We start from the raw sequence: 54,936 nt of genomic DNA on the forward strand, positions 1-54,936 counted from the left end.
CAGGCTGTACTGGGGCAGTGACAGCAATGTAAGCAAATGTTCTATCCAAGTTGGCATGAAAGGAGTGTAGGACGTCGGCAGCCGCGCAGCGCTTGTTTGTCCAACCCGGCACCGAATGTGTGCGCTGGAAACATTTACACCTGAATTTCAATTGCTGAAATTTTGAGCAGCTAGAATGGCGTCCGGCCCGCAACCTGGTTGCCTCGGCCACACCCCAAACTCCAGAAAACACCTCACATGCACATCGGCCAATTCGCTCTGGCGAATCCCCTGTTTGTTGCACCCATGGCGGGTGTGACGGACCGGCCGTTCCGCCAGTTGTGCAAGCGCCTGGGTGCGGGTTATGCGGTCAGTGAGATGGTCACGTCGCGCCGCGATTTGTGGGACACACTCAAGACCTCGCGCCGCGCCAACCATGCAGGTGAGCCCGGTCCCATCGCGGTGCAGATCGCCGGCACCGAGGCGCAGATGATGGCCGATGCCGCCGTCTACAACATCGAACGTGGCGCACAAATCATCGACATCAACATGGGCTGTCCGGCCAAGAAGGTCTGCAACAAGTGGGCCGGCTCGGCGCTGATGCAGGACGAGCCACTGGCCCTGTCCATTGTTGAGGCCGTGGTCGCCGCCTGTGCCCCCCACCAGGTGCCGGTCACACTGAAGATGCGTACCGGCTGGTGCCAGACCCACAAAAATGCCGTTGTGCTGGCCCGCACCTTTGAGAATGCCGGCGTGCAGATGCTGGCTGTGCATGGCCGCACACGTGAGCAGGGTTACAAGGGTGATGCCGAATACGACACGGTGGCCGCAGTCAAGGCCGCCGTCAAGATTCCGGTCGTGGCCAATGGCGACATCACCACGCCCGAAAAGGCCCAAGCGGTTCTCAAGGCCACCGGCGCCGACGCCATCATGATCGGCCGTGCGGCCCAGGGCCGACCCTGGATCTTCCGCGAGATCAACCATTTTTTGACGACCGGCACACACCTTGCGCCACCCCTGGTCAGCGAAGTCAAGCGCCTGCTGGTCGAGCATCTGCACGACCACTACAGTCTGTACGGCGAGTTCATCGGTGTGCGCTCGGCGCGCAAACACATTGGCTGGTATGTGCGCGAGTTGCCCGGTGGCGAGGCCTTTCGCGCGCAAATGAACACCTTGGACACCAGCGGCGCACAAGTGACCGCTGTGGAAGATTTTTTGGACGATTTAAACGACCACACGGACCGCATCCCTGCCCCAGGGTGGACGGCCGGAATCAGAGGAAGAGACAACACCATGGAAACTGCAACACCATGAGCAAGAAGCTCATCGAAGACTGCGTGCGCACCAGCCTGGAAGGCTACTTCAAAGACCTGCGCGGCACCGAACCCGGCGGCATGCACGACATGCTGGTGCGGGCGGTGGAAAAACCCCTGCTTGAAGTGGTCATGGCCCAGGCCGACCACAACCAGTCCAAGGCCGCCCAATGGCTGGGCCTGAACCGCAACACCCTGCGCAAAAAGCTGCTGGAACACCGGCTGATCGACTGACACATTCCCTTGCCTTGGTGCGGCAAGTTGCTGCCAGGCCTTCCCCCGATTTTTAACTCTGGCACGCTTCCCACACCATGCACAACGCACCCCAAACCGCGCTGATCTCCGTCTCCGACAAAACCGGCATCGTCGAACTGGCCCAGGCGTTACACGCGCAGGGCATCAAGCTCTTGTCCACCGGCGGCACTGCCAAACTGCTGGCCGACAAAGGCCTGCCGGTGACCGAAGTGGCCGAGATGACAGGCTTCCCCGAGATGCTGGACGGCCGCGTCAAGACCCTGCACCCCCGCGTGCATGGTGGCCTGCTGGCCCGCCGCGATGTGCCCGCGCACATGGCCGCGCTGGCCGAGCACCAGATCAACACCATCGACGTGTTGGTCGTCAACCTGTACCCGTTTGAGGCCACGGTGGCCAATGCCGGCTGCACCCTGGAAGACGCCATCGAGAACATCGACATCGGCGGCCCCGCCATGGTGCGCAGTGCCGCCAAGAACTGGAAAGACGTGGCCGTGTTGACCGATGCATCGCAATACGCCACGGTGATTGCCGAGCTGACGGCCCATGGCAAGGTGAGCGACAAGACCAAGCTGGGCCTGTCGATTGCCGCCTTCAACCGCATCAGCCAGTACGACGGTGCCATCAGCGACTACCTGTCGGCCATCCAGATTGGTGAGACGGTGCCCGCAGGCGATGCCTCCCCCAAGCTGGACCTGTTTGCCGGCCAGTCCAATGGCCGCTTCATCAAGGTGCAGGATTTGCGCTACGGCGAAAACAGCCACCAGCAGGCCGCGCTGTACCGTGACCTGCACCCTGCGCCAGGCTCGCTGGTCACCGCCAAGCAGCTGCAGGGCAAGGAACTGAGCTACAACAATATTGCCGACGCTGACGCGGCCTGGGAATGTGTGAAGAGCTTCATAGGCACGCCGGCCTGCGTCATCGTCAAACACGCCAACCCCTGCGGCGTGGCTGTAGGCGCCAATGCGCTGGAGTCCTATAACAAGGCCTTCCAGACCGACCCCACCTCCGCCTTCGGCGGCATCATCGCGCTGAACTGCGTGCTGGACGAAGCCGCAGCCCAGCAGATCGCCAAACAGTTTGTCGAAGTGCTGATGGCCCCCAGCTTCACGCCCGCGGCCTTGGAAGTCTTCAAGACCAAGGTCAATGTGCGTATCCTGCAAATCGACTTGCCCAAGGGTGGTGCCGCTGATTGGGACAACGGCCGCAACGCCATCGACATGAAGCGCATAGGCTCCGGCATCCTGCTGCAAACGGCGGACAACCACGAGCTGGCCCTGAGTGACCTGAAGGTCGTCACCACCAAACAACCCACGGCCGAAGAGCTGAACGACCTGCTGTTCGCGTGGAAGGTGGCCAAATACGTCAAGTCCAACGCCATCGTTTTCTGCAAGGGCGGCATGACCATGGGTGTGGGCGCCGGCCAGATGAGCCGCCTGGACTCGGCCCGTATTGCCTCCATCAAAGCCGGTCACGCCAATCTGTCCTTGGCCGGCACGGTCGTCGCCAGCGACGCCTTCTTCCCGTTCCGCGATGGCTTGGACGTAGTGGTGGACCACGGCGCCACCTGCATCATCCAGCCCGGAGGCTCCATGCGTGACCAGGAAGTGATTGACGCCGCCAACGAGCGTGGTGTGTCCATGGTGTTCAGCGGCGTGCGCCACTTCCGGCACTGAGATAGTGCGGCCTGGCTCCGCCTTGCGGTGAACAGGCCCTGTGGCCGGTCCAAGCTAGGGGTGTATGCACAAATAGTGTGCTAGCCCCCGTGTACCATGCCTGGGTAGCTATACCTTTTGTAGCGAATTCTTTGACGGAACGTTGGCTGGTTTTGTTCTATCGCCATTTCAAGGTGGTAGCATGGCCCATTCCAACCCGCTTTCCATCAACAGAGAGGTGTAAACATGGCTGCTCCCGACATCGGTACGTGCGTTTCTGCTGGCATCAACGGTCTGAAGAAGGACCCGCTCACCCACATCGTGACCTCGCTGTTGATCGGTATCGTGGGCGGTGCAACGGCCGGTCTGCTGACCGGCCCGATGATGGTGGGTTATATGCGCATGATCAAACGCGAAGACGAGGGCCACAAGGCCGAGATCGCGGATGTGTTCAAGGGTTTTGACGACTTTGTGCCAGGACTCTTGGCGGTGCTGTTGTCCAGCATCATTGTGGGCATCGGTTTCATGTTGTGTTTTATTCCTGGCCTGCTGATCATGGCCCTGGTGCCGGTCGCAACCTATCTGGTGGCTGTGGGCGAGAAGGACGGCATCAAGGCCATCTCGCGTGCCTGGGACGCGGTCAAGGCCAACCTGCTGAGCGCGTTTTTCTGCGGCCTGATTCTGGCCATCGTCGGTTCCCTGGGCGCCCTGCTGTGCGGTATCGGCATCATCCTCACGCTGCCCATCGCTTTCATCGGCAGCTACCACATGGCCAAACAAATGACCGACGGCGGCGACCCGCCTGTCGCCATTACCCTTGCCTGATCCTGCCAACACCAGTCCTGATCTGCTCAGCCCGCCGGAGCGCCAATGGCGTTCCGCGCTGACACTGGGCTGGCCGCTGGCCCTGCTGGGTGCACCCCTGGTGCTGTCGCTGGGTGATGTGCCCCTGTGCGGTTTTCAGCATGTCACCGGCTTGCCCTGTCCGCTGTGCGGTGGGACACGGGCTTGTGCCGCCTTGGCGGATGGCAATTTCATCGTGGCCTGGCAGCTCAACCCTGGGCTGATGGTGCTGCTGGCGCTGGCGGCGGCGCATTCGCTGCAACTGGGTGTTGAAGCCTGGACCGGGCGGCGCGTACAGCGTTGGCGGATTGGGGTTGGTGCCTGGCGGGCTGGAATTGTTTTGCTGCTGGTTGGTTGGGCGTTGCGCCTGTTGGGATGGCTCTAAGTTCGATCCATCTTTAGCACTTTGGCGACGTCTGTGGTTGCAGAGTTCGGGCTAATGGCCCCTGCCTCATGGTGTCAAACGCCCACAAATCGGCAGGGGCCATTAGCCCAAACTCTGCGGGTGACCGTGTGGGGCCGGGTGAGGTTTGGATCCGGTATCGCCGCCCGCCGTGCACGATACGCCCCGCAAACAGGGCTACTCCAGCAAAGCCTCTAAGCGGAAAGTGCCGATAGCCACCGAAGAATGGACTTGAGTAGCTAGAAAAGTTATAGCAACTTAAAGACCACTTCGGCCATCTCAATGGTCTCCGCCAGATCCGCATCCGTGTGCGCCGCGCTGACAAAACCCGCTTCGTACAAGGCCGGTGCAAAGTACACACCGCGCTCCAGCATGCCGTGGAACAGCGTGTTGAACCGCTTGTTGTCCGTGGTCATCACCTTGGCATAGTTCTGCGGCAGCGTGTCGAACAAGAAGAAACCAAACATGCCACCCTCGCTGTCCACGCTGAACGGCACACCCGCCTTGTCGGCCGCGCCCTTCAGTCCGGTCATCAGCTTCTGCGTCTTGGCGCCCAACGCCTCGTAGAAACCGGGCTTGCGGATCTCGCGCAGCGTGACCAAGCCGCAGGCGGTGGCTACTGGGTTGCCGGACAGGGTGCCGGCCTGGTAGACCGGGCCCAGCGGCGCCAGCATTTCCATGACGGCGCGTTTGCCACCAAAGGCCGCTAGCGGCATCCCGCCGCCAATGACCTTGCCCAGCACCGTGATGTCTGGCGCAAAGCCGGGAATGGACTTGGCATAAACGCCTTGCGCGCTGCCCAGTCCCACGCGGAATCCGGTCATCACCTCGTCGAACACAAACAGCGCGCCGTGCTGCGTGCACAGCTCGCGGCAGCGCTGCATGAAAGGCACTGAGGCGCGCACAAAATTCATGTTGCCGGCAATCGGCTCGATCATCAGGCAGGCCAACTCCGGCCCGTGCAGTGCAAAGGCTTCTTCCAGTTGCGGGATGTTGTTGTACTCCAGCACCAGCGTGTGCTGCACCACCTCGGCCGGCACGCCGGCGCTGGTGGGGTTGCCAAAGGTGGCCAGGCCCGAGCCGGCCTTGACCAAGAGTGCGTCGGCGTGGCCGTGGTAGCAACCTTCAAACTTCAAAATCTTGCTGCGACCGGTGGCGCCGCGGGCCAGGCGGATGGCGCTCATGCCGGCTTCGGTGCCGCTGCTGACCAGGCGCACCATGTCCATGCTGGGCACCAGGCCCAGGATTTCTTCGGCCAGTTCTACCTCGCGCTCGGTTGGGGCGCCAAACGAAAAACCGTCCAGCGCCGCCTTTTGCACGGCTTCGACCACGGCGGGGTGGCCGTGACCCAAAATCATCGGTCCCCAGGAACCTATGTAATCTATATAGCGCTGGCCATTGGCGTCCCAGAAGTGGGCACCCTGGGCGCGGGACACAAAACGGGGTGTACCACCCACGGCCTTGAAGGCGCGCACCGGGGAGTTGACGCCGCCGGGGATGACTTTTTGGGCGCGTTGGAAGAGTTGCAGGTTGCGGTCAGTGTCGGGTGTCATTGGGCGAGATTTCAAAAGAGGATTCTTCGGGCTCCAGATCGTCGGTTTCCGGGTGGGCCCAGAACAGGCGGTCGGGCAACACATTGCCCATGCCGGGCCTAAAACCGCTTTCCAGGCAACGGTCCAGGTAACTCAGGGCTTCGGTGGCCGCCTCGGTCAGTTCGGTTTCGCTGGCAATCAGGGCCGCCAGCGCGGCCGACAAAGTGTCACCCGCACCGGCAAATACGGCTTCGAAACGTTCAAACTTGTTGCTGCACAACACGGCGGTGGGGCTGCTCAGCACGTTGTCAATGAACTGGTCGGGCAACGGAATGCCGGTCACCAGGGTGTAGGGCACACCAAAGGCGTCGGCGGCGCGTGCGATGTCGCGGGCGGTTGGGCTTCGCTCGGAACTCCAGTCCGGCAGCAGCCATCGGCACAGGGTGCTGTGGTTTCCAACCAACACGGTAGTCAGTGGCAAAAGCAGCTCGTTGAAGGCGTCCTGGTACAGGTCGATCTGGTCTTCCTGCCACCAGGACAGGTCGGGCATATAGGCCACCAGAGGGATGTCGGAGTAGTCGGACGCTAGCTCGGCAATGGCGCTCAGGTTCTCGGGCGAGCCGACAAATCCGACCTTGATGACCTGCACCGGCACGTCTTCGAGGATGGCGCGGGCCTGTTCGGTAACGGCCTCGTCGTCCATGCAAAAGTGGTCGTATACCTCTGCCGTATCCCGGGCATAGGCGCCCGTGATGACGGGCAGGGCGTGGGCGCCGACCGAGGCAATGGCTGTGATGTCGGCGGTGATGCCTCCAGCGCCACTGGGGTCGTTGGCATTAAAAACCATGACACAGGCGCCCGGTCCGTCGTCTTCGGTTTCGATCTCTGGGCTATGGTCTGGGAGTGCCGTCATGTGGTGTCCTGTCTTAGGGTTTGTCAGCAGACAGAATGGCGGGGTTTGGGCGGGCGGCAGGCGTTTTGCCAATGCTGCTTCTATACAATCCTTGCATTCTATTCCAAGGCCCTTTAAGCTGTGAGCGATACTAAAACGTGGATGTGCCTGATATGCGGCTGGATTTATGACGAGGCGGCTGGCGCCCCCGATCATGGACTCGCTCCCGGTACCCATTGGGCCGATGTGCCCATGAACTGGACCTGTCCGGAGTGTGGTGCGCGCAAGGAAGATTTTGAAATGGTTCAGATTTGAGATTGTTCAACGCGAGAACGAACGTACCATGTCTCTGAACATCCACACATAAAACATAACCAGGAGCAACGCCTTTTGAGTAACGCAGCATCCACTGTCAGAGTTCTGGTTATTGATGACAGCAACACCATTCGCCGCAGTGCGGAAATTTTCCTCAAGCAGGGCGGTCACGATGTGATGCTGGCGGAGGACGGGTTCGACGCGCTGGCCAAGGTGAATGACTACCAGCCGCAACTCATTTTTTGCGACATTCTGATGCCCCGCCTGGATGGTTACCAGACCTGCGCCATCATCAAGCGCAACCAGAAGTACTCGGGTGTTCCGGTGGTGATGTTATCGTCCAAGGACGGAGTTTTTGACAAGGCCCGGGGGCGCATGGTTGGAGCGCAGGATTATTTAACCAAACCTTTTACTAAAGATCAGTTGTTGCAGGCGGTGCGGCAATTTGGGACCGTTATGCAAGGAGCAAATTGATGGCAATACATAAAGTACTAATCGTTGACGATTCAAAAACCGAGATCATGTTTCTGACGGATCTGCTGCAAAAAAACGGCTACACCGTTCGCTCGGCAGAAAACGCGGATGAGGCGTTCAAGCGCCTGACCGAAGAGAAGCCCGACCTGATCCTGATGGATGTGGTGATGCCTGGCCAGAATGGTTTCCAGCTGACACGGGCCATCAACCGTACGCCCGAGTACACCGACATCCCGATTTTTATCTGCACCAGCAAAAATTTGGAGACCGACCGGGTATGGGGCATGCGCCAGGGCGCGCGTGACTACATCACCAAGCCGGTGGATGCCGCCGAGTTGTTCGCCAAGATCAAAGCACTGGGTTGATTTCGCTGTCCCATGGCAAATCGCGAAGCACTTAGAGAACTCCAGTCACGGCTTGCCAGCCGTTTGCAGGCAGCGCGCACCGAAGGTATGTCGGTGGCTTGGCTTGCCCTGCGGGTGGGTGGTAAGAACCTCTTGTTCCCCCTGGGTCAGTCGGGCGAAATATTCCCGCTGGCCAATTTGCAGCCGGTGCCCTATGCCCGCGACTGGTTTCGCGGCGTGATCAATATCCGCGGCGGCTTGTACGGCGTGGTGGATCTGGCGGCCTTCATCGCAAGCGACACGGGGACTGTTCGCGCCGAACCTCCTTCGCAGGACTTGAGCGTGGTGACCCTGAATCTCGCACTTGAGGTTAATTGTGCTTTGCAGGTCGACGGGCTCCTGGGTCTTCGGGGGGGCGATGCCTTTGCCTCGTCGTCACCGGCAGACCCCGGTGCGCCGGCCTACTATGGAAACCAATTCATTGACTCCGCTGGCGAGCAATGGCAAGAAATCGATCTGCGTATCTTGTCCCAAACCCCTCAATTTTTGAGTATCAGCGCTTAGACCCCTCCGTAAGGCTTCACCATGTCCGTCGTCGATAAATTAAAAAACATTTTCACCAAAAAACCATCGGAGTCCGAGTTGGATTCACGCCTGAGTCTTGCCATGCCGGAAGACCTGGTGTCGAGCGCGGCGGGCGGTGAAACGGTGCAGGAAGACGAGGCTCCTATGGGGCTCAGGCTGGGTGCGGCGCCCATGAAAGAGGCGGTCGAAGAGGTTGCTGCGCCAAAGGCGGATGCAGGGGATCTGGTGTCTATCCCCGGACTCGGTAGCCGAACGGTTGTCCAGCAGCAGCGGACCCTCTTCACCATGTTGGGTGTTGCCCTGTTGGTCTTGGGTGGTGTGACCTTTTATGCGCTGAACCAGTCGGACAAGGTTGCCAAGCAGTTGGGTGCGACCGGTCAGGCGCTGATGCAGTCGCAGCGGCTCGCCAAGTCGGTGTCGCAGGCGGTGGTGGGTAGTGCCCAGGCCTTCCCTGACGTGTCTGACAGCGCAGGTGTTCTGTCCAAGACCACACGGGGTTTGCAAGACGGCGACGCTGAGTTGCAGTTGAAGCCTTTGGGTGACGCCTACGCGCGTGATCTGGAAAAGATCATGCCCTTGGTGGACCGCGCCGAGAAGAGTGCCAAGGCGGTTATGGGGCAGCAAAAAATCCTGACCCAGATTGGTTCTGCGCTGCGCCTGATTAACCGCCAGTCTTCCGATTTGCTGGAAATTGCCGAAGCCATCCTGGCGATGAAGCTGCAACAAAATGCGTCATCGGTTGAGATCTCCGCCGTTGGTCAGATGGTGATGTTGACCCAGCGGATTGGTAAGTCTTCCAATGAGTTCTTGACCGCAGAAGGCGTGAGCCCGGAAGCCGTTTTCTTGCTGGGTAAAGATTTGAACACGTTCAAGGAAATTTCCCAGGGCCTGTTGTCCGGCAGCCAGGAGTTGCGCCTGGTCGCATCCAAGGACGCCAACACTCGTGAGCAGCTTGAGCTTCTGATCAAGACGTACGAAGAGACGCGGGTTCAGGCCAGCGCGATTCTGGGTAACTTGCAGGGTCTGGTATCAGCCCGTGAAGCGCAAGACGCCATTATTGCGGACAGTGAACCGTTGCGCCGCAACCTGGAAGAGGTGCAGGCCACGCTGTCGACCCAGACGGGTATTGGCGGAGTCGCTCTGGCGGTGTTAATCTTGGCAGCTGTTTTTGCCTTGGTGTGTGCGGGTGGTTTGTCCTATGTGCAGTTGCAAGACAGCCGCCGCCGCCAGGTGGTCGCGGAAGACCAGCGTCTGGAAGCCGAGCGCCAGGAGCACGAAGCCAAACGCGTCAATGACGCCAACCAGGCCGCCATTTTGCGTTTGATGAACGAATTGCAGACAGTGGCGGAGGGCGACTTGACCCAGGAAGCCACGGTGACCGAAGACATTACCGGCGCGATTGCCGACTCGGTGAACTACACGGTGGAAGAGTTGCGTTCCCTGGTGTCTAACGTGCAGAACACGGCGGCACGGGTTGCACAAACCACCTCAGACGTGGACGCCACGTCCACCGAACTGCTGGCGGCCTCCAACGAACAGCTGCACGAAATTCGTGAAACGGGTCGTTCTGTTGTGGATATGGCGGGTCGTATTAACGAGGTGTCTACCCAAGCGCAAGAATCGGCAACTGTCGCGCGCCAATCGCTGTTGGCTGCAGAGTCGGGCCTCAAGGCCGTGCAGGATGCGATCGGCGGTATGAACTCTATCCGTGACCAGATCCAGGAAACCTCCAAGCGCATCAAGCGCCTCGGCGAATCGTCGCAGGAGATTGGTGAAATCACCGAGCTGATCTCGGACATTACCGAACAGACCAACGTTTTGGCGTTGAACGCTGCTATTCAAGCAGCGTCCGCTGGTGAAGCCGGTCGCGGCTTCTCGGTGGTTGCGGAAGAAGTGCAGCGACTGGCGGAACGTTCCGCCGATGCGACGCGCCAGATTTCTGCACTGGTGAAAGCGATTCAGACCGATACACAGGATGCCATCGGCGCTATGGAACGCTCCACGCAGGGTGTGGTGGAAGGGGCCAAACTGTCCGATAACGCGGGTACCGCGCTGACCGAGATTGACCGTGTGTCACGCCAGGTGGCGGATCTGATTGAGCAGATTTCGAACTCTGCGTCCCGCGAAGCCGGCCTGGCCAACGTCGTGGCTGAAAACATCCAGCACATTTTTGCGGTGACCGAACAAACGGGTGAAGGTACCCGCGTGACAGCCACCCAGGTGCGTGAACTCTCCCGCATGGCGGAAGAACTGCGCCAGTCGGTGTCACGATTCAAGATCAGCTGATAACCACTCCCGCGCCGCGCCAATAGATTAGAGATCCCAGGAGAGCCCGAACCCATGTCATCGAATTCTGCCGCTCCCGGCGACAATGAACTGGCAGTCAGTGACTTGGGCCCTTTGGCCTGGGTGCTGGACGAGCTCCGCAAGTCCCTGGACGGTGCGACCAAGGCGCTGCGGCGTTTTGTTCGCGATGCAGAATTGGCCAGAGGGTCCAATCTTTCCGAACTTGACGCTAGCCACCTGCGCATTGCGCGCCAGCAACTGCACCAGGCTGTAGGTGCCTTGGAGATGGTGGGCTTGAGTGCGCCCGCCAAGATGCTGCGCGCCATGGAGGGCCTGGCCCAGAAATTTGTGCAGCGCCCTGAGTTGTGCAGTGAAGACGCTGCCAACCGGGTAGAGCGGGCCAGTTTTGCGCTGACCGAGTACCTGGAAGGTGTGCTCAAGGGCAAGACCGCGTCGTCCGTTGCACTGTTTCCCCAATACCGGGCCGTCTTGGAGCTGGCGGGTGGCGAAAGCGGACATCCTGCCGATCTGTGGCCCATTGAATGGCGCTGGTTGAATGTTCCGCTGCAGCCGGGCATTGAGGCGCAGTCGTTCACGACCAGTTTGCGCGGACAGATGGACCAGGCTGTGTTGCGCGTGATGCGCACCGGTGACCGCAAGGCTGCGCGCCGCATGGGTGATCTGTGTGCCGGTTTGGCGGTGGGACAGGCACAGATTGAGCCCCGTACGTTTTGGGCCATTTGTGCTGCGTTTTTTGAAGGCGTGGCCTTGGGGCTTTGCCCTGACGACGTGTACACCAAACGTGCCGCTTCGCGCGTGTTGCGCCAGTACACCTCGCTGGCCAAGGGAGATATGGCGATCTCGGATCGTCTGGCCCATGACCTGGTGTTTTTCTGTTCTTTGTCGGTGCCGGGCGCGGACCAAAGTGCCCCGGCACTGAAGGCGGTGCGTGCGGCTTATGGTCTGGAGCGTAGCAAACCGGTCCAGTACGAAACCGAGCAGTTTGGGCGTTTTGACCCGGCGCTGATGGTTCTGGCGCGTAAGCGTATTGCGGCTGCCGCAGAGACATGGTCTGCACTGGCCGGTGGTGACACCAATCGTTTGAAAGTGGTCACTGAGCAGTTTGGCGCGGTATCTGAATCGGTTATCAAGCTGCATCCCGAGAGTGGTGAATTAGGCCGTGCACTGACCCGCGCGATTGACAGTACGGTCCGCTCCGGTGCGGCGCCTGTTGCGCCCGTTGCGATGGAGGTTGCAACCGCCATCTTGTACCTTGAGGCTGCCTACGACGATCTGGACCCGACAGAAGCTAATATGGCGGAGCGCAGCGCCCGCTTGGCCGTTCGCTTGGAGCACGTCAGCACAGGCGGACAACCCGAGCCGCTGGAATCGTGGATGGAAGAGCTGTACCGCCGGGTTAGCGATCGCCAAACCATGGGTAGTGTGGTGGATGAGCTGCGCACCACCTTGGCCGAAGTCGAAAAATCGCTGGACCAGTTTTTCCGTAACCCGCAAGACAAGGCACCGCTGCGCGAGGTTCCCAGCCAGCTGGCGCAAATGCGCGGTGTGTTCTCGGTACTGGGTCTGGATCAGCCGTCCTTGGCGGCGTTGCGCATGCGCGCCAGCGTTGAGCAGTTCCTGGTCGATGACATCGACGAAGCAACCGCACGGCGTGGCATTTTCGAGAAGTTGGGGAATAGCCTGGGGGCCATGGGCTTCCTGATTGACATGCTGAGCTACCAGCGTGCGCTGGCCAAGAAGCTGTTTGTCTACGACGAAGACTTGGGTGAATTTAAACCTTTGATGGGCCGTGAGCGTGCGCCAGACGAGGCCGTGGCCGAGCCGGAAGTCGTTCAGGCGCCCGAGGCAGCTCCTGTACAAGCTGCAGTTGAACCCGCATTCGACACCACGCAGGCTTTGTCTGCCCCGGTTGCTCCCGTCGTGCCCGCTGCTGCGGCACCGGTCGCGCCAGTGGTTGAGGAGTTGTCGGAAGACGAAGCTGAGTTGATCGATATCTTCCTGGAAGAGGCGCGCGAAGTGGTGCAGAACGGCTTGGCGGCCGTCAGTGCGCTGGTCGAAGATCCTTCCAATCTGGCCGACCAGACTACGCTGCGCCGTGCGTTCCACACACTCAAGGGAAGCTCCCGCATGGTGGGGCTCAATGAGTTTGGCGAAGCTGCATGGTCTTTTGAGCAGTTGTTCAACAACTGGTTGGCCGAACAACGTCCCGCCAGCGAGGATCTGATTACCGCGGCCAGCACAGCCATGCAGGCCTTTGGCCGGTGGGTTGACGATATTGCCAACCACACCGCTGGGCAGTGGAACGCGCAGGACTTCCGCAAGTCCTCTGACTCGTTGCGTTTGAATGGCATCTGGATTCCGCTGGTAACACCCGCAGCGGCAGCGCCGCAGCCCGTGGTGTCTGTGCCCGAAGTATTAGAAGCGGCAGAATTGGTAGAGACTTCAGAAGCGCCCGCGGTCGATGTGGCGCTCGCGCAGTCAGAACCCGAAGTTACACCTGCCGAAGAAGAAGCCCGTCCCGATTTCGCTTCGACCCAAACGTTTGGTTTTGAAAACACGCAGGCCTTCCCGCATGACAGCAAGCCTGGAGTCCGAGAAGGCATTCAGGGCGCAACCGAGGTCACCGAGGTCGACTTCGGTGATTTCGACTTCGGAGATCTCTCCGGAGCGGCCAAACCCGAACCTGTGCGCGAAGAGCCTGCCTTGCCCGCTGCGGTGGAAGAACCCGTTGTCGCCGCGTTTGAGCCGGCTACCGAGGAAGTCACTGCAGCAGAGGCCAGTGCACCCCAGGATGGTTATGCACTGCTGGATGCAGAGCTGGTAGAGCCGGAAGCGCTTGCAGAGCCACAACCAGAGCCTCTGCCAGAATTGCTGGAAGACCTGGCAGTGGTTGAACCTCTGCTTGTTGAGCCCGAACCTGAACCTGTCGTTGAACCGGAACCCACAGCACCCGTGCTGGAAGCGCCTGTTGACGAGTTGGAACTTGCCGTGCCGGAAGTTTTACTGGTACCCGAAGCCCCTGTGGTGGTCGAAGAAATCGACGAACAGGTCAAGGTCATTGGCCATCTGCGGCTGAGCATTCCGCTGTACAACGTCTACCTGAACGAAGCAGACGAATGGTCGCGGCGCTTGCAGGTCGAGCTCAGCGAATGGGCTATGGAGCTGCAGAAACCCTTGCCGGACTCGCTGGTTTCGCTGGCCCATTCATTGTTGGGCAGTTCGGCTACGGTCGGGTTTACCGCTTTGTCGGACATGGCTCGTGCGTTGGAGCAAGCGTTGCAACACGTGCAACTGCACCGCCAGGGTACGGCCGAGCAGGCAGAAGTCTTCTCCAATGCGGCCGAAGACATTCGGCGCTTGCTGCACCAGTTCGCCGCCGGATTCCTCAAGGAATCGGATGCGGATGTGTTGGCCGCACTGCAAACCATTATCGAGACAGAGTTTCCTGCCGCAACCATCGATTCCGTCGCGGATGCTTTGGATGACGAGTTGGCTCTCCCCGAGGTCGAAGAGCAAGAGTTGCACGCGGTGGTGGATACCCCTGCCGCAGAAGCCGTTGTGCCAGCACCTGCCGTGTTTGAGCCCACCAACGTGCCTGCACCTGCGCCCTTGTCGGTTGTTGCTGCGCCGCTCAATATTGCGCAGGCCGAAGACGACGATGACATCGATGCGCGTGACAGCCTGGACGATGACCTGTTCCCGATCTTCGAGGAGGAGGCTATTGAGCTGATGCCGCAATTGGGAACGGCGTTACGGGCATGGGTGGGCTCGCCAGACAATCTGAAGGCCCGCAACGAGGTGTTGCGTGTGTTGCACACGCTCAAAGGCAGTGCCCGCTTGGCTGGCGCTATGCGTTTGGGCGAAATGTCGCACCGCATGGAATCGAGCATCGAACAAATCGGTACCGAGCAGATTCAGCAGGTTCAGCTTGAACCGCTGTTAACGCGCTTTGACGGTTTGCAGGCGACGTTTAATGCCTTGGGTGGAGCGCCTGTCGCGGTAGAGGTAGCCCCGGTAGAAGTATTGCCCGCGGCAACGACAGCCACAGCCGGTGTAACTCCCGCCGTGACAGCCGCACCCGTGCGTGTTGCGCCACGCGGGCTGGCCGCTGTAACACCCGTACGGCAAACTGCCCACCATTCGGTGCGCGTGCGTTCACAACTGCTGGACCGTTTGGTCAACCAGGCAGGCGAGGTGATGATTTCCCGCGCCCGTATGGAGGCGCGGCTGACCCAGCTGCGCGCATCTCTGACCGACTTGACAGGCAATCTGGAGCGTTTGCGCAGCCAGTTGCGCGACGTGGAGCTGCAATCCGAATCCCAGATGCAGTCGCGTTTGGCGCAAACCAAGGATTCTGCGCAGGCCTTCGATCCGCTGGAGTTCGACCGATTTACCCGCGTGCAGGAACTGACCCGCATGATGGCAGAGTCCGTGCACGACGTGGCCACGGTGCAGCGCAATTTGCAGCGCTCCATTGAAGGTGCTGAAGACGATTTGATCGCCCAGGGCCGCCAAGCCCGAGAGTTGCAACGGGATCTGCTGCGCACACGCATGGTCGAGTTCGAAAGCATTTCGGACCGCCTATATGGTGTGGTTCGCCAGGCCGCCAAGGATTCTGGCAAACAGGTCAAGCTGGACATTACCGGCGGCTCCATTGAAATGGACCGTGGTGTGTTGGACCGCATGGGCCCCGCGTTTGAACACATGTTGCGCAATTCGGTGGCGCACGGTGTCGAAAGCGCGGCAGACCGGGTGGCGGCAGGCAAGGCCCCTGTAGGCACCATCACCATTCACGTCAACCAGGAAAGTAACGACGTGTCGGTGTCTTTCAGTGACGATGGTGGCGGTTTGCACCTGGACAAAATCCGCGCCAAAGCCATTGCCAACGGTGTGTTGTCTGCAGATGAGACATTGAGCGATAGCGACGCTGCCAATCTGATTTTTACACCCGGATTCTCTACCGCTGACCAGGTCACCGAGTTGTCAGGCCGCGGTATTGGCATGGACGTGGTGCGCTCTGAGGTGAACGCCTTGGGTGGCCGCATCGAAACCGCCACCGAATACGGTCGCGGAACCACCTTCAAGGTCATTCTGCCGTTGACCACGGCGGTGACCCAGGTTGTGATGTTGCGCGTGGGTGAGTTCACGATTGGTGTTCCGTCTGGCCTGGTTGAAACCGTGTTGCGCACGCCGGCTGCCGTACTGGAGCAGGCCTACCAGCGTGACGGTTTCGATATGGCGGGCCAGATGCTGCCCTTCTTCTGGGCGGGCGCCTTGTTGCAGGTGTCTGCGCAGAGTACCGAGCCACAGACCAAGACACGTTCTGTTGCCGTCTTCCGCAGCGCGGGTCAACGCCTGGCCCTGCACGTGGATGAAATCTTGGGCAACCGAGAGGTTGTGGTCAAGAACTTGGGCCCGCAGCTGGCGCAATTGCCCGGTTTGGCGGGCGTGTCGGTGCTGGCATCGGGTGCCGTGGCGCTGATCTACAACCCTGTTGCTTTGGCAGCGGTGTATGGTGACCAAGCCCGTGCATTGCACAAGTCGGCGGAGGTGGCACAAGCGGCTGCGGACAGCGGTAGCCAGGTTGCCGCACCCACACAGACACTGGTGGGCGCTGTCAACCAGGTGCCGCTGATCCTGGTGGTCGACGATTCCATCACCGTGCGCCGTGTGACCCAGCGCCTGCTCAAGCGCGAAGGTTACCGTGTCGCGCTGGCTTCCGATGGTTTGGACGCTCTGGAAAAACTCCAGGAAGAAAAACCAACGGTGGTGTTGTCCGACATTGAAATGCCGCGTATGGATGGCTTCGATTTGGCCCGCAATATCCGCGGTGATGCCAAGCTGCGTGATCTGCCCATCATCATGATCACGTCCCGTATCGCTGGCAAACACCGTGAACATGCCAAAGAACTGGGTGTGGACCACTACCTGGGCAAGCCCTATTCGGAAGACGAGTTGCTTGGTTTGGTGCGCAGCTACTGCGCAACCGCTGTAGTTGCTTAAAACGGCTGGCCCCAAAGCCGCCCCGGTGAGCCGCGGCGGCTATTTAGTTATTTTTTGACGACCGCGTAGCGTTGCAGTGTTAACGCGCGCGCTTCGGCATGGTCCACAACCGGTTGTGGGTAGTTCTTGCCCAGCTCGACACCCGCTGCTGCCAGTTCCAGGGCCCCTAGCTTCCAGGGTGCGTGGATCTGCTTGGCGTTCAAATTGGCGAGTTGCGGTACATACCGTTTGACGAACTTGCCCAGCGTGTCAAACTTCTCGCTCTGGTTGATGGGGTTGAAGATGCGGAAGTAAGGCTGGGCATCGCAGCCGCTGGAGCTGACCCATTGCCAGCCGCCGTTGTTGGCAGACAGGTCGAAGTCGTTCAGTTTTTCCGCAAAGTAGCGTTCACCCCAGCGCCAGTCCAGCCCCAGATGTTTGACCAAAAAACTGCCCGTCACCATGCGCAGGCGGTTGTGCATATACCCCGTCTGGTTCAGTTGGGCCATCGCCGCGTCCACCAAGGGGTAACCGGTAGCACCCTCGCACCAGGCTCTGTACAAGGCCTGGGCGTGCGCGCCCTGCTCCCATTGGATGGCGTCGTATTCGGGCTTGAAGGCGTTGTGGACCACATGCGGAAAATTGGCCAACACCTGGAAATAAAAGTCCCTCCAGATCAGTTCCCCCAGCCACACCGCAGCGCCTGCGCTGCCGTCCAGTTGGCGCTGCAGGGCCAGCCCCACCAGCTGGCGGACCGACACAGTGCCAAAACGCAGGTGCACGCTCAGGTAACTTGGCCCTTTGACCGCAGGGAAATCGCGTGTTTCACCGTAACGGTCCATGCGATCCCAAAAGTCCTCCACCAGTTTGCCCGCAGCCTGTTCACCCGGTTTTATACCCAGCGCCTTGAGGTTGGTTGTCTCAAAGCCCAGGCTCTCCAGGCTGGGCACTTCGTGCCGATAGGCAGCAGGACGTTCAGCCAAAGCCTGCGCAAAAGGCTGGCAGTCATGCTGTACGGGGGGGACATCACCCAGGCGTGCCAGCCAGGCCCGTTTGTAAGGGGTGAACACACCATAGGGGTTGCCGGTTTGTGTCAGCACCTCGCGGCGTTCAAAAATGACATGGTCCTTCACCGTCATCCACGCAATGCCTTGAGCGCGCAGGGCAGTTTCCACCACGTGGTCACGCGTTATGGCCTGTGGTTCGTAGTCGTGCGCCGCAAAAACCGCATTTGCGCCCAGGCCTGCAGCCATTGCAGGTATGGCTTCACTGGCCACTGCGTGCAAAACAATCAAGCCGGCCTGGGGCTTGCCAGCCAGGGTGCGCAGGCTGGCATCCAGTTCCACCAGCGTCTCGCGAATAAACTCCACCCGCCGGTCGGCGCGCGGTAAGCCATCCAGAATGCTGCGGTCCAGCACAAAAATGCAATGCACCTGCTTGCAGTGTTGCAGTGCGTCGCAGAGGGCTGCATTGTCTTGCACACGCAAGTCGCGGCGAAACCAAACCAAACCGGTGTCAAATTCTTTGTGCATGGGAGCCGCTAAAATCAATTCATGTCCGGCGATTCTGCACCCATCAACCTCACCAATCACTTTCTGATCGCAATGCCCGGACTGGAGGATGCGATATTTTCCAAGAGCGTGGTCTATGTGTGTGAGCACACCCCACGGGGTGCTCTCGGGCTGGTTATCAACAAGCCGGCCGAGCTGAAGATGGAAGCCTTGTTTGGCAAGATCGATTTGCCGCTCAAGCGCCTGGACCTGACCGATGCACCCGTCTTGCAGGGCGGCCCGGTGCAGACGGAGCGCGGCTTTGTGCTGCACGAACCCATATTCTCGGAAAGTGAAAAGCCCGAGCAGTCTTTGTATGCGTCCACCATGAGCATTCCCGGTGGGCTGGAGATGACAACCTCCAAAGACGTGCTCGAAGCCATCTCCAGTGGTTCAGGGCCACGCAGGGTGTTGGTCTCACTGGGTTATTCGGCCTGGGGCGAAGGCCAGCTGGAAAGCGAGCTGGGTGAGAACAGCTGGTTGACGGTGGACGCCGACCAATCCGTGATTTTTGACACGCCGGTTGAGCAGCGTTACGACAAGGCCCTGTCTTTGCTGGGCCTGCAGGCCTGGATGATTTCCTCGCAGGTGGGCCACGCATGAGCGGCGCACCGGCTGCCCCCGCGGTTGTGGCGCCGAATCTGAACAGCTTTTTAGCCATCGACTTTGGTATGAAGCGCACCGGCGTCGCCGTCGGCAACCGCATGATGCGCACCGCCACGTCGGTCGGCACTGTCAAGGCCGAAGGTGATGCACGTTTTGCGCTGATTGAAAAACACGTGAAGGAATGGCAGCCCGATGCGCTGGTGATTGGTGTGCCCTACCACCCCGATGGGGCGGCCCATGAGAACACCGCGCGGGCACAAAAATTTGGCCGCCAGTTGCATGGCCGCTTCAAGTTGCCGGTGTTTGAGGTGGACGAACGTTACAGCACAACCGAGGCGATCAGCTCAGGCGCAAAAGACGCCGATGCCGCGTCGGCCTGCATTATTTTGGAACAGTTTTTGAGGAGTTTGCCGTGAGTATTTTGGCATTGGATGCGGAGGCGTTGTACAAGGAATTGCTGCGCGGCGTGCAGTTGATTTCTGGCGTGAATACGCGCCTTGTGGGTATCACTTCTGGTGGCGCCTGGCTGGCCGAACGCTTGCAGCAAGACATGAAACTGCCAGGCGACGCGGGCAAGATTTCATCCGCCATGCACCGCGATGATTTTGCACAACGCGGCCTCTCCAGCGGCGGCCAGACGGTGCTGCCGTTTGACGTGAACGGCGCCGACATACTGATCCTGGACGACGTGTTGTACACCGGCCGCACGATACGCGCCGTCATCAACGAGCTGTTCGACTACGGTCGCCCGGCGAGTGTCAAGCTGGCGGTGCTGGTGGACCGGGGAGGGCGCGAACTGCCGGTGCAGGCTGACTTTGCCGCAGCCCGCGTAACGCTAGCCGCCGATCAATCCTTGGCATTGGCAAGAAGTGAAGCCGGCGTGTTTAGCTTCGATGTAAAGGCACGATGACCATGCTCTACAAACGCAACCCCCAACTCAACAAACACGGCGAACTCGTCCACCTGCTGTCGGTGGAGGGTCTGCCCAAGGCCACGCTGACCCATATCCTGGACACCGCAGCCAACTTCGTTTCGGTCAACGACCGCGAGGTGAAAAAGGTCCCGTTGTTGCGCGGCAAGAGCGTGTTCAACCTGTTCTTCGAAAACAGCACGCGCACCCGCACCACGTTCGAGATCGCCGCCAAGCGTTTGTCGGCGGACGTCATCAATCTCGACATCGCACGCTCATCCGCCTCCAAGGGTGAATCGCTGCTGGACACCATCGCCAACCTCAGCGCCATGGCCGCCGACATGTTTGTCGTGCGCCACAGCGAATCCGGCGCGCCCTACCTGATCGCCCAACACGTGGCGCCCCATGTGCACGTCATCAACGCCGGTGACGGCCGCCATGCCCACCCCACACAGGGCCTGCTGGACATGTTCACGATCCGGCACTTCAAGAAAGACTTCTCCAACCTCACCGTGGCTATCGTGGGTGACGTGCTGCACTCGCGCGTGGCCCGCTCCGACATCCACGCGCTGACCACGCTCGGCTGCGCCGAGGTGCGTGTCGTCGGCCCCAAGACGCTGATCCCGTCCGACCTGTCGTATATGGGCGTGCGCGTCTGCCACACGCTGGAAGAGGGCATCAAGGACTGCGACGTCATCATCATGCTGCGCCTGCAAAACGAACGCATGAGCGGCGCGCTGTTGCCCTCCATGCACGAATTCTTCAAGAGTTTTGGCCTCACGCCCGAGAAGCTGCAACTGGCCAAGCCGGATGCCATCGTTATGCACCCCGGCCCCATCAACCGCGGGGTGGAGATTGACTCCGCCGTGGTGGATGGCAAGCAAAGCGTGATCCTGCCGCAGGTGACCTTCGGCATCGCAGTGCGCATGGCGGTGATGAGCATCGTAGCAGGCAACGAAGCCGATTCGCGGGGCGCAAAATGAGCATGAAAAAAACACTGATCCAAGGTGGCCTGGTCGTCGATCCAGCCAGTGGCCTTAAGCAAAATGCCGATGTAGCCCTCGTCGGTACTGATATTGTTGCTATTAATAACGTAGCAAGCGATTTCACACCTGATACTACCATCGACGCTGCCGGCTGCATCGTCATGCCCGGCCTGGTCGATCTGGCCGTGCGCCTGCGCGAGCCGGGGCAGGAACATGCGGGCATGCTGGCGTCAGAGATGGGCGCCGCGGTCGCCGGCGGTGTGACCAGCGTGGTCTGCCCACCCGACACCGAGCCGGTGCTGGACGAAGCGGGGCTGGTGGAGATGTTGCGCCACCGCGCCGAGCTGCTGAAGCAGGCCCGCCTGTTCCCGCTGGGCGCGCTGACCCGCAACTTGGAAGGCGAAGTGCTGACCGAGATGCTGCACCTCACACAAGCTGGTTGTATTGGCTTCAGCCAGGCCGAAGTGCCGTTGGCGAATACCCAGGCCGTGCTGCGTGCGCTGCAATACGCCAGCACCTTTGGCTACACCGTGTGGCTGCGCCCGCAAGAGCTGTACCTGGGCAAGGGCGTGGCGGCCAGCGGACCCTTGGCCACCCGCATGGGTCTGTCGGGAGTGCCGGTGGCGGCGGAGACCATTGCATTGCACACCATTTTTGAACTGGTGCGCTCCACCCAGGCACGTGTTCATTTGTGCCGCATCAGCAGCGCGGCTGGCGTCGCCCTGGTGCGCCAGGCCAAGGCCGAGGGCCTTCCCATCACCTGCGATGTCAGCATCAACTCGCTGCACCTGACCGATATGGACATGGGCTACTTCGACAGCCGCATGCGCCTGAACCCACCACTGCGCCAGCAGCGCGACCGCGATGCGCTGCGCGCCGGTCTGGCCGACGGCACGATAGACGCGCTGGTGTCCGACCACACACCGGTGGACGAGGACGCCAAGGCGCTGCCCTTTGCCGAAGCCGAACCCGGCGCCACCGGCCTGGAGCTGCTGCTGAGCCTGACGCTGAAATGGGCGCAAGACAGCGGCATTGCACTGGAACAGGCGTTAGGTGTGGTCACCAGTCGCCCGGCCAGTGTGGTGGGCTCGGCCTTTGGCGCATTCGCTTCCAGTGCGGGCCGTCTGGTGGTCGGTGGCGCGGCCGACATCTGTGTGTTTGATCCCAAAGCCGCGTGGACGGTGGAAGGCTCCGCATTGCGCAGCCAGGGCCAGCACACGCCGTTTGGCGGTTACGAACTGCCTGGCCGTGTGCGCGCCACCTTTGTTGGCGGCCACCTGGCGTACCAAGCGACTTAAATGAACCGTTTACGCGCCGCGTGGCGCCTGCTGCGGGTGGTGTTACACATCCTGGGCGGTGTGTGGACCATCTACACGGTCTTGCCCCGCATGACGGTGCTGCAGAAGCATGCGCGGGTTCAGGTCTGGGCCCTCGCCATGCTGGAGTGTTTAGCTATCAAATTGGTAGTAAAGGGCAGCCCGCCGGTGCATGGCCCCGTGTTGCTGGTTGCCAACCATATCTCCTGGGTCGACATCGTGGTCATGCACGCCACGCGCCACTGCCGTTTTGTGTCCAAGGACGAAATCGCACGCTGGCCCATCGTCTCTACATTGGCCGGTGCGGCTGACACGCTGTACATCACCCGCGAATCGCGCCGCGACGCCATGCGCGTGGTGCACCAGATGGCCCAGTGCCTGCGCGATGGTGATGTGTTGGCCATCTTCCCCGAGGGCACGACGGGTGATGGCTCCACACTGCTGCCCTTCCACGCCAACCTGTTGCAGGCCGCCATCTCGGCCGATGCACCGGTGCAGCCCGTGGCACTGCAGTTTGCCAATGCGGCCACCGGGCAGATCAGTTTCGCGCCCTGTTATGTGGGGGATGACACCTTGTGGCAATCGTTGTGGCGCACCTTGCGGGCTGACAACGTGCAGGCGGTGGTGCAATTTGGCACACCAGAGCGGGCACAAGGCCGTGACCGCCGGGCCTGGGCCGCAGACCTGCGCGAGACCATTGCGGGGCTGCGCGCGTAGGCCGTTAACGCGCCGACTACTGCGGTGCCTTCACCGCGAGGATAGGGCAGGGAATGGACAGCAGCAGCTCTTGCGCCACACTGCCCATGATGAGTTTGCCAATCGGTGAGCGGTGGCGCAGGCCGATCACCAACAAGGAAACCGGCAAGGTTGCCACCAGGTTTTCAATTTCTTCCACGGCACTTTTGCCACGTCCAAACTGTTTGAACTCGGCGGTCAGGCCCGGTTCGGCCAGCAGACGCTCGATCCGTTCGACATCCTCAACACTGGCCATGGCGGCATCGTCGCCGCTGCCCGGTGTGGCATTCACCACAAGCAGGTGTTCATTGCGGCGCTTGGCGATCTCTATTCCTTTGTCCAGTGCGGCTTGGCCTTCGGGGCGGGGTGCGTAGGCGACGATGATGGTCATGCGTTTCTCCTGGTTTGCGCGTATTGGGCGCCATGGGGACATGCGATGCTTCTATTATGTCGATCTAGTCACTACATCCAACACTGCCATGTCCAAACTGCGACTCATCCTTTGGCTTTTGATCGCCTGGCCGCTACCGGCACTGCTGGCCGGTGCCATGGGCTGGAGTGGTGTGTGGGGCAGCGGCAGTGCCCTGGTCGATTACCTCATTCCCTTACCGGTGGCAGGCGGTGTATTACACGTTCCGTCCTTCATCGTGTGCGGTTGGATTGCTTGGCAACTACCTTCGGCAAGTGCCAGCAGCCTGAGCAAGTGGCGTGCCTTGTTGCTGGGCGCCGCGTTGGCGGGTGTGCTGCTGCTGTTGCGGCTGGACGAACTGCTACTGGCCGTGCAAACACAATCCAGCCGCGTGGGTAGTTTGTGGCAAGAAAATCCCGTGGGCCTGTTTGTGTTGTGCGATGCATTGGTAGCTTTGCTTCTCACCGCCGCGGCTTCTCAGGGGCCCTGGCTGCGTCTGGAGTTGAGTACCCTGTTGCTCCTGCTGGTTCCTGCGGCAGTGCCTTTGGGCTTGGCTCTGAAATATTCCAAGGCTGGTGAAGACTTCCGGTATGTCGCTGCACGACCTGGCCCCACCCGCAGTGACGAGATCACCATGGTGTTCACCCGGCTGAACGTACAAGCAGCCGATTTTCAGGCCCGGGCAGAGGCTTGGGCTGCGCCTCGGCACCCACGCCTCACGGTCGACAGCGACGATGCGGCTATTTTGTTCACCACGAATCTGGATGCAGCCCGCAACTTCGACACCCGTCAAGTGGCCGCCACACTGTGCCTGTATGACGATGGCACGCCATCCAAGTGGGTGCAGGGTGCTGGCCTACAAGACTGCTTCGATGGGCACGTGAGTTTCACCGAGCGGTTTTCCCAGGCCCACGCTGCGCGCCCCAGCACAGAGCCGCCAGACGTTCAACACTATATGGCCCGCATCAGTGTGTGTGACAGTGTCAAGCCGATTGCTCCAGGTAATGACGCTACTGCTGTTCAAACTGCCAGCCTGCGCATCTGCAGCGGACTCACCGAGGCCCGTGAAGCGCTGGTACGCAAGCACCCGGAGTGGGCTAGCGTTCCAGTTGCTCCGCGCTAAGCCTCGCGCTTAAACGTCACCACGTGGTCCACCTGGGTGCGGATGCCAATCCATTCACCCAGGCGGTGGTCGTGGTGGCTGGGCACATGGGCCTGCACGGTCTGGCCACTGGCCAGGCGCAGCGTGTATAAAAATTCGGAGCCGCGAAACGCCTTGCGCACGATCTCGGCCTTAACCGGCGCATCGTCGTCGTGCACGATGTCATCGGCGCGCAGCAGCACATCACATTCGCCCTGCGGGTAGGCGGATGGCAGGGGGCATTCGGCCACATCGGTCAGATCGCCCAGTGCGGTCTGCACGGCCACCTCGCCATCCACATCCACCAGTTTGGCGGGCGCAAACACACCATGGCCAATAAACTCCGCCACAAAACGGGTGGCTGGGCGGTGGTACAGCGAATAGGCGTCTTCCCACTGGTGCAGCGCGCCCTCGTGCATCACACCAATCATGTCGCCAATGGCAAAGGCCTCCAGCTGGTCGTGGGTGACAAACAGGGCCGTGGCACCGGCGGCCTTCAGGATGCCGCGTACTTCGTGGGCCAGGCGTTCGCGCAGGTCCACATCCAGGTTGGAAAAAGGTTCGTCCAGCAACAGCAGTTGCGGCCGCGGCGCCAGTGCGCGGGCCAGGGCTACGCGCTGTTGCTGGCCACCGGAGAGTTCATGTGGATAGCGCTTGTGGGCATCACTCAGGCCCACCCATTCCAGCACCTCGGCCACGCGGGCCTTGCGTTCGGCTGCGGGCCAGTCGTGGATGCCAAAGGCCACGTTGCGGTCTACGTCCAGGTGGGGGAACAGCGCGTAGTCCTGGAACACCATGCCGATGCGGCGTTTTTCTGCTGGCACATGGGTCTGTGGGCTGCTGACCGTGTGGCCGGCCAGCTGGATCTCGCCCCCGCTAACCGCCTCCAGCCCCGCCACGGCGCGCAGCAGCGTGGTCTTGCCACAGCCCGAGGGGCCTATCAGCACACCAATGTCGCCGGCACGCAGGCCCAGCGACACATCCTGCACGGCGGCACGGCTTCTGCCGGGGTATTGGACTTGCAGGTGGGTGAGGTTCAGAAACATGTGGTCGATTTTAGATGATTACAATTCTCATTTAGCTTTGACCTCCTTGGTCCTTAGGCCCCACCCCTTGTTGTCCTCCCTGTCCTCTCCACCCCTGTCCCGCTGGACGCTGTTGCTGCTGGTATCGACACTGATGCTGCCTGTGCTGGCGGTGCTGGGCGCCTGGCTGCCGGTGGGCGCGGCCTCGGGCCAGGCAACCGCCATCCTGCGCGAGATGGCAGCCACCGTGCTGCCCGACTATTTGTGGACCACCGTGCAGCTGTGCCTGATGGTGACGGTGGGTGTGGCCGTGGTCGGTCTGTCCACCGCGGCGGCGGTGACGCTGTTTGAATTTCCGGGGCGGCGCGTGTTTGAATGGGCGCTGCTGCTACCCCTGGCTATGCCCGCCTATGTGGTGGCCTATGCCTATACCGACTTTTTGCAGTTCAGCGGCCCGCTGCAAAACGCCCTGCGTGCCGCACTGGGGGCTGAGGGTCGTATGTTCCCCGAGGTGCGCAATGTAGGCGGCGCGGCCTGGGTCTTCACCTTTGCGCTGTATCCGTATGTCTACCTGCTGGCGCGCACTGCACTGGGCGAACGCACCGTGCACCTGATGGAAGCCGCCCGCCTGATGGGCGCACCCCTGCGCCGGCGCCTGCGCGAGGTGGCCTTGCCGCTGGCCCGCCCCGCGGTGGCCGCCGGTATTGCGCTGGCACTGATGGAGACGCTGGCCGATTTTGGCGTGGTCAGCTACTTTGGCATCCAGACCTTTACCGCTGGCATCTACAAGGCCTGGTTGTCCATGGACAACCGCATCGCCGCGGCCCAACTGGCCACCATGCTGCTGGTGTTTGTGGCCCTGCTGCTGGGCCTAGAACACCGCGCCCAGCACCGCATGCGTTTTGCGGTGACCAAGGGCGCGCGCGCAGGCTCGGCTGATGCGCACGCCGTGCCCCTGCTGGGCCACCGCCGCGTATGGGCCTGGCTGCTGTGTGCCACGCCTATCCTGATGGGTTTTGTGCTGCCAGTGTTGTTCATGCTGCGCCCGCTGCTGGCCGACTGGGCGGGCCTGCCCTGGGCGCGTTTTGGCGAATGGGCATTCAACAGCGTGCGCCTGGCCAGCATCACCGCCGTGTTGGCGGTGGGGGTGGCGCTGGCGCTGGCCTTCCAGGTAAGGCGCAGCGGCCACTGGGCGGTGCGCGGTGCGGCCCAGGTGGCGGGCATGGGTTACGCCATACCCGGTGCCGTGGTCGTGGTGGGCCTGCTGCTGCCGGTGGGCTGGCTGCAGGCTTGGGCGCCGGACTGGCAGGTGGGCTACTGGGTCACCGCCACGGCGGTGGGCATTGTGTGGGCCTACCTGGTGCGCTTTTGTGCGGTGGCCCTGCAGTCGGTGCAAAGCGGTTATGCGCGCCTGCCCACCAGCCTGGACGACTCCGCCCGCATGCTGGGCGCATCTGGCATACAAACGCTGACACGTGTGCACTGGCCGCTGCTGCGCCGTTCGGTGGCGGCCGCGGCGTTGCTGGTGTTTGTGGACGTGATGAAAGAGCTGCCCGCCACGCTGGTGCTGCGCCCCTTCAACAGCGACACGCTGGCCGTGGTGGCCTATCAGTTGGCACGCGACGAACGCCTGGGCGAGGCCGCCTTGCCCTGCCTGGCGCTGGTGTTGGTGGGCTTGATTCCCGTGATTTTGCTCAGCCGCACCTTGCGCAGCAGCCCGACGCGCAAAGACTGATCTACGCCTTTTGGGGCTGTAGCCCCCGTGAAATGGTTATCTATTGCTATAAAACATGTAGCAAATATTGAGTCTGTCAGCTTGGGGGAAATACCTCTTTCCAACTGAACCCGGTTCACCTATTATCTGACCGCCAGTCACCTAATAGCCTTTCCCAGGAGAACCCATGGAACTCAACATCAACGGCAAACCCGTCCAGGTGGATGCCGACCCCGCGATGCCCTTGCTGTGGGTGTTGCGTGACACCCTCAACATGACCGGTACCAAGTTTGGTTGCGGCATTGCTGCCTGTGGCGCCTGCACGGTGCACATTGGCGGCGAGGCGGTGCGTTCTTGCGTGTTCCCGGTGTCCGCGGTGGCGGGCAAACCCATTCGCACCATTGAATCCTTGGGCACGGCCGACAAGCCCCATGCGCTGCAAGCCGCGTGGATTGCCGAACAGGTGCCCCAGTGTGGCTACTGCCAAAGCGGCATGCTGATGGCCGCCGCCGCGCTGCTGGAGAGCAAACCCAAACCGACGGATGCCGATATTGACGCGGCCATGAGCAACATCTGCCGCTGCGGCACCTACCAGCGTGTGCGCGCCGCCATCCACCGCGCGGCGGGTACGACCAGCACAACAACAACTACCGGAGCCACAGCATGAAGCGCCGCACCTGGATACTGAGCGCCCTGGGCGCTACCGGCGCATTGGTGGTCGGCTGGGGCGTGCTGCCCGCCCGTTCCCGCCTGGGCACACCCGACATGTTGCTGCCCACGCAGGGCGATGTGGCACTGAATGGCTGGATCAAGATCGCGGCCGATGGCAGCGTGGTGATGGCCATGCCGCGTGCCGAAATGGGGCAGGGCGTCTACACCGCATTGGCCATGTTGGTGGCCGAAGAGCTGGATGTGCCCCTGGCCCGCGTGCGCCTGGAGCAGGCAGGGCCCCACTCCGTATACGGCAATGTCGCCATGTTTGTCAGCAGCCTGCCGTTCCACCCGCTGGACAGCGAAGAGGGCCACAAGACCACCACGGTCAAGGTTGGTCAATGGCTGGTGGGCAAGGTGGCGCGTGAGCTGGGTATCAGCGTCACGGGTGGATCGTCCACCATGGCCGACGCCTGGGACCCCCTGCGCATGGCCGCGGCCACTGCCCGCGCCAGTCTGCTGGGCGCCGCCGCCGCACAGTGGAAGCTGCCCGTGGGTGAGCTGCGGGTGAAAGATGGTGTAGTGTCCCACGCCTCTGGCCAAAGCGCGCACTACGGCACATTTGCCCAAGCCGCGGCCGGCACCACGCCTGGCAATGTGGCGTTCAAGGACCGTAAGGACTGGACGCTGATCGGCAAACCCGCGCCCCGCAGCGATATACCGGCCAAGACCAATGGCACAGCGCAGTTTGGGCTGGACGTGCGCCTGCCCGGCATGTTGTACGCGCAGGCCCGCATGGCGCCCATGTTGGGCGGCACCGTGGGCAGTCTGGATACCAAGGCCGCGTTGGCGGTGTCCGGTGTGGAGCTTGTGCTGCCGCTGGAGTCCTTCGCCGGATCGACAGCTGGTTTTGCCGTCGTGGGCAAGACCACCTGGCATGCGCGCCAAGGTGCGGATGCGGTGGTTGCCACCTGGCAGCAGCGTACCGCCGGTGCGCTGGACACCCAGGCCATTGAAGCCAAACTGCTGGAAGCCCTTAAGGCCGAGGATGGCTTTACGTTTTACGAGAAAGGCTCCGCCAGCAAGGCCGAGTCTGGCGCTGCCAAAGTGGTGGAGGCCATTTACCGCGCCCCCTACCTGGCCCACGCCACGATGGAGCCGATGAACTGCACGGCCCAGGTGAAAGACGGCAAGGTCGAGGTCTGGGCACCCACGCAAGTGCCCGACATGGCCCGCGCCATCGCCGCCAAAGTGGCGGGTGTGTCAGAAGAAAAGGTCACGCTGCACACCACACTCTTGGGCGGAGGTTTTGGCCGGCGGTTGGAAGTGGACCACGTGGGCCAGGCCGTGCGCGTGGCCATGGCCTGCGGCGGCAAACCCGTGCAACTGGGTTGGTCGCGCGAGCAGGACACCACGCACGATTTCTACCGCCCCATGCACGTGGCCAGCCTGCACGCCGCAGTGGATGCGCAGGGCGCCATCACCAGCCTGCGTATCAAGTCGGCGGGTGATGCCATCACCCCGCGCTGGATCGCCCGTGGCCTGCCAGCACTGGCAGGCCCCATCGATACGCCCGACAAGACCACGGCCGAGGGCCTGTTTGACCTGCCCTACGGTTTTGCCAACCAGCACATGTCGCATGTGGCCACCCGCATGGATGTGCCGGTGGGCTTTTGGCGTTCGGTCGGGCATTCACACAATGCCTTTTTCTCCGAAGGTTTTATGGATGAGCTGGCGGCCGAGGCCAAACAAGACCCGCTCGCTTTCCGCCGTGCCTTGCTGAAAGACGCACCGCGTTACCTGGCCGTTCTGAACCTGGCTGCGGAGAAAGCCAAGTGGGGCAGCCCGCTGCCCGCAGGCCGTGCGCGCGGCATTGCGCTGCACGAATCCTTTGGCTCCATCGTGGCCGAGGTGGCCGAGGTGTCTTTGCAAGACGGCAAGCCCCGTGTGCACCGCGTGGTCTGTGCCGTGGACTGCGGCACGGTTATCAACCCCAACACCGTGGCGCAACAGATGGAAAGTGCCGTCATCTTTGCGCTGACGGCCGCGCTGTATGGCCGCATCGACATCAAGGACGGTGCCGTGCAGCAAAGCAATTTTGGCGACTACCCCATGGTGCAACTGCCCCAGGCCCCGGTGGTGGAAAACTGGATCGTGCCCAGTACACGCGCACCGGCTGGCGTGGGCGAGCCCGGTGTGCCACCGCTGGCGCCGGCTGTGGCCAATGCACTGTTCGCACTGACGGGCAAGCGCCAGCGTGCGCTGCCATTCGCCGTCTGACACTTTCGCCCCGCATGCCTAGCGCCGCCAAAAAGACCATCAGCCAGCAACGCGCACGCAGCGCCGAAGACAAAGACCTGCGGCGCGCGCATCTGATCGAGGCCGCGACGCGCTTGTTTGCCGATGCGGACTTCGACGCCGTCACCATCGCCCGCGTGGCCGAGGCGGCGGGCGTGGCCAAGGGCACGGCCTACATCTACTTCGCCACCAAAGAGGCGCTGTTTCTGGAGCTGGTACGGGCGGAGCTGTTGCTGTGGCAGCAAGACCTGGTCGCGGCACTCAAGCGCTTGCGCGCGCGCCAGCCGCTGGATGCCGTTCCTGCCGCGATTGCGCGCAGCGTGGCCCAGCGCCCCACGTTGCAGCGGCTGCTGGTACTGCTGCACACGGTCATAGAGCCCAAGATAGACGAGGTGTCCGCGCGCGACTTCAAACTATTTTTGCGCGACCTGCTGGCGCAGGCCTGCGAGCCGCTGTGCAGCAAGCTGCCCGGACTGACTGCAGAGCAGGCCACCACGCTGATGCTGCAATTGCATGCGCTGGTCATCAGCTTGGCGCAGTTGTCCAACCCGCCGCAGGTGATGGTGCGGGTCTTGGCGGACAACCCGGAGCTGCAGTTCTTCAAGATTGATTTCGAGCCCTTCCTGCGCGATACATTGGCCACGCTGGTGCGGGGGACGGTGACTCCGCCATCGCAGTAAGCGCGTTGCCTGGGCGGCAGAGCGTTTTGCTCCGTGTCCCCCGCCCGCTGCGCGGGCTCCTCCTTTACCTGCGCAAAACGCTCTGCCACCCAGGCAACTAGCCTCAGCGCTCCACCGCTGCGGGGGGCCTACTTTTTCCCGCTGTGCAGGGTGCCAAAGATCCAGTCCATCAGCGGGTAGCTGATGTTGAAGTTGTGGTGGGCCATCAGCGCCTGGTCGTGGTGCGTGGTGTGTAGGCGGCGCAGCACCCGCATACCGGGCAGGCGTGCGACAACATGGTGGGGCGGCAGGTGGTAGGCAAAGTGCAGCAGCTCGTAGTTCAAGAAATAGGCGGTTGCCATCAGCGCAAACAGGTAGCCAACATTGGGCGTTGTCAGCCAGGCCAGTACGAGCGCCACCGGTGTACCAAACACCAGCAGGAAATAGGTCACCAGCACGGGCGGGAACAACACCACCTTGAAATCGCGCGAACTTTCAAACGCCATCTCGCGCTCAGTAAAGAAGCGGTGGTGTTGTTTGGAATGCCGCTCGTACACCATGCGCAGCCCGGGGCGCAGGTGGTGCATGGGGCCGCGGTGGCCAAAGTATTCCGACAGGTTGCAGTACAGAAAGGTGAGCGGCAGCGCCAGCCATTCCCAGCGCGTCACCGCGTTGAGCTGCAGCGCACAAAAGGCAATGATGCTGCTGGCCATGCAGACAGTGAACGCAAAATGCAGCCAGCCCTGGTAGCCAGGCTTGATGAACTGCTGGCGGTACTCCGCGCGGTAGGCGGCCAGAGGCGGTGACAGTAGAGGAGGCATCTTGCTCATACGGCCGCCTCTTCCAGCTTGCGCTTCAGGTTTTGCAGCGCCTGCGCCGACTGCGCCCGCATGCGGGGCACCACCACGCTGCGGCCCATAAAACGCATCCAGTTTTTCACCGTGAAGTGGAAGGTGCGCCTAAAGCGGGTGCCTTGGGCCGCGTCCATCTGGTAGCGCACCTTGACGTCGATGGTGGGCGAGGTGCCATGCACTTCCCACACTAGCGGCGATTCGGTGTGGATAACCGTCCAGCGCAGATGGCTGCGCTTGCGCCAAGGCAGCCAGGCAATGGGCCGCATGCTGACATCTTCTTCAAAATGGTCGCCGGCCATCAGCGTGTGGGCGCTGGGCGTGGCGGATTCCGACGCCGGGTGCCACTCATGCCAGCGCCAGGGCTGGGTCACGTAGCTATACACCGCCACGGGTGGGCGGCGGATGAAGATTTCGTTTTCTAGTTTGTGTTCCTGCATGCGGTCTCCAGCGTGTGTTTTTGTTGGTCATTCGCATTGTTCTGAAACCGCCGGGTTTTGGCATTGACGGGCGTGGCCATTGCATTGACATTTCGCGCCAACCTGCATAAGGTCAATCCCCATGCTCGACCCCCGCACCGTCTCCTCCGCCTATGTCCGCACCCTGCTCGCCACGGTAGAGGCGCAGGGTGTGAGCGCCGATGCCGTGCTGCAGGGCCTGCCGGTGGATGCCACCGAGATGGCGCAAGCCAACGGCCGTATCGGCGTTGGCATCTCGCGTCTGGTGTGGGACCGTGCGCTGGCCCTGACCGGGGATCCGTTGTTGGGCCTGCAGGTGGGCGAGGCGATGAAGCCCAACACCTTCCGTGTGCTGGGCCTGGCCACCATGAGCTGTGCCACGCTGGAGCAAGCGATTGGTGTAATGCTGCGTTACCAGCGCCTGGTCAGCGAATCTGGTTCGTTGTCGGCACACGCGCATCCCAACGGAGACGTGACCCTGGTCCACACTGCGCAGACGCTCAAGGTGCCCATACTGCCGCAGCAGGTGGAGGCCCTGCTGGCCGGCGTCTACCGCCAGGCGCTGTGGCTGGCCGGTCGCCCGTTTCTGCCCGTGGACGTGTGTTTTCGCCATGCGGCCTTGGGTGATGTGCAGCGCTACGTGCAGTGTTTTGGCATCACCCCGCAGTTTGGTGCCGATGCGAATGCCATCACCTATGCCAAGGCCGATCTGCAGGCCCCGCTGCCCCAGGCCGATGCCGAGTTGTGCCGCATGCACTGCGAAGTAGCCGACCGCCAACTGGCCAGCCTGCCGCAGGTGGGTTATGCGTCCAGCTTTGCCGTGCAATGGTTGTCCAACCGAGGCGATGCCCCCACGGGCATTGAAGACCTGGCCGCGGCACTGGGCATGGGTGTGCGCAGCCTGCAGCGTGCGCTGAAGGACGAGGGCACGAGCTGGGGGAACCTGGTAGATGGCATGCGCCGCGACGCGCTGGCGGCTCTACTGCAACAGGGCCTGAGCCTGGAAGCCGCCGCGCAGCGCCTGGGCTACCACGATGCCAGCAGCGTCAGCCGTGCCGCGAAACGCTGGTTTGGCAAAACGCCGGGGCAATGGCGGGCAGACGCCAAGGCCCAGTAAGTCAGGCATAACAGGCCAAAAACATATCCACCGCCGACTCCACCACCTGCTGTTGCACGGCCGGCGGCAGCGTGGGCTGACCCATGGTGATCTGCGGCCAGAAGGCGAAGTTTTTCACCAGGCCCTGCAACTGGTGCGCGGCAAACACCGGGTCGGGCAGCTTGAGCTTGCCATCGGCTGCTGCGGCGCGCAGCCACAGCGTCACACCTTCCTCGCGCGCGCCCAGGCGGGCCACCATCTCTTGTGCCCGTTCGGGGGAGTGGATGGTCTCGGCAATCGCCACGCGCGCCAGGTCGAGAAAACTCGCGTCACACAACATGCGCATCTTTTGCCACATCAGCTCCAGCAGCTGCGCGCGCAGTGGCCTATCCGGCTGGTAAGCCAGGTCCACCTGGGCGCTACTGCTTTCCCATAACTGGACCAATATCTCTGCAAACAGCGCCTCTTTGCTGGGGAAGTGGTTGTACACCGTGCGTTTGGACACACCCGCCGTGGCCGCCACCTGGTCCATGCTGGTGGCACCAAAGCCGTGGGTGCGGAATTCGTCGATCGCAGCCTGCACGATGGCCAGGCGTTTGCGGTCGGTCAGGCGGTCTTTGGGGGGCGCGTCAGGGGGCAAAACAGAGGACATGGATAAATTTTACACCGCCGGGTTTACTTTTATGTAGAATAAAACTACACTGTGCAGTGCAACTTATTGATTTCCCATGAAACACCTCGCCCTCACCCTTGTTGTTCTTTTGACCGGAGTACTCGCCATGTCATCTTGCGCTCTGCTGGAGCCGTCCCCTGCCGAACCCCATATCGCCTCGCCGCAAGCCGAAGGCGGCAAATACCGCAACATCACGCCGCAAGAGCAAAGCACCGGCGGCTTGGTCAAGTCGCTGCGCCTGGCCTGGAAGTTTGCGTTCGACAAGCCCAAACACACCGTGCCCGAGGGCGACATCCCGGTCCAGCCCATCACCCGCGCCCAGTTGCTGGCCGCGCAGGACGGCACGGTGTTCCGCATGGGCCACTCCACCATCCTGCTCAAGCTGAACGGCCAGTTCTGGCTGACCGACCCCGTGTTTTCCGACCGCGCCTCGCCTTTCCAGTGGCTAGGCCCCAAGCGTTTCCACGCGCCGCCCATCAGCATTGAAGACCTGCCACCCATCAAGGGCATCATCCTGTCGCACGACCATTACGACCACCTGGACGAAGACGCCATCAAACGCCTGGCCGCCAAGACCGAACACTTTTTGACACCGCTGGGTGTGGGCGACCGCATGATCGCCTGGGGCGTGGACCCGGCCAAGGTGCAGCAACTGGACTGGTGGCAATCCACCAAAGTGGGCGGTGTAGAGTTTGTGGCCACCCCGGCCCAACACTTCTCCGGCCGCGGCCTGCGCGACGGCAACCAGACCCTGTGGGCATCGTGGGTGATCTACGGCGGTGGTGAGAAAGGCAAGGACGGCCTGCGCATCTTCTTCAGCGGCGACACGGGTTACTTCGATGGCTTCAAGGCCATTGGCGACAAGCTGGGCCCGTTTGATTTGACGCTGATGGAAACCGGCGCCTACGACAAACAATGGCCCTACGTGCACATGCAACCCGAAGAAACGCTGCAAGCCCACCTGGACCTGCGCGGCAACTGGATGCTGCCCATCCACAACGGCACCTTCGATTTGGCCATGCACACCTGGCACGAGCCCTTTGACCGCATCACCGCGCTGGCCAAGGCCAAGGGCGTGGCCATCACCACCCCGTGTATGGGCGAACCTCTGACATTGCGCCAACCCCACGGCGGTTCGGCCTGGTGGCTGACGGTGGACGGGCAAAAGGCGCTGGCCGCCGCGAACGGTGGCGCGGCGCAGAAGCCCGGCGGTGATCTGAGTGCGTGTGCAACGCCTGTTGCGGCAAAGTCTTAAGCCAAATGGGGCTCTAGCCCCCGTCATATGGATCTGAGTTGCTATCAATAGCGTAGCGTTAAAAGGGTTTTGAACCTTTTGAGCCGCTGCGCTATCCTATCCCTGTGACCCGCCTATTCACCATCCTGCTGCTGATCGTCTTGCTGCCCCTGCGGGGCTGGGCGGTGGAGCAGATGGCGAATGACATGGCGGCGGGGGCCATGCCCGCAGACTGCCCCATGGTGCAGATGGCGCAGGCGGCCCCGGCAGACACGGGGTCCACGGACGACAGCGGAACAACGCCAACCGAGCGCACCTGCCAGTCCTGCCAGCTGTGCATGGCATTGGCCGCAGCTGAAATGCCCATCATCCAGGCGGTGGGCCCTGCGCCGCCAACCGTTGTTGTGCACCGCGCCGACCGCTTTGCCAGCGCCGACGTTTCCCCCGTCTCCAAGCCCCCCATTTTCTGATCCGACAGCCGAACTACGTCCGCACGTTTCTGGATAGAGCGTGTGGGTTGATTCCTGTGGGCTTTTTCTTGAGCCCGCTGTTAGGAGAGGAAAGCAATGAAACCGCGTTTTCGAAACACCGCGCTGGGCGTGGCGGCCACTCTGGCGTCGCTACCCGCCCTGTGCGGCCCCATGGGTTTTAAGGACAGTTGGATGGCCATGGGCGACCTCAGCCCCAACTGGCAAGAGGTTTTTGTCAACTACGCACTGACGCCGCGTGACGCGGTAGGCGCCTCTACCCTCAGCATGCGTTCGGACGACGAGACGCTTACCCGCCGCGCCAACGAGGCGGTCTACACCCGGCTGCTGAGTCGGTGGAACATGCCCGACGCGCAGGCCAATATCTGGTTGCTGGCAGGTGTGGGTTCGGTGACCGGTAACGACTTTGCTGGCGCCAGGGCACTGGCATCGCCCGGTTTACAGGTCGACTACGAGACCACCCGTTTCTACGTCTCCGCTGCGGCCCGGCTGTACCGGGCCGACGGGCTCAACCACGACTATGCGTCGGCACGCATCGGCTTCTCGTTTTACGAGGTGGACTACGACCAGGTACAGCCCTGGCTGGTGCTGGAGGCGCGGCGCATGCAGGGCCTGTCTGGCAAAACCGAGCTCACGCCCATGCTGCGCCTCATCCACAACCGCTATTTCGTCGAACTGGGTATCAACACCGACGCCCAAGTTCGTGCCAACTTTATGTACACATTTTGACCAGGAGCACACCATGAAAAAGACAAGCATCACCGCCATCACCCTTGCGCTGGCCTTGGCCGCGTTGCCGTCCTTTGCAGCCAACACGCTGAAGATCACCGTCAATGGCATGGTCTGCGCGTTCTGCGCGCAGGGCATCGAGAAGCGCATAAACAAAATGGGCGCCACCAAAGAGGTTCTGGTGGACCTGAAGAAGAAAACCATTGTGGTCGAGGCCAAAGACGGCCAGACGCTGGACGGCAAGGCCATCTCCGCCGAGATCGTGGACGCCGGTTATGACGTCGTCAAGCTGGAGCCCGTGACCCAGTCCGTGGCCGACATCAAGGCCGAGATGCTGAAAGGCCGCAGCAAATGAGTGCGGATGGTCTGGCTGAGACCCGTGGCAGCTTGTGGTCGTCGGTGGCCAGCCTGTTTGCCACGTCTGGCACGCTGGTGTGTTGCGCCATACCCGCGCTGCTGGTGGCGTTGGGGGCGGGGGCGGCTCTGTCGTCGCTGGTGGCTGTGTTCCCGCAGGTGGTGTGGCTCAGTGAACACAAGCTGGGCCTGTTTGTGTTTGCCGGCCTGATGCTGGGCGCCAGCGGCGTGCTGCAGTGGCGCAACCGCACCGCGCCGTGCCCCACAGACCCCGCACTGCGCCAGGGCTGCCTGCGCACCCGCAAGCTGGCGGCCCGGGTGTATGGCGTCAGCGTGGTGTTTTATCTCGTCGGCGGCTGGTTTGCGTTTGTGATGCCGCTGGTAGGTTAAACGCTAGCGAACCAGCGTAAACAGCGTGCGGTAGCGGGTATTGCGCAGCATCTCATCCGGATCGATTCCGTAGCCTACGAGGACCGATGCGCCCACCAAAAAGTCAGCGGTCAGGTTGTCGTTTTCCAGAATCGTGATCAACACCAGGTCTTGCACGCTGTTCAGCGCGACCCCGCTCAGAAAGGCGCTGATGGGCCATACCAGGGGGGCCCAACTGCGGTTGGGCAGCAGTTGAAAGTAGATCGGGCTGGCATTGTTGGGCAGCAGGGCGGCGACATACAGGTTGTACCCGGGGGTATTCTGTGCACGGACTCCGTCGGGCTTGCCGGTCGCCAACGCCGTGGGCCGCGTTCCTTGTGCAAACGCACCGTTAGGACCCAGCCCACGGATGTCCACCTTCAGGGACGTGGCACTCAAACTGCCGGACTTGTAGGTTGCGATAAAAAACGGCACCGTCTTCCCAGCGGGTAATGGCAGGCTTTGCGCTGTGGTGTCCAAGCGCAAAAACCCAGAGAACGTCTCATTGGCAACGCCCACCAGGGTGTTCGGGCGGCTGTAGGTGCCGTCCCCCAGTTGTCCCAGTGTGTTGAGCCCGCCGGCATAGGCGGTGCCATCCCGTCGCAGCACCGCGCTGACGCCATTGCCTGCGGTCACGCTGGTAATGTCCGTGATGCCCATGCTCAGCGGCGCAGCGCTGGCCGTGGCAGCGGGCGGGTTGTCGCCCAACTCGCCCAGCATTTCATAGCCCCACTGCCAGCCCCAGACGGAGCCATCGCTGCGCAGTGCCAGTGCGTGTGCTGCTCCTACAGACAGTGCGGTGACACCGTTGAGCCCCGGAATGATGGCGGGGGTCAGGCGGTTGGTTTGGGAGCCATCGCCCAACTGGCCGCGTGTGTTCTCACCCCACGCGAACACCGTGCCATCCGCGCGCAGCGCGTAGCTGCTGGCGTTGCCCGCAGCAATAGCGACCACGCCCGACAGACCAAACACAGGCAGCGCTTGTTTGCTGCTGGCGGTGTTGCCCGTGCCCAGTTGCCCGGAGGCGTTGTCGCCCCAGGCCCAGACCGTGCCATCGCGGTTGAGCGCCAGTGCGTGTGAACCCCCCGCGGCTATGGCCGTTGCCTGGCTGTGCAGTTGGGTGGGCACGGCAGGCTGGTCCAAAACGCCGGGCAAGGTGCTGCCCCAGCCCCAGACGGTGCCATCACGCTTGAGGGCCAGCGAGTAATACGTAGCGGCCGCTACGGTTTGCACACCAGCAATCGTGCTCAATCGGATCGGGGTTCCGGTGTCACGGTAGGTGCCGTCGCCCAGTTCAGCGTATCCGTTACTGCCCCAGGCCCACACGGCGCCGTCCTGGTCGACCCCCAGGCTGTGGCCCACCCCGGCAGAAACCTGGGCCATGCGCGGCAAGCTGGCCACGGCTGCTGGCAGCGAGCGGCTCAGCACCCGTGCGCGGCCCAACTGACCCGAAGTGTCCAGACCCCAGGTCCACACATTGCCAGCCGCGTCCAAGGCCATGCCGTGCCAGGTGCCGGACGCTACTTGCACGATGTTGCTGATGCCTATCACCGGGCCGGGCGCGTCGCGGTACACCGTGGTGCCATCACCCAGGCTGCCAAAGCCGTTGCCACCGCCAAACCCCAACACCTGGCCGTTGGTCTGGAGCAAAAAACCCTGCCCGTAACCGGCAGCAACGGCCCTTAGTGGACCGACTGGTGGCTGGGCTTCTGGCGCACTGGCGGTGGTCCAGCGCCACCAGCTGCTGCCGTCGCCATGGATGGCCACCAGGCCAAAGCTGTTGACCGTGCCGGCGATAGCCGCAATACCCGAAAGGCCCGGTGTTTGTACCGGCGTGGTGCGGGGCGGACCATGCGGGGTGGCGTAGGGCGCGGTAACACCCCATTCCCACACGCTGCCATCTGGCCTGAGCGCTGCGCTGAAGTCGTTGCCGGCGGCAATGGCGGTTGCGCTGCCGGCTGTGCCCACCTGCACGGGGCGAAGGCGGGTCACCGTGCTGCCATCACCCACGGCCCCTTCCACATTGGAGCCCCATGCCCATACGCTGCCGTCAAGGCGCAATGCCAGGGCGTGGCGGTTGCCGCAGGCGATGGCGCTGATCGCACCGAGATCCGCAATCTGGATCGGTACGGATGAGCTGTTCTGTGTGCCGTTGCCTAATACACCGTCAGAGTTTTCACCCCAAGCCCAGACCGACCCGTCCGTGCGCAAGGCCAGCGAATACGAGCCACCGCCGCAAACCCGCGAGGCACCGGTCAAGCCTGTCACCTGCACCGGGTTGGACCGGTTGGTGCTGCTGCCATCGCCGAGTTGACCCGCGTCATTGCTGCCCCAGGCCCAGACCGTTCCATCGGCGCCAATGGCCAGGGAATGGTTGATGCCCGCCGCAATGCTCTGGATGCCAGCCACGGTCAGTGCGCGGCCAGGTGTTGCTTCAAAGGGGAGCACACCCGCGCCCAGTTGCCCGCTTTGGTCAGACCCCCAGCTCAGCACCGTGCCGTCGTTGCGCAGCGCGAGGCTGTGTTGGTAGCCCACGGACACCATGGGTTGGATGGCCTGGGCAGACACGTTGCCGGTGATCACAAGGCCCATCGTCATCAGCCCCAAGATACGCATGGCATGGTTCAGCATGGCTGTCTCCTTTGTACTCAATACCGTAGCAGTACCGCAATGCCGATGGTTGGGTCTACGGCCTTCTTCAGCATTTGGGCGGCCCAGCTCTCCAGCTGCCAGCGTTTGTCGGTGGACTCCCACTTCATACGCAGTGCCAGATCCCAGGACGCAGGGATCTCGTTGCCATACTCCGTGGTCAATTGCTCGGAGCGCCAGACCAGGGTTGCACCGGCCGTCAGGCGGGCTGCATTGCTCCAGTCCAGCCCCAGGCCCACCCGGTGGCGCGGCAGGTAGGGCAGGGGCAGGCCCTTGAACCACTCGCTGGTGTTGCGGCTGTCGCTCAGCACAACACTGGTGTTGGCCGCAAAACCGTTGCCGAGCACGGCATTGCCCACCAGGCCCAGCTGGCGCAGGCTGCCTTCGGCAAATACGGGTTGCCCCTCCAGCCGCTCGGGGTCGTTCCCATTCTGGAAGGTGCCACGGTCGCGCAGGCGGTTGATATCGGAAACCTCTTGCGCCGTGTTGAGCACAAAACCGGCCTCACCCAGGTTGCGGACCGTACGCGCGTCCACAAAAGCCGATACAAAGCTGCTGCGGGTCATCTCCCAATCGGCCTGCAGGCGCAGTCGCTGCTGCCGCCCGCCCGGCAGCGTGAGCTGGTCGTCCACGGGGATGCCGGCAATGGCAGTCGGGCGCAGGCTGTGGGGCGCGTTGGAGCGCACCCAGTCGTGCCATGCCGCGCGCAGCGCCACATTTGCACTAGGGCGCCAGACGGCGCCCAGCATGGGCAGGGCATGGTCTCGGGTTTGGTCGCTGCTACCGGCACTGCTTTGCACCGCCTTGCGGTAGTGGATACCGGCCAGGCCACCCTCCAGGCTCCAGTAGTTGGCCAGGGCATAACGACCCTGCGCATACACCAGGCGGAAATCGTCCTGCTCTTGGGTTGTGGTCGTGAGCGTGCGGCCCCGGGTCAGCAGACCCGCATCCGTAGTGGCGGCCTCAACACCCGCGCTCACCTCGTGCCCGCCCGCACGCCAGGTGGTGCGCAACTGCAGGACGCGCGTGCTGCTGTCCTGGTCTTGGGTGATCGGGCTCTGCAGTGAGATGGTCCGAGCGGTGTAGCTGCCCTCACCCAGCTTCAACCAGACCTGGGTATCAGGATCCAGGCGCAGGCTGCCACCGGCGTCCAGGCGCCGGGTGTGTCCGGTGATGCGCTCACGGCTCAGCAGGCCCATGCGCTCGATCTCCGGCACATACTGGTTGGCAAAAGCGAACAGCGCAACATCGTGTGTGGGCTTGGCGCCCAGCGCCAGCGTGTAGGCGTTGCCACGCGCGTCCAGGTCCTGCTGGCCCGGTCGCAGCTCGTTGCGCAGCCCTTCAAAAAACCAGGCGACGGGAAACGGGGCGTAGTGGGAGCCGTTGACCACCACAGACGGTTCGCTATAACCAAACGCCTTGCTGTTCGTCATGCGCGCACCCAGCGTCAGATAGTTGCCGGGTTCTGGCAGCAGGCTTTGCATGCGCGGGTTGGCTCCCAGCGCCAAGGGGTCGGTCAGGTAGCCCTGTACCAACTCGGAGGCCTTGGTAAAGCTGCCAATGGTTTGATCGGCGAGGAAAAAATGGCTACCGGCCCACAGGGCGTCGTTAGATTCCGCGGCGTAGTAACGCGCCCAAGAGGCCATGCCAAGTTTGGACAACGCGCTGCCGATATTGGCACTGCCTTTTTGGTCCATCGCCAGCGCGTCAAGCGATTTGAGGAAGGGCAGTTTCTCCTTGGCCTTGCGCGCTTCGACCGCAGCCGCAAACAGTTCGCCGCGGTCCTGGTGGACCAGGCTCGCCATCAGGTGGGGCAGCGGGTCCTGTGGATCACGCTCAGTGGCTTGGCGCAAGAACTCAAGGGCCGTATCCGATTCACCGCGCTGGTGGTGGGCAGCGGCGCGGTACAAGTAGGTGCGGGCGTAGCGGGGTTCCAGCAGGTTGCTGCGCAGAATGGTTTCCATGGCGGCGTCCCGTTCGCCGTGCCGTAGTTGCAACTGGGCCAGGCCCGAGAGTGCGGTGTAGTCTTGCGGGTCTTGCCGCAGGGCTACATCGAATTGCGTGCGCGCTGCATTCCATTGGTAGGCTGTGGTTGCGAGATTGCCTTGTTCGGCCGCCAGGCTGGGCAACTGGGGCGTGCGTTTCTGGGCCTCTGCCAAGTGGCCGTAGGCTGCGGCGAGGTCTTCGCGCGCAATCGCAATGCGTGCCAGGCCCAGGCTGGCCCGGCCGTCTGCTGGGTCGAGTGTTTCCGCGCGGCGGAAGGCACTCTGCGCCAGCTTGGCCAGCCCCTCAAAATACGCCGCCTCGCCCAGCGCAAGCCAGGCATCGGCTGTCTGCGCAAAACGCTCGCTGGCCGATTGGGCCAGCTTCAGGGCGCCCGCGCCATCACCCTGGATAAGCGCCAGGCGTGACAGCGCAGCGGGAAATCTGCCGTCCATCGGGTAGGCGGCGGCGCCCCGTTCCAGCAAGGCTCTGGCCTCTGCGAAGTTGGCATTGCGCAGCGCCAGGTCGGCCAGCAGCAGGGTGTCTGCCGCCAATGGTGAGGCTTGCGAGCGCAACAGGCTTTCGGCGCCCAGCCAGTCTTCGCGGGCAATGTGTTCAATAACTTCCTTGCGTTGCCCATCACCACGGTATTCGGCATACCGGTCGGGTTCCACCCGCACGGCGCTGACCCACTGCACCCGCTCGGCAGGGTTGACCAGGATGCGTTTGACCGGTGCCTTGCCAGGCTCCGCCAGGGCCTGTTCGCCGTTGCCCACACGCACCGTGCCGTAGGTATTGCCAAACTGCACGGAGCCGTGCAATACCGTCAACGTGGACCGGCCCTCTGCATCCACCACCATCTCCCAGTCCGTGCCATGGATCGCGGCAATGGCGGAAGGCGTTTCCATCTTCAGCGTGCCGCTGGGTTGCTTGGATTGGGACCAGGCACGCCCCTGGCGCAGGTTGAGGGTTGTGCCGGGGGTCTTCTCGTCTTTTCGTAACTGGAAGATGCTGTTGGCTGCCAGCTTGATCTGCACTTCGGGTGCAACCACCAGTGCCATATGGCTGTCGGGCCCGGTGCGTACCCACCAGGACGGTTCCAGTTGCACCTTCAGTTTGGCTTCCAGCCAGGCGCCATTGCCGTCCGGCCGGTAGTCACCCTTGCCGGATAGGCCAATAATCTCGGCAAAACCCGCATGTGCCACCGCAACGGTGCAACCGCAAAGCACCAAAGCCAGTAGCTGTGGACGTGTGCATGTGTACTGCATGGGATGAATAACCCCCCGCTTTTGCCTGACTTGCCTTACTCTTGCAGCATGATATTCCCAATCATCCGCGCCCGGGCGGCCAGTCTGCTCATCGCATGTGCTGCGGTGCTGATCGGGCTCGCGCTGCTCTGGCTACCGGCGTGGCAAAGCCTGGAGAAGCGGGGGTTCGACGTGTTGTCGGTGCTGACGGCGCCTGGCACCTCACCACTGCCCATTATTGTGGTCAGCATCGACGATGCGTCGCTGGCCGAGATAACGCATCCCTGGCCCTGGCCGCGGTCCGTGCATGCCGGGCTGATCGACAAGCTCAAAGCGGCGGGTGCTGCCGTGATTGCCTTTGACGTGCTGTTCTCGCTGCCCACCCGACCAGCCGATGACCAGGCGTTGGCACAGGCCATTGGGCGTGCGGGCAATGTTGTGTTGGCCGCAGGGCTGGTGCGCCAGGAAACCCCGGCCGGCACCCTGTGGTCCCGGCAAGAACCCCTGACAGAGCTGCAAGCGGCGGGGGCGCAGGTCGGTATCGTGAACCTGGCTTTTGACAGCGATCTGGTTCTGCGCCGTGTGCCAACGGAAGAAGACGTGTTCTGGCGGCGCATGCTGGTTAGCCTGCGCCGGGCCATGCCGGAGCAGGAGCTGCCGGGTGCCGTGGGCGACAACGCCATGATCCGCTACGTGGGCCCGCCCGGCGCATGGCCCACCTTGCCTTATTACAAGGCCTTGGAGCTGGAGAAACATGTCGACCCCAAAGACTTCGCGGGCGCTGTGGTGATTGTGGGTCGGTCTACCCGCTCGGCCACGGAGATTGGTATGGCGCAGGCTGACCTGTTCTCCACGCCCCATACACGTTTGACCGGCGAACTGATGCCGGGCAGCGAGATCCACGCCAACATCCTCGACAGCGTGATCCGCCAGCGCAGCATTCGACCGGTTTCGGTCGGCTTGCAAACGGTATTGCTGCTTACGCTGACCCTGCTCGCCAGCGCGTTGCTGCTGTTGCGTCGACGTTGGCTTGCATGGGTTGCGGTCATGTTGCTGGTCGTGGCAGTTCCCGCATTGGCCTGGGCGCTCTTTGCAGCAGGCAATGCTTGGCTGCCGGTGGGAGCTCCCATCGTGGTGGTGTGTATGGTGGTGGCGGGCCACGCCATCCTGTCGGCGCTGGCCACGCGGCGGGAGCGTGACCGTGTGCAAAAAATGTTTGCGCTGTACGTGCCGCCCGAGTTCGTCAAGACCCTCATTGCCCACCCGGAGCGGGCCGGGCTCGGTGGCGACACCCGCCACCTGACGGTGCTGTTTTGTGATTTGCGGGGCTTCACCACGCTGTCTGCGCAACTGGCACCGGCCGACATCACCAAGGTGCTCAACCGTTACTTCACCTGCATGACCAACGCCATCTTTTCCCACGGCGGAACTGTGGACAAGTTCATAGGCGATGCGGTCATGGCATTCTGGGGCGCGCCCCTACCAGACCCCGAGCAGGAGCGCCACGCGATCCAGGCCGCCATCGCCATGAAGGACGCGCTGGAGGGGCTCAATGAGGAGCTGGCGGCCCAGGGCAAACCGCCGCTGCGCCTGGGCATTGGCATCCACAGCGGCGATGCCCTGGTGGGCAATATGGGCTCAGAAAGCCGGCTGAGCTACACCGCCATTGGCGATACGGTCAATGTGGCGTCGCGCCTGGAAGGCGCCAACAAGACACTGGGTACCGAGATCATGCTGTCTGCGGACACGGCCAAGGGGGCGCCCGACCTGCCTTTGCGCACGCTCGGGGCCATCCGCGTCAAAGGCCGCCCGCAGCCGCTGCAGGTTCTTACACCGTGCGACCAGCCCGCGCTGATTGAAGCCACCGATGCAGCATTGGCGGCACAAAGGCTGGGTGAGATAACGGTGGCATGCAGCCACTGGCACAAGGTTCTGGAGCTGGCCCCCCACGACGCGTTGGCCACACTCGCGCTGGCACGCCTGGCCAGCGGGGGTTGGGATGGGGTTTTGGATACCGACAAATAGGGATGAAAGCCTTATAGTCATCCCTAGTCAGCGCTCCCCAGGACAGTTCAAAACAATGCGGACGATAGGAGACCAGTGTGCACAAACGTAAGCGGCTGGCAACCAGTACGCGGCTGGTGCCCGTCAAGAAATTCCAGCCGCATGGCTGCATCGATATCTGGACGGACGGCGATCTGTTGCACTACGAAGCCACCGGTCCCTTCAACACCGAGTTGGTGGATGCCCTGGCCGTTGCGCAGTTGGAAATTCTCAAAGGCATGACGGAAACCCGACCTTGGGCGAGCATCGGCTGCGTCAAACAGAGCTTGCTGATGAGTCCCGATGCTTTGGCCCGTTACGCGGAAATCATGCGTGCCCCAAAACCGCAAGGCAGAACGCCGGTGGCCACCGCGTTTGTCATCGGCCCTGAGGTGGAAGGCCGCGACATCATCGCCCCCCATTTCGTCACAATCTACGCGGACATCGGACGCCCGATGCAGATCTTCCAGACCTTGGAAGAGGCCAAGTGCTGGGCCCAGGACATGATCGTTGGTGCGGTTTGCGTTTGAATCAGAATGGGGCCACGCTGCCTGTGCAACGCCTGTTGCGGCAAAGAGTCTTAAGCGAAATTGGCCTCTAGCCCCCGAGAAATGGACTTATCTTGCTATTAATAGAGTAGCAATTTTCAGGGGCAGCGCACCGTATTACCAGCGCCCAGCTGGCAGGCTTTGCCATCTTCACGCACCAGCCCGGTACCCTGCTGCTTGAAATAGCGTTGGCCCGCGTCGTCCGAACACTGGTTGCCGCTGCAGGTGGTGATCCGCGGTGGTCCCATGGGCCGTACGCTGGGCCGCAGCACCACAATTGGCTGCTCTGGCAGCACGTTGGCCCCATGGCACATTGCCACCTGGCGCACTTTGTCCCTCGGGAATGCCCCCGTGCGCTCCACGCTGCGCACGCAATCGCGAATGGCGGATTCCGACATGCCGTTCTGGCGCTGGCTGGCACCCGCCGTACGGCACGCCACATACATTTCGGCTCGGATGTCTTCTGTGACCGACTGCCGCTCCACATCGCGCATGCAGTTGGCATAAGCGGCTTCGTCACTCTGGGCCTTCTGCGCCTGCTGCTGCGCAGCCGCGGCGGCCTGGGCTTGCGCCTGCTGGCGGCTGTTGGCCTCTGCCGCCGCGTGCTCGCGTTGCGTGGTTTCTACGTGTGTGGCGGAGGCTTTATCCCTTTGCGCCTGATCTCGCAGCGCAGAGCCGTCCAGAGTGTTGGCACTGGTGTCCACGGGCTTGACGGATTGCGTGCTGTCCGGGCAGGCCACATTGCTGTAGGTGATCTTGCCGTCGGCGGCAGTGCATTTGATGGTTTGGGCTTGTGTGGCGGTGCCAACCAGGCAGAGTAAATAGGCGGTGATGCGCAAGTAGCGATTCATGTCAGTCTTTCTGCCGCCGCTTGGGGTACGTGCGTGCTGGTGTTGGACGATGGCCTGGGAGATTCGCCCGTCAGTTTAACCACCCGTTGCCGGGTGTGCCAGCCTTTACGGTCCAGCACGATGCCGTAAACTCAATCGCACACACAAGGCTGGCAAAAATGACAAACCCTGAACAGCACACGACGGTTGCGTCAACCGATTTCAAGGTTGGGCAATTTGCGATGCATGGTCAGGTCAAGCTCACGACGGATGGCAACATCCTGTTGTACGAGTCCACTGGCCCCTTCAATATTGAGACCATCAAGGCTTTCACGGCTGCGCGGGCCAGCATTCACCTGAAGTTGGACGCATCGAAGCCTTATGCAGCGATTGTTCACTGGCGCAACAGCGCGCTGATGCCCTTGGACGCCTTTGCGGCCTACGAGGCTGGATACGTCAAATTTTTGCGGGAGAACCAGTGCCCACATGCACTGGCATGGGCGTCGGGCCCAGACGTGGAGGGCATGGACTTCATGATCGCGCGGTTCACCAAGGTCTTTGACGAGCACGGCATCAACTTCAAGTGTTTTGCCACCACGGCAGAGGCGAGGAGCTGGGTTGACAGCTACAACATCAACTCCGCTAGCTAGTGGAGCGTGTTTCTTCAGTTGAGTGGTCCCGCTGACAGGAATCGAACCTGTATCTAGCACTTAGGAGGCACTCGTTCTATCCATTGAACTACAGCGAGACTGGCAATATTGTAAGGGTGCCGCTGCAGCCCTATTCAGCTGGGGACAGAGCTGAAGGTCTGTCCCGCAAAACCTAATCAGTTGAGGACAGAGCTAAAGATCTGTCCCGCAAAGACATTATTTCGTCAAATGCCGCATCGCCTCTTCCAGCCCCTTGAGGGTCAGCGGATACATGCGGTTGTGCATGATCTGCTGGATCACGCTTATGCTCTGGCGGTACTGCCACACGCCCTGGGGCTCGGGGTTGATCCAGGCGAACTTGGGGAAGGCGTGGATCAGGCGCTGCAGCCACTCGGCGCCGGGCTCGGGGTTGTTGTATTCCACGCTGCCGCCGGGTTGCAGAATCTCATACGGGCTCATCGTGGCGTCGCCGACAAAGATCAGCTTGTAGTCCTTGTTGTACTTGCGGATGATGTCCCAGGTCTCAAACTTTTCGGCAAAGCGGCGGCGGTTGTTCTTCCACATGAAGTCGTACACGCAGTTGTGGAAGTAATAGAACTCCAGGTGCTTGAACTCGGTCTTGGTGGCGCTAAACAGTTCTTCTACGCGGGCAATGTGTTCGTCCATGGTGCCGCCCACGTCCATCAGCAGCAGCACCTTGACGTTGTTGTGCCGCTCGGGCCGCATCTTGATGTCCAGGTAGCCGGCATTGGCCGCCGTTTTGCTGATGGTTTCGTCCAGGTCCAGCTCGTCCTCATGGCCTTCGCGGGCAAACTTGCGCAGGCGGCGCAGCGCCACCTTGATGTTGCGCGTGCCCAGCTCCTGGGTGTCGTCGTAGTCCTTGTAGCTGCGCTGGTCCCAGACCTTGACCGCGCTTTTGTTGCGACCCTTGTCCTGCCCAATGCGTATGCCCTGGGGGTTCTGGCCATAGGCACCAAAAGGCGATGTACCGCCGGTGCCTATCCACTTGCTGCCGCCTTCGTGGCGTTCCTTTTGCTCTTCAAAGCGCTTCTTCAGCGTCTCCATCAGCTCGTCCCAACCCAGCTTCTGGATCTTGGCCAGCTCTTCGGGGCTGAGGTTGAGCTCCAGGTTCTTGCGCAGCCATTCCAGCGGCACTTCTTTGGTGAAGTCGGCCGCCATCTCAATGCCCTTGAAGTAGGCGCCAAAGGCACGGTCGAACTTGTCGTAGTGCTTTTCGTCCTTCACCAGCGTGGTGCGGCTCAGGTAATAAAAGTCGTCGATCTTGTAGCCGCTGGGCTCGGAGTCATCGTCCGGTTGCGCCGTGTTGGGGCCGACCACGCCTTTTTGCAGCGCCTCGATCAGCGTCAGGTATTCCTTGACCGAAACCGGCAGCTTGGCCGAACGCAGGGTGTAGAAAAAATCAAGCAGCATGGGTGCTCTCCAAATCAGTTTGAGGCGCGGGCTACGTCGGGATGGGACAGGATGCTCACAACCAATCCTCCACTTTTAGTCCCTTCACGCGTTTGAACTCGCGGGTGTTGCGGGTCACCATGGTGAGCCCGTGGGCTTTGGCGTGCGCAGCCAACCATAGGTCGTTAGGGCCAATAGGTGTGCCTTTTGCGCGCAAGTCTGCACGGATGGCGCCATAGATGGCTCCCACGTCGGCCTCCATGGGCAGCACACCAAAGAAGTCGATCAGGCGTTTGGCGCGCTTTTCACGCAGAGCGGATACCGGGGCATGGGTTACGCCGTAGAAGTATTCACCCGTGGTAATGACCGACAGCACAGCGTCGCCCTTGGCAAGGGTTTGCAGGCGTGTGTTGATCACTTCGTCCTGGCCTTTGACCATCAAGGAAAACACGTCAGTGTCCAACAGGTATTTGGGCTGCATGGTCTGCAGGATCAGCGTGCGGTGGCGCGGGGGCGACGGCGCGTAGGCGGCGACTCGGCCATAGGCTCATCCAGTGCCGGCAGGTCGTCGTCCAGATGGTCCATAGCCTTGTCCAGGGCGCGACCTTCGGCTGCGCTCAGGGGCGGTAGATCGCTCAGTGCTTCGGCTGCTGTTGTTGGGGCAGGGCGCAGCACGATGGATTTCCCCTCTCGGAAGATTTCCACCCGTTTGGTGTGGAACTGAAACTCTTTGGGGATGCGGATGGCCTGGCTGTTTCCAGACTGGAACACCGTGGTTTCCACGGGGCTCTGCGTCTTTAAGGCTTTGGCGGGTATGCGGGCGTTCATGGCGGCCTCCTTTTGTATATTGCGAGTGTATATACGCAGGATCTCGGTGTCCAGTTCAGCCGCGCGGCTTGTCCAGCAAATACAGCAGCTGTGCCTTGGCCTCCGGCCATTCGCCGGAGCGCATGCTGTACATCACGGTGTCGCGTATGGTGCCGTCGCGGCGCAGTGCGTGGCCGCGGATCACGCCGTCTTTTTTGGCGCCCAGGCGCTCAATGGCGGCTTGGGAAGCAAAGTTGTAGTTATCGGTACGCCAGCCCACCACGTGGCAGCCCAGTGTCTCGAAGGCGTGGGTCAACAGCAGCAGTTTGGCGGTGGTGTTGACATGGCTGCGCTGGCTGCTTTTGCCGTACCAGGTCCAGCCGATCTCCACGCGCTTCAGGGCGGGCACGATGTCGTGGTAGCTGGTGCAGCCCAGCACCTTGCCGGTGGCGCTCTCCAGCACGGCAAAGGCGAAGCGGTTGCCGGCTTCGCGCTGTGACAGTGCGTTGTCGATGTAGCTGCGGGTTTGCTCGGGCTCGGGTACGGACGTGACGCGAATGGTCCACAGCGCGCCATCGGCGGCGGCGGCGCGCAGACCTTCTTCATGTGCCAGCGTCAGGGGCACCAGGTCCACGCCGCGGGCGGACAGGGTGACGGGTTCTACAAAGGCCATGGTGCGGTTCAGTCCTTGGAGTCTTTGGTGGCTTTGGCGGCCTGCGCGGCGCGCCACATGCGGGCCAGCTTCACACCCAGGCCAGAGCCCAGGCCTACCAGCAGGATGGCACCCATGCTGGTGTTGCCGTAACCCGGTGCAAAAATGTCCAGACCCAGCAGGCGGCCGATCCAGAAGCCCAGCAACGCGCCGCCGACAAAACCCACGGCGTCGGACAAACCCTCTAACAATGGATTGTTTTGCATAGGGTGTGGCTTAGCGGTTGTGGCGCTGCATGAACATCAGTTTTTCAAACAGTGTGGTGTCCTGCTCGTTCTTCAGCAGGGCGCCCACCAGTGGGGGCACGGCCATTTTGTCGTCCTTGGTGTGCAGGGCTTCGGCGGGGATGTCTTCGGCCAGCAGCAGCTTGAGCCAGTCCAGCAGTTCGCTGGTGGAGGGCTTTTTCTTCAGGCCGGGCAGGTTGCGCACGTCAAAAAACGTCTTCATGGCCGCACTGAGCAACTCTTTTTTGATGCCGGGGAAGTGCACATCCACAATACTTTGCATGGTGGGCGCATCGGGAAACTTGATGTAGTGGAAGAAGCAGCGGCGCAAAAAGGCGTCGGGCAGCTCTTTTTCGTTGTTGGAGGTGATGAACACCAGCGGGCGGTGTTTGGCCTTGATCAGCTCGCGGGTTTCGTAGCAATAAAACTCCATGCGGTCGATTTCGCGCAGCAGGTCGTTGGGGAATTCGATGTCGGCCTTGTCGATCTCGTCGATCAGCAGTGCGACGGGTTTGTCGGCCGTAAAAGCCTGCCACAACACACCCTTGATGATGTAGTTGTGGATGTCTTTGACGCGCTCGCCGCCGTCAATGTCGGACAGTTGCGAGTCGCGCAGACGACTCACGGCGTCATATTCATACAGGCCTTGCTGGGCCTTGGTGGTGGATTTGATGTGCCACTGCAGCAGGGGCATGTCCAGCGCCTGGGCCACTTCTTCGGCCAGCATGGTTTTGCCGGTGCCGGGTTCACCCTTGACCAGCAGCGGGCGCTGCAGCGTGATGGCCGCGTTGACCGACAGCATCAGGTCCTGGGTGGCTACGTAGTTCTTGGTTCCGTGGAATTTCATGGTGTGGGGCGCACTGGGCGAGGGTGAGGGGCAGACAAGCAGCTTGGCGGCTGCGCAGGGCGTGAAATGCTGGTCGATATAATCAAATTTAGATTTACATCAAACATTGTCTGATTGTCCTTGCAAAATGAACAAACTGTTGCTGCCCGTTTTAGTCGCTCTTGTCGCTCAAGTGACCACTTTTTCTGCCTTTGCGCAGGAAATCAAGGGAGATGCCAAGCAAGGTGAGACAAAAAATGCCATGTGCATTGGTTGCCACGGCATCGTGGGTTACCAGGCCAGCTTTCCAGAGATCCACAAGGTGCCCATGATCTCGGGTCAGGGTTCCAAGTACATCGTTTCTGCACTCAATGCCTACAAAAAGGGCGAGCGCAAGCACCCCTCCATGCGCGGTATTGCCGATACCCTGTCGGACCAGGACGTTGCTGATCTGGCCGCGTATTACGAAGCCAGTGGCGCAGTAGCCGGCGCAGCAGCCCCTGCCAAGGCGGCGGGTGGTTCGGCGAAGGCCGAAGCCCTGTTGGCCAAGGGCTCCTGTGTGTCTTGCCACGGTGACAACTTCAGCAAGCCGCTGGACCCCAGCTACCCCAAGATTGCAGGCCAGCACAGCGACTACTTGTTTGTGGCGCTCAAGTCCTACAAGGCAGAAAACAAGGCCATCGTGGGCCGTGGCAATGCCATCATGGGCGGTACGGTGAAGCAGTTCACCAATGCCGAACTCAAAGAAATGGCCAACTACATTGGTAGTCTGCCGGGCGAGCTTAAAGTGGTGCCGCAGCGCCAGTTCAAACAGTAAAGCCGAATCATCCATACCAGCCGCTACCCCAGCGGCTTTTTTTTGCCAAAAAAATATGCAACGCATTGTGATCGTAGGCGGCGGCGCCGGTGGCCTGGAGCTGGCCGTGCGCCTGGGCAACACTTTGGGCAAGCGCCAAAAAGCGCACATTACGCTGATTGACGCAGCCCGCACCCATGTCTGGAAGCCATTACTGCACCAGGTGGCCGCTGGCACGCTGGACAGCCATGCCGATGAGTTGGAGTACTTTGCGCTGGCCCGCAAACACCATTTTGAGTTCCGCCTGGGGCGCATGGACGGCCTGTCCCGCGCCGAGCGGGTGGTGTCGCTGGCGCCATCGGTGGATGAGGACGGTGAGCAGGTGCTGCCGCGCCAGACCGTGGCCTACGACCAGCTGGTGCTGGCCCTGGGCAGCCAGACCAACGACTTTGGTACCCCTGGCGCGCGCGAGCATTGTGTGATGCTGGACACGCCGGCAGCGGCCGAACGTTTCCACCGCCTGCTGATCAACTCCTGCCTGCGCGCACAAGCCCGGGCCAAGGCGGCGGGCGAGGGGCGTTTTACCGTCACCATCATTGGTGGTGGGGCCACGGGTGTGGAGCTGTCGGCCGAGCTGCACATGACAACCAAGATTTTGTCCGGCTACGGCCTGCGTAATTTCGACCCCGAGAAGGACCTGAAAATCGTCATCGTGGACGCCTCGCCCCGCCTGCTGCAGGCGCTACCCGAGCGCCTGTCCAGCGCCGTGGCACTGGAGTTGCGCAAGCTCGACATCGAGATCCACACCAACGAGAAGGTGGTGGAGGTGTCCAAAGAGGGCGTCAAGATGGCCAGTGGCACCTTTATTCCCAGTGGCATCGTGGTGTGGGCGGCCGGTATCAAGGCGCCCGATTTTCTGAAAGACATCGACGGCCTGGAGACCAACCGCGGCAACCAACTGGTGGTGCAGCGCACGCTGCAAACCACGCGGGACCCGGCCATCTTTGCGATGGGTGATTGCGCGGCCTGCTCGCAGGGCGAGGGCAAGCCCCTGGTGCCGCCCCGTGCGCAATCGGCGCACCAGCAGGCATCGATGCTGGCCAAGTCTTTGGTCCGTTCGCTGCAAGGCAAATCTTTGCCGGAATTCACCTACAAAGACTACGGCTCACTGGTGTCGCTGGGCGACTACAGCACCATTGGCAGCCTGATGGGCGCGATTGCCAGCGGATCGGTGTTTATCGAGGGCTACATCGCCAAGTGGATGTACTGGTGGTTGCACAAGCACCACCAGATTGCGGTGAATGGCGCGTTTCACACCTGGTTGACGACCTGGGCGGAGACGATCAACTGGGCGAAGAACCCGCGGATCAAGCTGCACTAATCTCGTGTGGCTTGGCGCTGCACGCAGGCAATATAGGCGTCACCTTCGGGTGGGCGCCCGGCTTGCTGGCTTTCCCACAGCATTTTCCCCAGGCAGTCCATGGCCTCGTGGTGGGCCTGGTGCAGGGAGTCGCGTTTGTGGGTGAGTAACTCTATCGCCTGGCGTATGCCGCGGGGCTGGTCGATGCTGCACTGCTCGCTGATGGACAGGTGCATGGACAAATGCAAGAACGGGTTGGTGCGGCCCTCTTGCACCTCACCCATGCTGGCCAATGCGGCGTCTACATCGGCAAAGTCCTGGGCGTATTCCGGATGCTCGTCCATCCACTGGCTTGCTATGGTTTCAATAGCTTCCAAAGCAGACCCAGCGCGGGCTTTGGCATAAACAGAGCAAAAGAACTTGCGGACATCGGCTTGGGACGGACTGAACATGGCGCAAGCTTAGCATGTGCGCCGCACCGGCATTGCGGCCTGCTTGCGGGAACTGTTTCGGGGCTGTGAAGTCTTAGTAAAGATGGCCGTGGCCGTCAGCCAGTGCGCAAACTGGTGCGTTAATGGGGCTCTTGCAGACCTGCAAACCATTTTTTTGGGGATGGATTCAAAAGGTGAACGTATGAAAGTTTTGGCAGCGGGTACTTTGGCAGTTGCTGCCTTGCTGATGGCAGCCCCTCTGGTGGCAATGGCGCAGCACCGCGGCCACGACCACCGGGGCTGGCATGGCGATATCCGCCACTTTGACCGCCACGACCACCACCGTTGGCGCTCAGGCGCCTGGCGGCATGGCTGGCACGGTGGCCGCAATGGCTGGTGGTGGGTGGCGGACGGTGCCTGGTATTTCTACCCCAAGCCCGTTTACCCTTACCCTGACCCCTACCGCCCACCCATACTGATAGAACAAGCGCCCGTCGTGGTGCAGATTCCCGCACCGGCGCCTGTGCAGGTGCAGCCGATCGAGCCACCTGTTGCCGCACCGCCCGTTCAGCAGTTCTGGTACTACTGCGATGCGGCCGGTGGCTATTATCCTTACGTGGCCTCTTGCCCTAGTGGCTGGAAAACCGTGCCCGCCACCCCTTCTGGAGCATCCCAATGAAGACATCCCTGAGCCGAATGAACCTGTCCATTGCGACGCTGTGTGTGGTGGCCTTGGCCGGTTGCGCCACGGCCCCGCAAGGCCCGCGCGTTGCCATCATGCCCACACCCGGGAAACCGCTGGAGCTGTTTGCCCAGGAAGACCAGTACTGCCGCAGCTATGCACAGCAGTCCATTGGCAGTACCGACAGCAGCAACGAGCGTGCGGTGGGTGCTGCCATTGTGGGGACCCTGATCGGCGCCGCCGTAGGTTCTGCCACCAGCACCCGGCGATACAACAATACCGGCGCGGGTGCTGCGACCGGCCTAATGATGGGTTCTGCCATTGGTGCCGGTACCAGTGCAGAAGAGGGCCGCAGCGCCCAACACCGCTACGACATCGCCTACCAGCAGTGCATGGTGTCCAAGAACAACCAGCCGGCCCAGAGCCACTACCGCCAGGCTCCTCGCGTGGTCTATGTGCCGCAGGCGCAACAGCAGCCAGCGCCCCAGCCTTACTACCCACCACCGCCACCGGGTGCTTACCCGCCCCCACCACCCCCGCCACCGCAGTAATCCGGGCCTGCGGCGAGCGG

Annotated in this window: 54 protein-coding genes and 1 tRNA gene (1 of these 55 running past the window's edge); 35 read left to right on the forward strand and 20 right to left on the reverse strand. The window is 61.9% G+C overall.

Features of this window, described 5'->3' with window-relative positions; all coding sequences use genetic code 11:
* Positions 1–57: the beginning of a YqaA family protein gene (locus HZ993_RS19345; RefSeq protein WP_209394338.1), read on the reverse strand. Its footprint begins 420 nt before the window's first position; only the first 57 of its 477 coding nucleotides appear in the window; its start codon is at positions 55–57; the stop codon falls past the left edge of the window.
* Positions 58–237: 180 nt separating this feature from the next.
* Here HZ993_RS19345 and dusB point away from each other — a divergent pair, with 180 nt between their 5' ends.
* The 5 genes from dusB (at position 238) to HZ993_RS19370 (ending at position 4,427) form a co-directional block, all read left to right on the forward strand.
* Positions 238–1,293 (forward strand): tRNA dihydrouridine synthase DusB, encoded by a 1,056-nt coding sequence (gene dusB, locus HZ993_RS19350; RefSeq protein WP_209394339.1) that lies wholly within the window; start codon positions 238–240, stop codon positions 1,291–1,293.
* Positions 1,290–1,526 (forward strand): helix-turn-helix domain-containing protein, encoded by a 237-nt coding sequence (locus tag HZ993_RS19355; RefSeq protein ID WP_209394340.1) that lies wholly within the window; start codon positions 1,290–1,292, stop codon positions 1,524–1,526. The genes dusB and HZ993_RS19355 overlap by 4 nt, the downstream gene beginning before the upstream one ends.
* Before the next feature lie 77 nt (positions 1,527–1,603).
* Entirely contained in the window at positions 1,604–3,220 is a 1,617-nt protein-coding gene (gene purH / locus HZ993_RS19360; RefSeq protein WP_209394341.1) for a bifunctional phosphoribosylaminoimidazolecarboxamide formyltransferase/IMP cyclohydrolase, read from the forward strand.
* Positions 3,221–3,445: 225 nt separating this feature from the next.
* The gene (locus HZ993_RS19365; RefSeq protein WP_209394342.1) at positions 3,446–4,024 is read left to right on the forward strand and encodes a hypothetical protein; all 579 of its coding nucleotides are present in this window, start codon (positions 3,446–3,448) and stop codon (positions 4,022–4,024) included.
* Positions 4,017–4,427, forward strand: coding sequence for a DUF2752 domain-containing protein (locus tag HZ993_RS19370; RefSeq protein ID WP_209394343.1), 411 nt, complete (start codon positions 4,017–4,019; stop codon positions 4,425–4,427). The genes HZ993_RS19365 and HZ993_RS19370 overlap by 8 nt, the downstream gene beginning before the upstream one ends.
* 266 nt (positions 4,428–4,693) lie before the next feature.
* On the opposite strand, the gene hemL is transcribed toward HZ993_RS19370, so the two are convergent.
* On the reverse strand, positions 4,694–5,998 hold the full coding sequence (hemL, locus tag HZ993_RS19375; protein ID WP_209394344.1) for a glutamate-1-semialdehyde 2,1-aminomutase: 1,305 nt from the start codon (positions 5,996–5,998) through the stop codon (positions 4,694–4,696).
* Positions 5,982–6,890: a bifunctional hydroxymethylpyrimidine kinase/phosphomethylpyrimidine kinase gene (locus HZ993_RS19380; RefSeq protein WP_209394345.1), complete on the reverse strand. Its 909-nt coding sequence runs from the start codon at positions 6,888–6,890 to the stop codon at positions 5,982–5,984. The genes hemL and HZ993_RS19380 overlap by 17 nt, the downstream gene beginning before the upstream one ends.
* 141 nt (positions 6,891–7,031) lie before the next feature.
* Here HZ993_RS19380 and HZ993_RS19385 point away from each other — a divergent pair, with 141 nt between their 5' ends.
* The 6 genes from HZ993_RS19385 to HZ993_RS19410 all read left to right on the forward strand — a co-directional run bounded on the left by HZ993_RS19385 (position 7,032) and on the right by HZ993_RS19410 (position 16,897).
* Entirely contained in the window at positions 7,032–7,184 is a 153-nt protein-coding gene (locus tag HZ993_RS19385; RefSeq protein WP_256440996.1) for a rubredoxin, read from the forward strand.
* Positions 7,185–7,259: 75 nt separating this feature from the next.
* Positions 7,260–7,658 carry a PleD family two-component system response regulator gene (locus HZ993_RS19390; protein WP_209394347.1) on the forward strand — a complete coding sequence of 133 codons (399 nt, stop codon included), beginning with the start codon at positions 7,260–7,262 and terminating at the stop codon, positions 7,656–7,658.
* Positions 7,658–8,023 carry a PleD family two-component system response regulator gene (locus tag HZ993_RS19395; protein WP_209394348.1) on the forward strand — a complete coding sequence of 122 codons (366 nt, stop codon included), beginning with the start codon at positions 7,658–7,660 and terminating at the stop codon, positions 8,021–8,023. The genes HZ993_RS19390 and HZ993_RS19395 overlap by 1 nt, the downstream gene beginning before the upstream one ends.
* A gap of 12 nt (positions 8,024–8,035) precedes the next feature.
* Positions 8,036–8,566 carry a chemotaxis protein CheW gene (locus HZ993_RS19400; protein ID WP_209394349.1) on the forward strand — a complete coding sequence of 177 codons (531 nt, stop codon included), beginning with the start codon at positions 8,036–8,038 and terminating at the stop codon, positions 8,564–8,566.
* A 21-nt stretch (positions 8,567–8,587) separates the two neighbouring features.
* Positions 8,588–10,873: a methyl-accepting chemotaxis protein gene (locus HZ993_RS19405; RefSeq protein WP_209394350.1), complete on the forward strand. Its 2,286-nt coding sequence runs from the start codon at positions 8,588–8,590 to the stop codon at positions 10,871–10,873.
* A gap of 54 nt (positions 10,874–10,927) precedes the next feature.
* A complete protein-coding gene (locus HZ993_RS19410; protein WP_209394351.1) occupies positions 10,928–16,897 on the forward strand; it encodes an Hpt domain-containing protein in 5,970 nt (1,989 codons plus the stop codon).
* Positions 16,898–16,944: 47 nt separating this feature from the next.
* On the opposite strand, the gene HZ993_RS19415 is transcribed toward HZ993_RS19410, so the two are convergent.
* The gene (locus HZ993_RS19415) at positions 16,945–18,408 is read right to left on the reverse strand and encodes a deoxyribodipyrimidine photo-lyase (RefSeq protein WP_209394352.1); all 1,464 of its coding nucleotides are present in this window, start codon (positions 18,406–18,408) and stop codon (positions 16,945–16,947) included.
* Between the two features lie 21 nt (positions 18,409–18,429).
* Here HZ993_RS19415 and HZ993_RS19420 point away from each other — a divergent pair, with 21 nt between their 5' ends.
* Genes HZ993_RS19420 through HZ993_RS19445 form a run of 6 tightly spaced genes read left to right on the forward strand, consistent with a single transcriptional unit; the run spans position 18,430 to position 22,961 of the window.
* On the forward strand, positions 18,430–19,029 hold the full coding sequence (locus HZ993_RS19420) for a YqgE/AlgH family protein (RefSeq protein WP_209394353.1): 600 nt from the start codon (positions 18,430–18,432) through the stop codon (positions 19,027–19,029).
* A complete protein-coding gene (gene ruvX / locus HZ993_RS19425; protein ID WP_209394354.1) occupies positions 19,026–19,448 on the forward strand; it encodes a Holliday junction resolvase RuvX in 423 nt (140 codons plus the stop codon). Before HZ993_RS19420 ends, ruvX begins: the two co-directional genes overlap by 4 nt.
* A complete protein-coding gene (pyrR, locus tag HZ993_RS19430; protein ID WP_209394355.1) occupies positions 19,445–19,942 on the forward strand; it encodes a bifunctional pyr operon transcriptional regulator/uracil phosphoribosyltransferase PyrR in 498 nt (165 codons plus the stop codon). The genes ruvX and pyrR overlap by 4 nt, the downstream gene beginning before the upstream one ends.
* 2 nt (positions 19,943–19,944) lie before the next feature.
* Positions 19,945–20,925: an aspartate carbamoyltransferase catalytic subunit gene (locus HZ993_RS19435; protein WP_209398623.1), complete on the forward strand. Its 981-nt coding sequence runs from the start codon at positions 19,945–19,947 to the stop codon at positions 20,923–20,925.
* Between the two features lie 2 nt (positions 20,926–20,927).
* On the forward strand, positions 20,928–22,226 hold the full coding sequence (locus tag HZ993_RS19440) for a dihydroorotase (protein WP_209394356.1): 1,299 nt from the start codon (positions 20,928–20,930) through the stop codon (positions 22,224–22,226).
* Positions 22,227–22,961, forward strand: coding sequence for a 1-acyl-sn-glycerol-3-phosphate acyltransferase (locus HZ993_RS19445; RefSeq protein ID WP_209394357.1), 735 nt, complete (start codon positions 22,227–22,229; stop codon positions 22,959–22,961).
* 16 nt (positions 22,962–22,977) lie between these two features.
* On the opposite strand, the gene HZ993_RS19450 is transcribed toward HZ993_RS19445, so the two are convergent.
* Positions 22,978–23,370, reverse strand: coding sequence for a universal stress protein (locus tag HZ993_RS19450; RefSeq protein WP_209394358.1), 393 nt, complete (start codon positions 23,368–23,370; stop codon positions 22,978–22,980).
* A gap of 88 nt (positions 23,371–23,458) precedes the next feature.
* On the opposite strand from HZ993_RS19450, the gene HZ993_RS19455 reads away from it, so the two are divergent.
* Positions 23,459–24,511, forward strand: a complete 1,053-nt coding sequence (locus tag HZ993_RS19455; protein WP_209394359.1) for a hypothetical protein — start codon at positions 23,459–23,461, stop codon at positions 24,509–24,511.
* Here the strand turns inward: HZ993_RS19455 and HZ993_RS19460 are convergent.
* Positions 24,508–25,575, reverse strand: coding sequence for an ABC transporter ATP-binding protein (locus HZ993_RS19460; RefSeq protein ID WP_209394360.1), 1,068 nt, complete (start codon positions 25,573–25,575; stop codon positions 24,508–24,510). The genes HZ993_RS19455 and HZ993_RS19460 overlap by 4 nt on opposite strands.
* Positions 25,576–25,708: 133 nt before the next feature.
* On the opposite strand from HZ993_RS19460, the gene HZ993_RS19465 reads away from it, so the two are divergent.
* The 4 genes from HZ993_RS19465 to HZ993_RS19480 all read left to right on the forward strand — a co-directional run bounded on the left by HZ993_RS19465 (position 25,709) and on the right by HZ993_RS19480 (position 30,897).
* Positions 25,709–27,289 carry an iron ABC transporter permease gene (locus HZ993_RS19465; RefSeq protein WP_245214004.1) on the forward strand — a complete coding sequence of 527 codons (1,581 nt, stop codon included), beginning with the start codon at positions 25,709–25,711 and terminating at the stop codon, positions 27,287–27,289.
* A gap of 166 nt (positions 27,290–27,455) precedes the next feature.
* Complete coding sequence (locus tag HZ993_RS19470) at positions 27,456–27,935, forward strand: (2Fe-2S)-binding protein (RefSeq protein ID WP_209394362.1); 480 nt, start codon at positions 27,456–27,458, stop codon at positions 27,933–27,935.
* Positions 27,932–30,199, forward strand: coding sequence for a xanthine dehydrogenase family protein molybdopterin-binding subunit (locus HZ993_RS19475; RefSeq protein ID WP_209394363.1), 2,268 nt, complete (start codon positions 27,932–27,934; stop codon positions 30,197–30,199). Before HZ993_RS19470 ends, HZ993_RS19475 begins: the two co-directional genes overlap by 4 nt.
* A 14-nt stretch (positions 30,200–30,213) precedes the next feature.
* Positions 30,214–30,897 carry a TetR/AcrR family transcriptional regulator gene (locus HZ993_RS19480; RefSeq protein ID WP_209394364.1) on the forward strand — a complete coding sequence of 228 codons (684 nt, stop codon included), beginning with the start codon at positions 30,214–30,216 and terminating at the stop codon, positions 30,895–30,897.
* Between the two features lie 128 nt (positions 30,898–31,025).
* On the opposite strand, the gene HZ993_RS19485 is transcribed toward HZ993_RS19480, so the two are convergent.
* Together HZ993_RS19485 and HZ993_RS19490 are read right to left on the reverse strand one after the other, a co-directional pair.
* Positions 31,026–31,706, reverse strand: a complete 681-nt coding sequence (locus tag HZ993_RS19485; RefSeq protein ID WP_209394365.1) for a sterol desaturase family protein — start codon at positions 31,704–31,706, stop codon at positions 31,026–31,028.
* Positions 31,703–32,167 carry an SRPBCC family protein gene (locus HZ993_RS19490; protein WP_209394366.1) on the reverse strand — a complete coding sequence of 155 codons (465 nt, stop codon included), beginning with the start codon at positions 32,165–32,167 and terminating at the stop codon, positions 31,703–31,705. The genes HZ993_RS19485 and HZ993_RS19490 overlap by 4 nt, the downstream gene beginning before the upstream one ends.
* A 121-nt stretch (positions 32,168–32,288) precedes the next feature.
* Here HZ993_RS19490 and HZ993_RS19495 point away from each other — a divergent pair, with 121 nt between their 5' ends.
* Positions 32,289–33,302, forward strand: a complete 1,014-nt coding sequence (locus HZ993_RS19495; protein ID WP_209394367.1) for an AraC family transcriptional regulator — start codon at positions 32,289–32,291, stop codon at positions 33,300–33,302.
* Between the two features lies 1 nt (position 33,303).
* On the opposite strand, the gene HZ993_RS19500 is transcribed toward HZ993_RS19495, so the two are convergent.
* Complete coding sequence (locus tag HZ993_RS19500; protein ID WP_209394368.1) at positions 33,304–33,933, reverse strand: TetR/AcrR family transcriptional regulator; 630 nt, start codon at positions 33,931–33,933, stop codon at positions 33,304–33,306.
* A gap of 127 nt (positions 33,934–34,060) precedes the next feature.
* Here HZ993_RS19500 and HZ993_RS19505 point away from each other — a divergent pair, with 127 nt between their 5' ends.
* From HZ993_RS19505 to HZ993_RS19525, 5 genes are all read left to right on the forward strand, one after another.
* On the forward strand, positions 34,061–35,209 hold the full coding sequence (locus HZ993_RS19505) for an MBL fold metallo-hydrolase (RefSeq protein WP_245213698.1): 1,149 nt from the start codon (positions 34,061–34,063) through the stop codon (positions 35,207–35,209).
* Between the two features lie 104 nt (positions 35,210–35,313).
* Complete coding sequence (locus HZ993_RS19510) at positions 35,314–35,658, forward strand: DUF2946 family protein (protein ID WP_209394370.1); 345 nt, start codon at positions 35,314–35,316, stop codon at positions 35,656–35,658.
* A 96-nt stretch (positions 35,659–35,754) separates the two neighbouring features.
* Complete coding sequence (locus HZ993_RS19515; RefSeq protein ID WP_245213699.1) at positions 35,755–36,405, forward strand: hypothetical protein; 651 nt, start codon at positions 35,755–35,757, stop codon at positions 36,403–36,405.
* A 13-nt stretch (positions 36,406–36,418) separates the two neighbouring features.
* Positions 36,419–36,760 (forward strand): heavy-metal-associated domain-containing protein, encoded by a 342-nt coding sequence (locus HZ993_RS19520; RefSeq protein WP_209394371.1) that lies wholly within the window; start codon positions 36,419–36,421, stop codon positions 36,758–36,760.
* On the forward strand, positions 36,757–37,149 hold the full coding sequence (locus HZ993_RS19525) for a hypothetical protein (RefSeq protein WP_209394372.1): 393 nt from the start codon (positions 36,757–36,759) through the stop codon (positions 37,147–37,149). Before HZ993_RS19520 ends, HZ993_RS19525 begins: the two co-directional genes overlap by 4 nt.
* Positions 37,150–37,152: 3 nt before the next feature.
* Here the strand turns inward: HZ993_RS19525 and HZ993_RS19530 are convergent, their stop codons facing one another.
* Positions 37,153–39,798: a hypothetical protein gene (locus HZ993_RS19530; RefSeq protein ID WP_209394373.1), complete on the reverse strand. Its 2,646-nt coding sequence runs from the start codon at positions 39,796–39,798 to the stop codon at positions 37,153–37,155.
* A gap of 17 nt (positions 39,799–39,815) precedes the next feature.
* Positions 39,816–43,067: a TonB-dependent receptor domain-containing protein gene (locus HZ993_RS19535; RefSeq protein ID WP_209394374.1), complete on the reverse strand. Its 3,252-nt coding sequence runs from the start codon at positions 43,065–43,067 to the stop codon at positions 39,816–39,818.
* A gap of 48 nt (positions 43,068–43,115) precedes the next feature.
* Here HZ993_RS19535 and HZ993_RS19540 point away from each other — a divergent pair, with 48 nt between their 5' ends.
* Positions 43,116–45,071: a CHASE2 domain-containing protein gene (locus tag HZ993_RS19540; RefSeq protein WP_209394375.1), complete on the forward strand. Its 1,956-nt coding sequence runs from the start codon at positions 43,116–43,118 to the stop codon at positions 45,069–45,071.
* Between the two features lie 77 nt (positions 45,072–45,148).
* Positions 45,149–45,619 carry a hypothetical protein gene (locus HZ993_RS19545; protein WP_209394376.1) on the forward strand — a complete coding sequence of 157 codons (471 nt, stop codon included), beginning with the start codon at positions 45,149–45,151 and terminating at the stop codon, positions 45,617–45,619.
* Between the two features lie 116 nt (positions 45,620–45,735).
* Here the strand turns inward: HZ993_RS19545 and HZ993_RS19550 are convergent, their stop codons facing one another.
* Positions 45,736–46,488 carry a DUF4124 domain-containing protein gene (locus HZ993_RS19550; protein ID WP_209394377.1) on the reverse strand — a complete coding sequence of 251 codons (753 nt, stop codon included), beginning with the start codon at positions 46,486–46,488 and terminating at the stop codon, positions 45,736–45,738.
* Between the two features lie 158 nt (positions 46,489–46,646).
* Between HZ993_RS19550 and HZ993_RS19555 the strand changes: the two genes are divergently transcribed.
* On the forward strand, positions 46,647–47,117 hold the full coding sequence (locus tag HZ993_RS19555) for a hypothetical protein (protein ID WP_209394378.1): 471 nt from the start codon (positions 46,647–46,649) through the stop codon (positions 47,115–47,117).
* 23 nt (positions 47,118–47,140) lie between these two features.
* Here the strand turns inward: HZ993_RS19555 and HZ993_RS19560 are convergent.
* The 7 genes from HZ993_RS19560 to HZ993_RS19590 form a co-directional block, all read right to left on the reverse strand.
* Positions 47,141–47,215, reverse strand: a tRNA-Arg gene (locus HZ993_RS19560).
* A 118-nt stretch (positions 47,216–47,333) separates the two neighbouring features.
* On the reverse strand, positions 47,334–48,548 hold the full coding sequence (locus HZ993_RS19565; protein WP_209394379.1) for a VWA domain-containing protein: 1,215 nt from the start codon (positions 48,546–48,548) through the stop codon (positions 47,334–47,336).
* A gap of 55 nt (positions 48,549–48,603) precedes the next feature.
* Positions 48,604–49,008 (reverse strand): type II toxin-antitoxin system VapC family toxin, encoded by a 405-nt coding sequence (locus HZ993_RS19570; protein WP_209394380.1) that lies wholly within the window; start codon positions 49,006–49,008, stop codon positions 48,604–48,606.
* A gap of 11 nt (positions 49,009–49,019) precedes the next feature.
* Positions 49,020–49,355, reverse strand: a complete 336-nt coding sequence (locus HZ993_RS19575; RefSeq protein ID WP_209394381.1) for an antitoxin — start codon at positions 49,353–49,355, stop codon at positions 49,020–49,022.
* 55 nt (positions 49,356–49,410) lie between these two features.
* A complete protein-coding gene (locus HZ993_RS19580; protein WP_209394382.1) occupies positions 49,411–50,007 on the reverse strand; it encodes a GNAT family N-acetyltransferase in 597 nt (198 codons plus the stop codon).
* Positions 50,008–50,015: 8 nt separating this feature from the next.
* Positions 50,016–50,252 carry a hypothetical protein gene (locus HZ993_RS19585; RefSeq protein ID WP_209394383.1) on the reverse strand — a complete coding sequence of 79 codons (237 nt, stop codon included), beginning with the start codon at positions 50,250–50,252 and terminating at the stop codon, positions 50,016–50,018.
* Positions 50,253–50,262: 10 nt separating this feature from the next.
* Complete coding sequence (locus tag HZ993_RS19590) at positions 50,263–51,117, reverse strand: MoxR family ATPase (protein WP_209394384.1); 855 nt, start codon at positions 51,115–51,117, stop codon at positions 50,263–50,265.
* 127 nt (positions 51,118–51,244) lie between these two features.
* Between HZ993_RS19590 and HZ993_RS19595 the strand changes: the two genes are divergently transcribed.
* Both HZ993_RS19595 and HZ993_RS19600 read left to right on the forward strand, forming a co-directional pair.
* Positions 51,245–51,913 (forward strand): cytochrome c, encoded by a 669-nt coding sequence (locus HZ993_RS19595; protein ID WP_209394385.1) that lies wholly within the window; start codon positions 51,245–51,247, stop codon positions 51,911–51,913.
* Positions 51,914–51,968: 55 nt separating this feature from the next.
* Positions 51,969–53,273, forward strand: coding sequence for an NAD(P)/FAD-dependent oxidoreductase (locus HZ993_RS19600; RefSeq protein WP_209394386.1), 1,305 nt, complete (start codon positions 51,969–51,971; stop codon positions 53,271–53,273).
* Here HZ993_RS19600 and HZ993_RS19605 read toward each other — a convergent pair.
* A complete protein-coding gene (locus HZ993_RS19605) occupies positions 53,270–53,704 on the reverse strand; it encodes a DUF1841 family protein (protein WP_209394387.1) in 435 nt (144 codons plus the stop codon). The two genes, HZ993_RS19600 and HZ993_RS19605, sit on opposite strands and share 4 nt — an antisense overlap.
* Positions 53,705–53,885: 181 nt before the next feature.
* Between HZ993_RS19605 and HZ993_RS19610 the strand changes: the two genes are divergently transcribed.
* Together HZ993_RS19610 and HZ993_RS19615 are read left to right on the forward strand one after the other, a co-directional pair.
* Positions 53,886–54,362, forward strand: coding sequence for a hypothetical protein (locus tag HZ993_RS19610; RefSeq protein WP_245213700.1), 477 nt, complete (start codon positions 53,886–53,888; stop codon positions 54,360–54,362).
* Positions 54,359–54,916, forward strand: coding sequence for a hypothetical protein (locus tag HZ993_RS19615; RefSeq protein WP_209394388.1), 558 nt, complete (start codon positions 54,359–54,361; stop codon positions 54,914–54,916). Before HZ993_RS19610 ends, HZ993_RS19615 begins: the two co-directional genes overlap by 4 nt.
* Positions 54,917–54,936 lie beyond the last annotated feature (20 nt).

It is taken from the genome of Rhodoferax sp. AJA081-3 (assembly GCF_017798165.1).
GTDB lineage: Bacteria > Pseudomonadota > Gammaproteobacteria > Burkholderiales > Burkholderiaceae_C > Allorhodoferax.

What these genes read in the sequence shown, in the direction of transcription:
- dusB (WP_209394339.1), top strand. Translation starts at nt 238, where the DNA reads ATGCACATCGGCCAATTCGCTCTGGCGAATCCCCTGTTTGTTGCACCC.
- HZ993_RS19355 (WP_209394340.1), top strand. Translation starts at nt 1,290, where the DNA reads ATGAGCAAGAAGCTCATCGAAGACTGCGTGCGCACCAGCCTGGAAGGC.
- purH (WP_209394341.1), top strand. Translation starts at nt 1,604, where the DNA reads ATGCACAACGCACCCCAAACCGCGCTGATCTCCGTCTCCGACAAAACC.
- HZ993_RS19365 (WP_209394342.1), top strand. Translation starts at nt 3,446, where the DNA reads ATGGCTGCTCCCGACATCGGTACGTGCGTTTCTGCTGGCATCAACGGT.
- hemL (WP_209394344.1), bottom strand. Translation starts at nt 5,998, where the DNA reads ATGACACCCGACACTGACCGCAACCTGCAACTCTTCCAACGCGCCCAA.
- HZ993_RS19380 (WP_209394345.1), bottom strand. Translation starts at nt 6,890, where the DNA reads ATGACGGCACTCCCAGACCATAGCCCAGAGATCGAAACCGAAGACGAC.
- HZ993_RS19385 (WP_256440996.1), top strand. Translation starts at nt 7,032, where the DNA reads ATGTGCCTGATATGCGGCTGGATTTATGACGAGGCGGCTGGCGCCCCC.
- HZ993_RS19395 (WP_209394348.1), top strand. Translation starts at nt 7,658, where the DNA reads ATGGCAATACATAAAGTACTAATCGTTGACGATTCAAAAACCGAGATC.
- HZ993_RS19400 (WP_209394349.1), top strand. Translation starts at nt 8,036, where the DNA reads ATGGCAAATCGCGAAGCACTTAGAGAACTCCAGTCACGGCTTGCCAGC.
- HZ993_RS19405 (WP_209394350.1), top strand. Translation starts at nt 8,588, where the DNA reads ATGTCCGTCGTCGATAAATTAAAAAACATTTTCACCAAAAAACCATCG.
- HZ993_RS19410 (WP_209394351.1), top strand. Translation starts at nt 10,928, where the DNA reads ATGTCATCGAATTCTGCCGCTCCCGGCGACAATGAACTGGCAGTCAGT.
- HZ993_RS19415 (WP_209394352.1), bottom strand. Translation starts at nt 18,408, where the DNA reads ATGCACAAAGAATTTGACACCGGTTTGGTTTGGTTTCGCCGCGACTTG.
- HZ993_RS19420 (WP_209394353.1), top strand. Translation starts at nt 18,430, where the DNA reads ATGTCCGGCGATTCTGCACCCATCAACCTCACCAATCACTTTCTGATC.
- ruvX (WP_209394354.1), top strand. Translation starts at nt 19,026, where the DNA reads ATGAGCGGCGCACCGGCTGCCCCCGCGGTTGTGGCGCCGAATCTGAAC.
- HZ993_RS19435 (WP_209398623.1), top strand. Translation starts at nt 19,945, where the DNA reads ATGCTCTACAAACGCAACCCCCAACTCAACAAACACGGCGAACTCGTC.
- HZ993_RS19440 (WP_209394356.1), top strand. Translation starts at nt 20,928, where the DNA reads ATGAAAAAAACACTGATCCAAGGTGGCCTGGTCGTCGATCCAGCCAGT.
- HZ993_RS19445 (WP_209394357.1), top strand. Translation starts at nt 22,227, where the DNA reads ATGAACCGTTTACGCGCCGCGTGGCGCCTGCTGCGGGTGGTGTTACAC.
- HZ993_RS19450 (WP_209394358.1), bottom strand. Translation starts at nt 23,370, where the DNA reads ATGACCATCATCGTCGCCTACGCACCCCGCCCCGAAGGCCAAGCCGCA.
- HZ993_RS19455 (WP_209394359.1), top strand. Translation starts at nt 23,459, where the DNA reads ATGTCCAAACTGCGACTCATCCTTTGGCTTTTGATCGCCTGGCCGCTA.
- HZ993_RS19460 (WP_209394360.1), bottom strand. Translation starts at nt 25,575, where the DNA reads ATGTTTCTGAACCTCACCCACCTGCAAGTCCAATACCCCGGCAGAAGC.
- HZ993_RS19465 (WP_245214004.1), top strand. Translation starts at nt 25,709, where the DNA reads ATGCTGCCTGTGCTGGCGGTGCTGGGCGCCTGGCTGCCGGTGGGCGCG.
- HZ993_RS19470 (WP_209394362.1), top strand. Translation starts at nt 27,456, where the DNA reads ATGGAACTCAACATCAACGGCAAACCCGTCCAGGTGGATGCCGACCCC.
- HZ993_RS19475 (WP_209394363.1), top strand. Translation starts at nt 27,932, where the DNA reads ATGAAGCGCCGCACCTGGATACTGAGCGCCCTGGGCGCTACCGGCGCA.
- HZ993_RS19480 (WP_209394364.1), top strand. Translation starts at nt 30,214, where the DNA reads ATGCCTAGCGCCGCCAAAAAGACCATCAGCCAGCAACGCGCACGCAGC.
- HZ993_RS19485 (WP_209394365.1), bottom strand. Translation starts at nt 31,706, where the DNA reads ATGAGCAAGATGCCTCCTCTACTGTCACCGCCTCTGGCCGCCTACCGC.
- HZ993_RS19490 (WP_209394366.1), bottom strand. Translation starts at nt 32,167, where the DNA reads ATGCAGGAACACAAACTAGAAAACGAAATCTTCATCCGCCGCCCACCC.
- HZ993_RS19495 (WP_209394367.1), top strand. Translation starts at nt 32,289, where the DNA reads ATGCTCGACCCCCGCACCGTCTCCTCCGCCTATGTCCGCACCCTGCTC.
- HZ993_RS19500 (WP_209394368.1), bottom strand. Translation starts at nt 33,933, where the DNA reads ATGTCCTCTGTTTTGCCCCCTGACGCGCCCCCCAAAGACCGCCTGACC.
- HZ993_RS19505 (WP_245213698.1), top strand. Translation starts at nt 34,061, where the DNA reads ATGTCATCTTGCGCTCTGCTGGAGCCGTCCCCTGCCGAACCCCATATC.
- HZ993_RS19515 (WP_245213699.1), top strand. Translation starts at nt 35,755, where the DNA reads ATGAAACCGCGTTTTCGAAACACCGCGCTGGGCGTGGCGGCCACTCTG.
- HZ993_RS19520 (WP_209394371.1), top strand. Translation starts at nt 36,419, where the DNA reads ATGAAAAAGACAAGCATCACCGCCATCACCCTTGCGCTGGCCTTGGCC.
- HZ993_RS19525 (WP_209394372.1), top strand. Translation starts at nt 36,757, where the DNA reads ATGAGTGCGGATGGTCTGGCTGAGACCCGTGGCAGCTTGTGGTCGTCG.
- HZ993_RS19530 (WP_209394373.1), bottom strand. Translation starts at nt 39,798, where the DNA reads ATGCTGAACCATGCCATGCGTATCTTGGGGCTGATGACGATGGGCCTT.
- HZ993_RS19535 (WP_209394374.1), bottom strand. Translation starts at nt 43,067, where the DNA reads ATGCAGTACACATGCACACGTCCACAGCTACTGGCTTTGGTGCTTTGC.
- HZ993_RS19540 (WP_209394375.1), top strand. Translation starts at nt 43,116, where the DNA reads ATGATATTCCCAATCATCCGCGCCCGGGCGGCCAGTCTGCTCATCGCA.
- HZ993_RS19550 (WP_209394377.1), bottom strand. Translation starts at nt 46,488, where the DNA reads ATGAATCGCTACTTGCGCATCACCGCCTATTTACTCTGCCTGGTTGGC.
- HZ993_RS19555 (WP_209394378.1), top strand. Translation starts at nt 46,647, where the DNA reads ATGACAAACCCTGAACAGCACACGACGGTTGCGTCAACCGATTTCAAG.
- HZ993_RS19565 (WP_209394379.1), bottom strand. Translation starts at nt 48,548, where the DNA reads ATGCTGCTTGATTTTTTCTACACCCTGCGTTCGGCCAAGCTGCCGGTT.
- HZ993_RS19570 (WP_209394380.1), bottom strand. Translation starts at nt 49,008, where the DNA reads ATGCAGCCCAAATACCTGTTGGACACTGACGTGTTTTCCTTGATGGTC.
- HZ993_RS19575 (WP_209394381.1), bottom strand. Translation starts at nt 49,355, where the DNA reads ATGAACGCCCGCATACCCGCCAAAGCCTTAAAGACGCAGAGCCCCGTG.
- HZ993_RS19580 (WP_209394382.1), bottom strand. Translation starts at nt 50,007, where the DNA reads ATGGCCTTTGTAGAACCCGTCACCCTGTCCGCCCGCGGCGTGGACCTG.
- HZ993_RS19585 (WP_209394383.1), bottom strand. Translation starts at nt 50,252, where the DNA reads ATGCAAAACAATCCATTGTTAGAGGGTTTGTCCGACGCCGTGGGTTTT.
- HZ993_RS19590 (WP_209394384.1), bottom strand. Translation starts at nt 51,117, where the DNA reads ATGAAATTCCACGGAACCAAGAACTACGTAGCCACCCAGGACCTGATG.
- HZ993_RS19595 (WP_209394385.1), top strand. Translation starts at nt 51,245, where the DNA reads ATGAACAAACTGTTGCTGCCCGTTTTAGTCGCTCTTGTCGCTCAAGTG.
- HZ993_RS19600 (WP_209394386.1), top strand. Translation starts at nt 51,969, where the DNA reads ATGCAACGCATTGTGATCGTAGGCGGCGGCGCCGGTGGCCTGGAGCTG.
- HZ993_RS19605 (WP_209394387.1), bottom strand. Translation starts at nt 53,704, where the DNA reads ATGTTCAGTCCGTCCCAAGCCGATGTCCGCAAGTTCTTTTGCTCTGTT.
- HZ993_RS19610 (WP_245213700.1), top strand. Translation starts at nt 53,886, where the DNA reads ATGAAAGTTTTGGCAGCGGGTACTTTGGCAGTTGCTGCCTTGCTGATG.
- HZ993_RS19615 (WP_209394388.1), top strand. Translation starts at nt 54,359, where the DNA reads ATGAAGACATCCCTGAGCCGAATGAACCTGTCCATTGCGACGCTGTGT.